The organism is Paracoccus albus (assembly GCF_027913035.1).
In the GTDB taxonomy this organism is placed as follows: domain Bacteria; phylum Pseudomonadota; class Alphaproteobacteria; order Rhodobacterales; family Rhodobacteraceae; genus Paracoccus; species Paracoccus albus.
In genome coordinates, this window is record NZ_CP115775.1 from 843,573 (window position 1) to 900,364 (window position 56,792).

Consider the following 56,792-nt stretch of genomic DNA (forward strand, 5'->3'; position numbering starts at 1 on the left):
GTCATCCTGTGGTTCTATGCCATGACACGCATCCCGATTGCCGAGGTGACGGCGATAAACTTCCTGAACCCGATTGTCGCGACGATCGGCGGAGTGCTGATCCTGCGAGAGGCTATTTCCTGGCGTCGTGGTGTGGCAATTCTTATCGCTCTGTTCGGTGCGATGATCGTGCTGAGGCCGGGAATGCGCGGTCTCGACAACGGGCATCTGGCGCAGGTTCTTGCTTCTGTTTCTATGGGTCTGTCCTATCTTGTCGCCCGCAGGCTCGCGCAATCCGTGCGGCCGGAAATCGTCGTCGCCATCATGACGTTGAGCGTTGCGGCCGGGCTTGCGCCACTGGCATTCGCGGTCTGGGTCCCGCCAAGCGGCGAGCAGGTCCTGGGTCTTTCGTTATGCGCCGTGGTTGCGACTGCGGCGCATTACGCCATGACCCGCGCCTTTGCGGTCGCGCCGCTGAACGTCACGCAACCGGTTACCTTCCTGCAACTGGTCTGGGCATCAATTCTGGGTCTGGCGGTTTTTCAAGAACCGCTTGACCCAATGGTCCTTCTGGGCGGCACGATGATGATCGCATCGCTCAGCTACATCACCTGGAGAGAGGCGCGGATACGCCCCGCGCCCTCAGAGGAAGTCCAGATAATGTCGCGATGATGGCTTCGGCGGCAACCCGATATCGCGGCGCAGATAAGCACTTTCAGGCGGCTTCGCCAGCTTGGGCGGTTTGCGGCGCACAAGCCCCATGCGCGCCCGCCGCACAGGAAAAGACAGCGTTGCGAGCAAGATGCGCCGGTATCCGTACCGGCTGATAAGCCATTCAATGTGGTCTTGCGGGACGATGCGCCCCGGCCGGATATTGATACTCATTGCAAACCTCTGTCGGCGCGGAAACAGGGCGATCCGGGCCGAAGCAAAATCAGATTGGGAAGGTGGCGCTGAACTGCGCCAAAGGATGGCTTATCCGCGGGTCAGGCGGCGTAGGCGACCTCGCCAATTGGCGGCGTCGGTATAGGCAGTTTTGACAGTTATCATTCGTGCCCTCCCTCTCGCGGCCAAAGGTTTGTCAATTGGAGGGGATGCTAGCGCGGTGGTTGGCCATTTCAAGATGTGGGCAGCGCGAAATCACTCGCGTTGCCCATCGGCAACAGTCCTATGCCGACAAGCGACGCAGCACATGATCGCGCGTGATGATGCCGCCGCCAGTGACGGGCCGTGCGTCATCGTTCCGCAACGCGCCCAGCACTTTCCGCAGGGGCAGATCGGCAGGTAACGGCGCGCCCTCGGCTGATCCCGGTGCGGCCAGATCGGAGGCGGTCAGCACCTCCAACGGATTCATATGCGCCACGAATTCCGCGACATAGTCGTTCGCGGGACGCGCCAGGATCTGTCTTGCGGTGCCGATCTGAACGATGCGCCCGCCTTCCATCAGAGCGATGCGACTGCCCAGCTTGAACGCCTCATCAAGGTCGTGACTGACGAACAGGATCGTCCTGCGCGACGTTTCCTGCAGCAACAGAAGTTCATCCTGAAGCCGCGTGCGGATAAGGGGGTCGAGCGCGCTGAACGGTTCATCCATCAGCAGGATCGGCGCGTCGGTGGCGAAGGCGCGGGCAAGGCCGACGCGTTGCTGCATTCCCCCTGACAACTCGCCAACCGGACGATCGGCCCATTGATCCAGCCCGACCGTTTTAATCTGCTCTGCCACGCGGGTGATCCTGGCTGCGGGTGCCAGGCCCGCCAGTTCAAGCCCAAGCCCGATGTTTTCAGCCACACTTCGCCAGGGTAAAAGACCGAATTGCTGAAACACCATGGAGACATGGTTCAGCCGCAAAGCACGAAGCTGATCCTTGCTGGCATTCGGTACGGAAATCATATCGCTGCCCATCCGCACACGGACATCACCGCGAAGGACCGGGTTGAGGCCGTTGACCGCCCGCAACAGCGTGGACTTGCCCGAGCCTGACAGGCCCATCAGAACGACAATCTCGCCTTCCGTAACATTCAGCGTGGCGTTGTGAACACCCAATGTGTTGCCGGTCAGTTCTTGAATATCTGAGCGGTCCTTGCCTGCATCGGCATGGTTCAGCGCCGCCTCTGGCCGCTTGCCGAAAATGATCGAGCACCTGTCGAATTCAATCGCGTTCACGGCTTTCTCCTGACCCGCAGGGTTCGGTCCAGCATCACCGCGACAACCACGATGACCATGCCGGATTCGAAGCCCAGGCCTGTGTTCACGGTGTTCAGCGCCCTCACCACGGGAACGCCCAGTCCGGATGCGCCGACCAGTGCCGCAATGACGACCATCGACAGCGACAGCATGATTGTCTGATTCAGCCCGGCCATGATCTGGGGCAGTGCGCTTGGCAGTTCCACCTTCCACAACAACTGCCGAGGTGTCGCGCCGAAGGCTGTCGCGGCCTCTCTCAGCGCGTCGGGGGTCGATGATATCCCAAGCTGCGTCAGCCGGATGGGGGCGGGCAGGACAAATATCACCGTCGCGATCAATCCGGGAACCATGCCGATGCCGAAAAACACGATGGCCGGGATCAGGTAGACGAAGCTGGGCAAGGTCTGCATCAGATCCAGAAGGGGGCGCGTCCATGCGTAAAGGCGCGGTCTGTGCGCAAGTGCGATCCCAATGGGAACACCGACCCCCATGCAGACGACGCAGGATGCCAGCACCAGAGTCAGCGACTCCATCGTTTCTTCCCAGTAGCCCTGATTCAGGATGTACAGAAAACCCAGCATGACCCCAAACGTCGTCAGCCAGTGGCGCTGAAGCAGATGCGCGATCACCACGAACACCGCGACAACTGCCAGAGGCGGCGGCGTGATCAGAACCCAAAGGATTGCGTCGATCATTGCCTGCATCGCGACGGAAATCGCATCGAACAGGCCAGAGGCATGTGCCGTCAGCCAGTCGAAAACCCGGTCGGCAGTTTGCCCGACCGGGATTTTCTCGCCCATGAACCAGTCGGCGATGCGTGAGGTCAGCTGAGCCAATGCCTCCTCAGCCTTCAAGCGCTGCTGTCAGAACCTCGACTGCGTCGCGCCCGTCCTGTGCGGTCATACCGTCAAGCCAGATGGTCGCAGCGTCCGGGTTTTCCTGAAGCCATGCTTTTGCCGCGTCTTCCGGCTGCGCCCCGTCATTCAGGATTGCACCCATGATCTCATTCTCCATCTCAAGCGTGAATTCCAGATTTTGCAGGAACTTTCCGACATTGGGGCATTCTTCCACAAAGCCGGCGCGCGTGGTGGTCTGCACTTCGGCCCCGCCCAGATTGGGCCCGAAAATGTCATCACCGCCTTCAAGATAAGTCATCTCATATTCGGCATTCATCGGGTGGGGTTCCCAGCCCAGAAAGACAATCGGATTGCCCGAATTGGTTTCCCGGGCGACCTGCGCCAGCATTCCCTGTTCCGATGATTCGACGATATCGAATGTTCCAAGGCCGAATTTGTCTTCGGCCACCATCTCGATCAGCAGGCGGTTGCCGTCATTTCCCGGCTCGATCCCATAGATCTTCCCGTCCAGCTCATCCGCGTGCTCCGCGATGCTTGCAAAGTCGGAAATACCAAGTTCCGCACCCGCTTTGTTGGTCGCCAGGGTATATTTCGCACCCGTCAGGTTCGTGCGCAGAATATCAACCGTTCCGGCTTCACGATATGGGGCAATGTCAGCCTCCATGGTGGGCATCCACAGCCCAAGGAAAACGTCGACATCATTGGTCGACAGCCCGCTGAAGGTGACGGGCAGGGCCAGAAGCTCTGCCTCTGTCTCATATCCGAGCGCGTCAAGGACGGTGCGCGCGACGGCGGTGGTCGCGGTTATATCGGTCCAGCCGACATCGGAAAAGGTGATTTCCTTGCAGGATTCAGCCTCTTGCGCGGTGGCGGGAAGGGCAAAGGCTGCGCCAAGCAGCAGGGCGGCGATACGGGTCATTTCGGCTCCTCGAAAATTATTGATTGACCAGTCAATCAAGCCGGGTTATCTCTACGCAAAACCGACCGCGAGGTGCGCGGATGCGTAAGCGTGCCGGAAAGACTACCAGAAAGACCGAATTGATCAACGCCGCAATCAGTACGATTGCGCGCAGTGGCACGCTTGACGTGACCGTCGCTGACATCGCGCGAGAGGCGGGCATGTCCTCCGCCCTTGCGCATCATTATTTTGGTTCGAAAGATCAGATATTTCTGTCGACGATGCGCGAAATCCTGCGTCGCTATACAGCGGCTGTCAGTGATGCACTTGCAGGCGTCAAAAATCCGCGAGATCGGCTATTTGCAGTTCTGCAGGCGAGTCTCGGCCCCGAGCATTTCGATGCCGCAACCATAGCGGCATGGCTCAATTTCTACGCCCTGGCGCAGCAGGACGAAGCGGCCGCGAGATTGCTGCGGGTCTATCATCGCAGGCTGAAGTCAAACCTGCTGAGCGATTTGAGGAAGGTTGAAGCCGGTCGTGCGGATCATGTGGCGGAAACGCTGGGCGCGCTGATCGATGGCGTCTATCTGCGCAAGGCATTGCAGCGCGATGCCGCGTCCGATCTTCTGGACTTGCCGAAGGCCTACCTTTTGTCGGTGATTGGCGAAGTCTGACCATACTGCCCTGGCCACCCCATCGCGGTTCGACGGCGGTTTCGAACACGGAAGCAACTGATGCGAAAATCGACGCTTGTGCTTGCTATTTTGCTGATCGTTGAAGCCGCGATCATCGCTTTTGCCGGTTTTGCACTTTGTCAGGTCCGCAGCGGTATTTGGGCCGATGTGGGTCAACTTTCGGATATGACGAGGCGGATCGTCAGCCTGGCGGCAATTGCCGTTGGCGTCGTTGGGGCCACGCTTGTTTCGGTATACGCATCGCTCAGGGCAGCCGGAAAATAGACTTTGTAGGGTAGCTAACAGGAAAAGCCGGGACTCTGAAAAGCCCCGGCCTGTGCTTGCGATCCAGCCTATTGCGGGATTTCGGCAGTGATGCCTTCGACATAGAAATTCATCTGCGAAAGCTCTTCATCCGTGGCAGTCTGACCCTCGGCCAGCCACTCACTGCCATCAGCCTTGTTCAGCGGGCCTGTGAACGGATGGTATTCGCCCGAGGCAATTTGATCCTTCAGGGCGAGGGCTTCTTCCTTCACCTCTGGCGGAACGGCCTCGGTGATCTCGCCGATCTCGACCTCGCCGTCGCCGATGCCGGCCCATGTCGCTTCGGATGTCCAGGTCCCGTCCAGCACTGCATTCACACGCTCGATATAGTATGGTGCCCAGTTGTCGATGATCGACGAAACGCGGGGCGAGGGCGCAAAGGCCGACATGTCAGAGGCCTGACCGAATCCGATGGCCCCGGCTTCCTGAGCCTTGGCCAGCGGCGCGGTCGAATCGGTGTGCTGCAGGATCACATCGACGCCTTCCGCGATCAGGGCGGCGGCGGCGTCGGCCTCTTTTGCGGGATCGAACCAGCTATAGGCCCAGACGACGCGCATTTCTACATCGGGGTTCACCTTGCGGGCATGGATGAAGGAAGAGTTGATGCCCTGAATAACCTCTGGGATCGGGAAAGATCCGATATAGCCGATCTTGTTCGATTCGGTCATCCGCCCGGCAATCGTGCCCATCACGGCGCGGCCTTCATAGAAGCGCGCGTCATAGGTTGCGACATTATCGGCGCGCTTATAGCCGGTGGCATGTTCGAATTTGATGTCGGGAAACTTTTCGGCTACGGCCATGGTCGCGTCCATGAAGCCGAAACTGGTGGTGAAGATGATCTCATTCCCGGCAAGCGCAAGCTGGGTGATCGCGCGTTCCGCATCGGCGCCTTCGGGGACGCTTTCGATGAAGGTCGTCTCGATCCGGTCGCCGAATTCTTCTTCAAGTGCAAGCCGGCCCTGATCGTGCTGATAGGTCCAGCCGCCATCGCCGACAGGGCCGACATAGATGAAGCCGACCTTCAGCGGTTCGTCCTGAGCAGCGGCGGGAAGCGCGGTCAGCGCAGCGAGCGCCGCTGCGGTGGTCAAAAGGGTTCTGCGAAGCATAAGTCTCTCCTGTTGGTCAGTTTGTTGTATGGAATATTCGCCCAAGCGATCCGGGCGCAGCGCTTCCACGTCGGCGCGCCGAGATGACCACAAGCGCTATGATTGTGGCAAGGTAAGGTGCCATGGCAAGCAACTGCACGGGCAGATTGACCCCGGCTGCCTGCAGCCGCAACTGCATCACCGTGACGCCGCCGAACAGCCAGGCCCCCGCCATGACGCCGAAGGCGCGCCAGCCGGAAAAGACCACCAGAGCCAACGCGATCCAGCCAGCACCCGCAGTCATCCCTTCGGTCCATTGCAAGACAGTCGCGATCGAAATATACGCCCCGCCGATGCCCGCCATTGCCCCGCCAAAGGCGACTGCTGCCAGCCGCACCAGCCGGACCTTGTGGCCAAGCGCATGGGCCGCGTCGTGATTCTCTCCGATGCCGCGCAGGATCAGCCCGCCCCGCGTCCGATTCAGGAACCACCATGACAGCGGTACCATCAGCAGGCCGAGCCAGATGATCCAGTGCAGCCCCAGGGGACCGGCTGCCATTGATGGGGCCTTGACCCCCTCATAGGGTTTTCCGAACAGCGCGGTCAGGCCAAGGCCGAACAGCGTCAGGGCAAGCCCGGTTGCAACCTGATTTGTCAGCAGGAACTGCGTCAGCACGCCGAAAATCATGGAAATCGCCGCACCGGCAAGGGCAGCCGCGACGAAGCCCAACAACGGGTTGCCAGTTGCATGGGCCGCTGCAAACCCGGCGAGTGCGCCTGTGATCATCATCCCCTCAACCCCAAGGTTCAGGACACCGGCGCGTTCGGCCATCAACTCTCCCAGTGCCGCGAACAACAGGGGGGTCGAGGCGGAAAGGATCGTCATGATCAGTGTCGTTATGTCGATCATGCTGCGACCCTCCGCCGGATGCGGTAACGGGTCAGCAGGTCGAAGCCCAGCAAATAGAACAGCATCATGCCCTGGAAAACCTGCACCGTCGCAAAGGGCAGCTGAAGGATCATCTGCGCAATATCCCCGCCGATATAGGTCAGCGCCATCAGCAAGCCGCCCAGCACGATTCCGACCGGATGCAAACGGCCAAGGAATGCGACGATGATCGCTGTGAACCCATAGCCAGAGCCGAAGCTGTCAGTGATCTGCCCCGCAGGGCCCGCGACCTCGAACAGCCCGGCCATACCGGCAAGCGCGCCCGACAGGCCAAGGCAGAACGCCACGAGGGCAGAGGGCCTCACCCCCGCAAACCGCGCTGCCCGTGGTGCCTGTCCGGCGGCGCGGATCTGCAAACCGCGGATATGGCGCGACATCAGGATCCAGACACCAATGACAGCAAGGGCTGCGGCGACGACGCCCCAATGGATGCCGGTGCCCGAGATCAGCTCCGGGTTCGAGGCAGAGGGGTATTGCGCCAGATTTCGCGAGCCGGGCATCCCGAACCCCTCCGGGTTGCGCATCGGGCCGAACGCCATCCATGCGGCGACCTTTTCTGCCACATATACCAGCATCAACGATACGAGAATTTCGGACGCCCCAAACCAGTTTCGCAACATCGCCGGAATCATTCCCCAGACCCAGCCGCCAAACGCACCTGCGACGATCATAGCGGGCAGGATCCACCACCCCTCGGCGGGATATGCGGCAAGGGCCACCGCAGCGCCGGTTATTCCGCCCATGATATATTGCCCCTCGGCACCGATATTCCAGATACCGGCGCGAAATCCGACGGCGAGGCCACAGGCAATCAGGATCAGCGGGCCGGCCTTCACCAGCAGTTGCGGGCGCGAATAGCTTGCCGATGCCCCGAAAAGCGGATCCCAGAAGATCGTGCGGATGGCTGCCACCGGGTCATAGCCCATGAGGCCGAACAGAAGCGCACCTGTCAGCATGGTCGCGACAACAGCCAGAACAGGCGTTGCAAATTGCCAGATCAGCGGAGAGTCGCTGCGCGGTTCAAGTTGCCACATGCGCGATCTCCGTTCCATGTGCGCCGCCAAGCATCAGGCCGATTTCATCAAGGCTCAGCCCGTCTGTCGGTCGAGGCTCTGACAGGCGCCCCTCATTCAGCGCAGAAAACCGGTCGCCCAGTTCCAGCAATTCATCCAGATCCTGACTGATGACGACAACGCCCGCCCCGCCAGCGGCGAGGTTCAAAAGCGCCTGCCGGATGGCAGCGGCAGCGCCCGCATCCACGCCCCATGTCGGCTGGTTGACCACCAGAACGCGCGGGTTCTGCAAGACCTCGCGTCCGATGACGAATTTCTGCAGGTTGCCGCCAGAAAGGGCAGATGCAGCGGTATCGGGGCCGGGGGTGCGCACGTCGAATTCGGCGATGACCTTCTGGGTGTATTCACGCGCGGCGCGGTGACGGATCATTCCGCCGGGCGCGAGTTCCTGACGCACGGATGCGGTCAAAAGCGCATTATCCGTCAGTGAAAAGCCGGGTACGGCGGCATGACCCAAGCGGTCCTCTGGCGCGGCCAGCAGACCAGCCTCGCGTCGCTGCACGGGTCCCGCGCGAGACAGGTCCACGCCACCAAGGTTAACAGTGCCACCTGGCGACAGGATCTCTCCGGACAGGGCCGACAGCAATTCCTCTTGCCCATTGCCTGCGACGCCACCAATGGCCAGAACCTCACCAGCCCGGACATCAAGCGAGACGGATTTCAGCGATGTGCCGTCGACGGAAAGCGGGGCAAGGCTCAGGTCCTTTACCGACAGAAGGACATCACCGGGGCTGCGACCGGAACGGTCGATTTCCCGCATCTCTCCACCGACCATCATGGCGGCAAGTTCGCGTGCGGTAAGGGCGCGCGGATCGCAATTTTCGATAACCCGGCCACCGCGCAGGATCGTCGCCCTGTCGCAATTGGCGCGGATCTCTTCAAGTTTGTGGCTGATATAGAGGATAGATGTCCCTTTCGCCGCCAGCTTGCGCAGGGTGGCAAACAGAATTTCGGATTCCTGTGGGGTCAGGACGCTTGTCGGCTCGTCCATGATCAGCAGACGAGGATCGCCCAGAAGCGCCCGAATGATCTCCACCCGCTGACGTTCGCCCGCCGAAAGATCGGCAATGCGACGCGCGGGGTACAACGGCAGCCCGTATGCCTCGGAAATCGAGGCGATACGGCTGGCAAGCTCTCGCCTTGGTGGCGGGTTGTCTAGGCCGAGCGCAATATTCTCTGCCACCGTCATCGCGTCGAACAGGCTGAAATGCTGGAACACCATGCCAACACCGGCACTGCGTGCCGCGTGAGGATCAGCGGGCGCAAAGTCTTTGCCGTCCAGCCACATCTGCCCCTCATCCGGGCGAACAAGGCCATAGATTGTCTTGACCAAAGTCGACTTCCCGGCACCGTTCTCGCCCAGAAGTGCATGGATATCGCCCGATCTGACATCGAACGATATGGCATCATTGGCCTTAACGCCGGGATAGGTCTTGCTAAGACCGTCGGCGCGGAAAATGACGTCTGCAGTCAATCTTCTTCCCTGTCTTCTTTTGCCTCTGATTTAGACAGATAACTTGACGCGCGGCAATTGCGCTTTCGGTCATGCACGCATAGCTTCGCGTCATGCCGGAAAAACAGCCACGATTCATACACCTTCGCACCCATTCCGAGCATTCGCTGCTCGAAGGGGCGGTTCCCGTCAAAAAGCTGATCGAGCTTGCCAGGGATGCGGGTATGCCTGCTGTGGCGCTGACCGATACCAATGCGATGTTCGCTGGGCTGGAATTCAGCGTGAAGGCGATGGATGCCGGTGTTCAGCCCATTGTAGGCTGCCAGTGGACGTTGCGCATCGGTGATCATTATGGCGCGGTTGTGACGCTTGCGCAGAACCATCAGGGCTGGCTGAATTTGATGGCCCTGTCCTCGGCCATGTATCTGCGGCAGGGGGCCGAGCCGCTGCATATCACCGAAGAAGAGCTTGCAGAGCGCGCCGGTGGGCTGATCCTGCTGACCGGCGGCGCCGAAGGCGCGGTTGGCGCCATTTTGCGGGCAGGGGATGCCGCCGGGGCCGAGGCCGCGCTGCGCCGCCTGAAAGACGCGTTCGGCAACCGGCTTTATGTCGAGCTGACACGGCACAAGGACGAATCCGGCAGGCTGATGGCGGCGGAAGCCGCGACCGAGGACAGTTTCATCCGCCTCGCCTATTTGCTGGAACTGCCGCTTGTCGCGACCAACGATGTCTATTTTCCCAAGCCCGAGATGTATGAGGCGCATGACGCGCTGATCTGTATTTCCGAACGCGCCTATGTGGATCAGTCGCAGCCGCGCCGCCGACTGACCCCGAACCATGATTTCAAGTCGCCCGAGGAAATGGCGGTGCTGTTCGCCGATCTTCCCGAGGCGATCGAAAACACCGTCGAAATCGCCCGCCGCTGCGCCTTTGCCGTCAGCCGCCACAAGCCCATCCTGCCACGCTTTGCCGATGACGAGGTCGAGGAATTGCGCCGTCAGGCCAAGGAAGGGCTGGAAGAACGGCTGAAGGTCATCCCCCACGCCGTCAGCGTCGAGGATTACCACAAGCGCTTGGATTTTGAGCTTGGCATTATCGAACAGATGGGCTTCCCCGGCTATTTCCTGATCGTTGCCGATTTCATCAAATGGGCCAAGGATCACGACATTCCGGTCGGGCCGGGCAGGGGTTCGGGCGCGGGGTCTCTGGTGGCCTATGCGCTGACCATCACCGACCTTGATCCGCTGCGTTACAGCCTGCTGTTCGAACGCTTCTTGAACCCGGAACGCGTCAGCATGCCCGACTTCGATATCGATTTCTGCATGGATCGCCGGGAAGAGGTCATCCGCTATGTGCAAGAAAAATACGGGCACGAGAAAGTCGGTCAGATTATAACCTTCGGTGCGCTTCTGTCCAAGGCGGCGGTGCGCGATGTGGGCCGTGTGCTGCAACTTCCCTTCGGTCAGGTGGACCGCCTGTCCAAGATGATCCCGGTCGAAGGGGTGAAGCCGGTCAGCGTCACCAAGGCCATCGCTGAAGAACCCCGCCTGCGCGAAATCCGCGACAAGGAAGAGGTCGTGGCCCGCCTGCTGGATTATGCGGCCAAGGTTGAAGGGCTCTACAGGAACGCCTCAACCCACGCCGCCGGGGTGGTGATCGGCGACAGGCCGCTGGATCAGCTTGTGCCGCTTTATCGCGATCCGGCATCCGAAATGCCCGCGACGCAGTTCAATATGAAATGGGTCGAACAGGCGGGGCTGGTGAAGTTCGACTTTCTGGGCCTCAAGACACTAACCGTGATCCAGAACGCGGTGGACCTGATCAATGGCGGTGGGCGACCCCTGCATATCGCCGCCGATGGCCGCAAGCTTTACGACCCGCCCGAGGGCGCGGAAAACCAGATCAACGCCATCCCGCTGGATGACAAGGCCAGTTACGACCTTTTCGCATCTGCCCGCACTGTCGCCGTGTTCCAGGTTGAAAGCTCGGGCATGATGGATGCGCTGCGGCGCATGAAACCGACCTGTATCGAAGATATCGTGGCTCTCGTGGCGCTGTATCGTCCCGGCCCGATGGAAAACATCCCGACCTATTGCGAGGTCAAGAACGGGCAGCGTGACCTTGAACCGCTGCACCCGTCGATTGACCATATTCTTGAGGAAACGCAGGGCATCATCGTTTATCAGGAACAGGTGATGCAGATCGCGCAGGTCATGGCGGGATACTCGCTTGGCGGCGCCGACCTGCTGCGCCGGGCCATGGGCAAGAAAATCGCCGAGGAAATGGCGAAAGAGCGCCCGAAATTCATCAAGGGCAGCGTTGAAAACGGCGTGGATGAGAAGAAGGCCGGAGAAGTCTTTGACCTGCTGGAGAAATTCGCGAATTACGGCTTCAACAAATCCCACGCGGCGGCCTATGCCGTTGTCAGCTATCAGACCGCCTGGCTGAAGGCGAACCACCCGGTCGAGTTCATGGCGGGTGTCATGAACTGCGATATCCACCTGACCGAGAAGCTTTCCGTCTATAAACGCGAAATAGACCGGATGGAGATCGAGGTGGTGCCGCCCTGCGTCAACCGTTCGGGTGCGACTTTTACCGTCAGCGAGGGGCGTATTCACTATGCGCTCGGGGCGTTGAAGGGCGTGGGTGTAGACGCGATGCAGGCCATTGTGACTGCACGCGGGGATCAGCCCTTCGCCGATCTGGTCGATTTCGCCCGCCGCGTCGATTTGCGCCGCGTGGGCAAACGCGCGCTTGAGATGATGGCGCGGGCAGGGGCCTTCGATCTGCTGGACGACAACCGCGCCCGCGTCATGGCCAGCCTTGACGGGCTGGTCGCGTTTTCCGGCGCCAGCCATGATCAGGCGGCGTCGAACCAGTCATCCCTGTTCGGCGGGGGCGAGGATTTGCCGCCGCCGCGCCCGGTTCTGGCGCAGGTCTGGCTGCCATCCGAAAAGCTGGGGCAGGAACATCAGGCCATCGGGTTTTACCTGTCCGGCCACCCGGTCGATGACTATCTTCCCGCCCTGCGCCGAATTGAGGTCAGTACGCTCGCCGAAATCCGCGCCGCTGCTGCCGCTGGCCCGCTTGTGACCTATATCGCGGGTACCGTATCCAGCCGCCAGGAAAAGAAATCCGCCAAGGGCAACCGCTTTGCCTTTATCGGTGCATCCGACCCGACCGGGCTTTACGAGGCCGTGGTGTTCTCGGACGTGCTGGAAGCCAACCGCGACCATCTGGAACCCGGCAGCAATGTCGTCATGCAGGTGCAGGTCGAGCCGCAGGGGGATGAGGTCAAGATGCTGGCCCGTTCTGTGGTCCCGCTTGAACAGGCCATCGCCAATGTCGGTCCGGCAGAGCTTGTTTTGCAAGCCTCCGATGTGATGGATTTCAATGCGCTGCAGGACACTCTTTCCGCGATGGGTGATGATCGCGGGCGCCGCGGCAAACTGATTTTGCGGGTCCATCAGGGCGACGAATATTATGATCTGGAGATCAGCGACCGCGCCCCTGTCAGCCCGACAGCACGACAGCGGCTTCGCGTCGTTCCCGGCGTGCTGGATGTTCTGGAGCAATAAGGGGCAGTTCGGCGCGGCCCCGACCTCCTGTCACAGCTGCGCAGCTTCAATCTCATCATGATGCAGGCAGCGCCCTCCGGTTGGCGCGCCGGGTGGCCCTGCCTCTGTATAGAGTGCCGCTGCGCTCGGTTGTGCCTCTGGCGGGCGTTCGGGTGCGACCTGCATATCGTTCGCTTGCCGCCAATTGCCGAAGCGGTAGAGAAGCGCAGCCATGGCCAGCGTCGCCACCATCCCCGCCGGAAAGCTGAGCCAGATTGCATCTGCGCCAAGCGCGCCCTGTAAACCATAAGCAAACCCAAGGCGGACAGGAAACATCGACACGAACAAGATGATCAGCGGCCAGATGACCTGTCCATTGGCGCGTATCGTTGCAAACAGCACCATCGTGACGCCAAATGGAATGAACCCCCATGTCGCAAGCAGCGCAATACGTTCGGCAATCTCAACTGCGGTGGAACCGCTGCCAAGAAAGATCTGCATCGCCTGCCTGTCGGCCAGTACAAGAAGCACGACCAATCCTCCAGTCAGCGCGATATTGTAGAAAATACCAACCCGTGTGATCTGCCCCACCCGGTCCCAGCGGCCGGCGCCGATATTCTGCGCCGCCATCGCGCTGACGGCAGCCCCGAGCGCCATTGCGGGCATCTGCACATAGGTCCAAAGCTGCTGGGTCGCGCCAAAGGCCGCCGTCGTATCGACGCCCTGCCGATTCACCAAACGCATCATTGCCAGCATAGAGCCGGAGACCACGACCATCTGGATGCCCATCGGCAGGCCCTTGCGCAGCATCAGCGCCAGTATCGACAGGTCTGGCCTCAGATAGGCAAGCTCTGCCCCACGCAGTCGCAGCGGCAAATCGCGGGCATAAATATAGAGCAGCATCGCAACAAGCGCGGTATAGTTCGCAATCGCCATTGCAAAGGCTGATCCGCCGATACCCATTTCGGGGGCGGGACCAAGCCCCTGAATGAATACGGGATTAAGCGCGACATCAAGGATCACCGCAAGCACCATGAAGATCAGCGGCGTAATGGCATCGCCGCTTCCCCTCAGCGTCATCATCAGCATGGTCATCATCAGGATCGCGGGAAGCGCCAGGAAGGTGATCTTCAGAAAGGCTCGCGCCAGCGGCGTAATCGACGGGTCGGTGCCAAGCAGGGACAGCACATGCGGCGCAAGGAACCATCCAACCACGGCCAATGTCAGGGCAACCGGAACGAAGGTCCCGACCGCCGTGCCGACCACGCGCCGCGCCGCGTCCAGATCGCCGCGGCCGAAAGATTGGCCGACAAGGATCGTACCCGCCATTCCAAAGCCGAACACGAAAGCGGTCATCAAGAACATCACCAGATTGCCGTTGGTCGTGGCAGCAACCGCATCCGGCCCGATCAGCTGACCGACCCATATCGTCGCCAGAGAGCCGTTGGCCGACTGCAGAACCGATGACGCCAGCGTAGGCAGGGCGAATGCCAGCAAGGTCGATGCAATCGGGGCGGTGATAAGATCGTTTCGTGCCGGCATAAATCGCTGCCTTCGCTCAAACTGCTACAGAAATCCGGACGCGCCTCTGGGGCCGTGCATCCAAAAAGAATGCCTCTTTCTAGAATGCCGAACTGGCAATGTCAGCGTCCGTTCGACACGATCCAAGCGACTGATCGTCGGATCCCACGGCCCTTTTCCGGTGGCAGAACTTGAATTGAACGTCCGGGGGCTACAGTTTGTGCCCGGAGACGACAGTTATTTCAGCTTTTCTACAGGGGTGAAACCATGAGCGAAGACTATACGCCGCCGAAGGTCTGGGAATGGGAAAAGGGCAACGGCGGAGAGTTTGCCAGCATAAACCGCCCTGTTGCCGGTGCGACCCACGACGCCGAACGTCCCGTCGGAAAGCATCCGCTTCAGCTTTACTCTCTGGCCACGCCCAACGGTCAGAAGGTCACGATCATGCTGGAAGAGCTGCTGGCAAAGGGCCACAAGGATGCAGAATATGATGCCTGGCTGATCAAAATCGGAGACGGCGATCAGTTTGGCAGCGGTTTTGTCGAGGTCAATCCAAACTCCAAGATCCCGGCGCTGATGGACCATTCCAGCAACCCGCCGCGGCGCGTCTTCGAATCCGGCGCGATCCTGCTCTATCTGGCCGAGAAATTTGGTGAATTCCTGCCCAGCGACCCCGCTGCCCGGACAGAGGCGCTCAACTGGCTGTTCTGGCAGATGGGCTCTGCCCCCTTTGTCGGTGGCGGCTTCGGGCACTTCTATCACTACGCGCCAGTCAAGATTAAGTATGCGATCGACCGCTATGCGATGGAAACCAAGCGCCAGCTGGACGTGCTGGATCGCCACTTGGCGGAAAACAAGTTCATGGCGGGCGATGAATATTCCATCGCCGATATGGCGATTTTCCCGTGGTACGGTCGCATCGCAACCGGTGGCGCCTATGGCGATGCAGGGACTTTCCTTGACGGGAAAAGCTACAAGAATGTGATCCGCTGGAACGACGAGATTGCCGCTCGCCCAGCCGTTCAGCGCGGCCTGATGGTCAACCGCACCTCGGGCGAGCCATCGGGTCAATTGCATGAGCGTCATGACGCCTCGGACTTCGCGACGAAGACGCAGGATAAGGTTGAAGCGCCCGAATAAGGCGGTCGATACAGGCTGAGCATCAGCCTGTTTGGTGGCGCGATAGCGGTCAAGCGCGGCACGTTTCGCGCCACTATGTCCCTGTGTGGGGCCGGAAGAATGACGTGGCCAGAACACCAGCTCGCAGTCCTGGCGTCTGTCCGGTGCCCGTGTCCTTCACGTTGTCTTTCCTTAACCCGCTTCGGTGAGCGCTCGGGTTCCTGCCAACGTCTGAACCATTCTTACCTGGCGGTGTTAGGTTATTATTCAGCAAATGCGGGGCGCCATGCTTCCACCGGACCTGAACGAAAAATCGGCGCTTTTTCTTGATTTCGACGGCGTGCTTGTCGAGATTGCTGCACGCCCGGATGCGGTGGAGGTGCCAGCCGGATTGCCAGCCATGCTTGCCCGGCTTCACGGCGCGCTGAATGGGGCAGTTGCACTGATCTCTGGTCGTCATGTGGCTGATCTTCAGAAGTTCTTGCCTGACTTACAGGCTGTGATGGCTGGCAGCCACGGGGCCGAGATCGCACTTGGTGGCGAGATCCAGCCAGCATTTCGCATTGATCTGAACGTTGCAGCCATTCATGCCGCTGCCCATGATTTGGCCAAGGATCAACACGCCCTTCTGATTGAGGAAAAGCCGCATGGCGTTGTCATGCACTATCGTGCGGATCCGGGCTTGGAGGACTTTGTCAGATCGGCGATGTCTGATCTGCAGGCTCGCTTTCCCGGCACGAAACTGCAGCCTGCAAAGATGGCTGTCGAGCTTTTGCCGGAAGGTTCCGGGAAGGACGGGGCGCTGTCGCGTCTTATGGCCGATCCGCCATTCGCCGGGCGTGTTCCCGTCTACGCCGGTGACGACCTGACGGATGAGCCTGCAATGACTGAAGCCATCGCGCGCGGTGGTGTCGCTATCAAAATCGGCGAAGGGGACAGCGTTGCGCAATATCGGATGTCCGGCCCGAAACAGTTGGCCCTCTGGCTGGACAGTCAGTTTCGGGGATGAAATGGTCGGGTTATGCACCGCTTAGTTGCCGTATCAAACCGTTTACCCCTGTGTGATAATCCATCGGGCGGCCTGGTCGTCGCACTTCAGGATGCGCTGTCTAATTCCGGTGGCCTGTGGATCGGTTTTTCTGGTGAACAAAGTGAAGACCCGGCTGAAACGCTGACCTTTCACGACGGTGCGCGATTTCAACGCGCCTCTTTCGATCTTAGCGAGGAAGATTTCGACAGCTACTATCTTGGCTACTCTAACTCTGTCCTGTGGCCCGCCTTTCATGGTCGCGCCGACCTGATCGAAATTGATCCGGTCTTTCTGGACGGGTACCGGCGTGTCAGCGAAAAAATTGCCCGTATGATGGTTCCGCATCTGAAGGAAGACGACCGCATTTGGATTCAGGACTATCAGTTGATCCCTCTCGCCGCGGCGCTGCGCAAGCTGGGGGTCACGAACCGCATCGGCTTTTTTCTGCATATCCCCTTTCCCGATCCAGCGACCTGCGCCGCATTGCCCAACCCGAAAGAGATGTTTGAGTGGCTGTCGCAATATGACCTGATCGGGTTTCAGGCGCAGCGGGACGTCCGAAACTTCACTGAAAGCGCCGCCCAACTGGCAGAGATCGAAATGCCGGGCGACGACGTGATCCGGCTTTGCCAGCGTGAAACGAGGGCGGGCGCTTTTCCGATTGGTATAGATGCAGCTGGGTTCATGGGTGACGCACGCAAGGCGCGTGAAGAGGACCGGATGCGCAGTCTGACCAATTCGAAGATGATGATCGGGGTCGATCGGCTGGACTATTCGAAAGGCATTCCGCAGCGATTCCGCGCCTTTCAGCTTCTGCTGGAAAATAATCCCGACCTGACGGAAAAGGTCATGCTCCTGCAGATCGCGCCGCCCACGCGGGAATCCGTCGAGGCCTATCAGGATATCCGCGAAGAGACCGAGCATCTGGCCGGACGGATCAATGGTCAGTTCGCGACTGTGAACTGGACCCCGATCCGGTTTATCCACCGCCCGATTCCCCGTCATGAGCTTGCCGGCCTTTACCGGCAGGCGAATGTCGGGCTGGTCACGCCATTGGCCGATGGCATGAACCTTGTCGCCAAGGAATATGTCGCGGCGCAGGATGTCGCCAATCCCGGCGTTCTGATCCTGTCGCGCTTTGCCGGTGCCGCAGAAACGATGGATGAGGCACTGATCGTCAATCCGCATGATCCCTGGGACATGGCAGATGCCATGAAACGGGCGATCAATATGACCTCGAACGAGCGCCGCCGACGGCATTCTGCCCTGCTGCAGAATGTCGTCGAAAGCGATGTCGCCTGGTGGGCCGACAATTATCTGAAGAAGCTCGGCTAATGTGGTGGTTCAGCGTATCAGCGATCGACGTCGCGGTAGTTATGGACCTGCCCGCGCCAGTCACGGATTTTCCAGCGTCCCGCACCCAGTTTGGTGACCGCTTCGGAATCGAGCGGGACCTTGCCGAAGCCGCCGGGCAGATCCAGAACATATCGCGGCATTGCGACGCCAGACAAATGTCCGCGTAGCGCGGCGACAAGGGCAAGCCCTTCGTCAATTGTGGTGCGGAAATGGCTTGTGCCACGCGCAAGATCGCAATGGTGAAGGTAGTATGGCGTCACCCGCAGCGCGGTAAGCGACCGGAACAAGCGCGCAAGTGTTTCAACATCATCATTGACGCCGCGTAGCAACACCGTTTGCGACAGCAGGGCGACGCCTGAATCGGCAAGCAGCCGAATGGCGGTGCGGGCTTCCGGCGTCAGCTCATCGGCGTGATTGGTGTGAATGACAACGTAGATAGCCTTTTGGCGCTTCAGTGCCGGTGCCAGATCGGCAATCCGTTCGGGCGAGACGACCGGGACGCGGCTGTGAAAGCGGATGACCTCGACATGTTCGATCTGCTCTACCCTGTCGAGGATTTCGCCGATCCGTCTGGCCGACAGAGTCATCGGATCTCCGCCGGTCAGAATGATCTCACGAAGGGCCGGTGTTCGTTCGATATATGCCAGTGCCGCATCCAGTTCGGACCGGGGAAGGGGGCCAGCCGCCCCGACCACTTCGCGCCGAAAGCAGAATCGGCAATAGACATCGCATGTCTGTGTGACATGCATGATGGCACGGTCGGGATAGCGGTGGGTCAGCCCCGGCACCGGACTATGTGCTTCATCCCCGATAGGGTCGTGCAGTTCATCGGAGCGGACGATCAGTTCCCGCTCATCCGGCACGAATTGTGCGGCGATGGGCGCCACTCGCTGTTGCATCGCGGGTGTAATACGCACCCGAAAGCTTTCCGCCACGCGGCGCAGCTGCGGCAGATCGTCGTGCTTTGCTAAACCCTGTACTTCCAGTTCATCGACCGCAGTCAGGGCGCGCTTCTTTCGGCTCATCGGATGAAGGGCTGACAGGCTATCTAGTTGATTGCAGTCTGCATCGGGTAATAGCCGTCACGGAATTCGCCGAACTGGTCATGTAGCTCGGGATGCTCTACCGGCTCGCCCGACATGTCGGGCAGCAAATTCTGTTCCGACACATAGGCGACGTAATAGGTCGCCTCTGTCTCGGCATAGAGATGATAGAACGGCTGATCACGTTCCGGCCGATGGTCTTCGGGGATCGATTCAAACCATTCTTCGGTGTTGGAAAATTCGGGGTCGATATCATAGACCACACCGCGGAACGGGTGCAGCCTGTGCCGGACGACCTGACCAATCATGAATTTTGCCGTGCGAACTTCCATTCGGCGCCTCTTTTTCAATGCGGCAGCATTACTCTTTTCGGGCAACACTGTCTACGGAGAGGATTACCCGAATGATGAATATCCAAGCGAAAATCAGGCTGAATATTCACCATTCGGGCGGGACATCACGCTGTTGCTGTGGGCGCGGTCACGTTGTCAGCATCTGTGGCTGACTTGTCGTCGTCCTCTTCCTCGTCATCATCCAGCGTCGGTGGCGGATCTCCGGCCAGGAAGTTGCCAAGTTTTTCAAGCCCCGGAATGTGATCGGCAAGGACTTTCAGAACAACCAGCATCGGAACCGCCACGACCATGCCAAGCACCGACCAGAGCCATGCCCACAGGGCGACGGTGATAAAGACGACAACAGTGTTCAACTGCAGGCGACGAGAGACGAAGTAGGGCGTGACAAGCTGCCCTTCGATGGCGGTCAGCGCCATGTAACTTGCGGCCGCCAGCAGTGGCGTTCCGATGTCGTCGAAACTGACGAGCCCGACCAGAAAGCACGCCGCGACGCCGGTTACGGCGCCAAGATAGGGAATGAAATTAAGGATGAACGCGGCAACACCCCAGAGCAGCGGCTGCGGCATTCCCCATATCCACATCGTCACGCCGATGCAGATGGCAAGACCGGCATTGATCAGCGTGATCGCTCCCAGGTAGGAACCAAGAGCAGATTCGATTTCGCGTAAGGCAGTATAGGCCGCGCGCTTTTCGCCCAGCGTGTCGAAGCTTTGCACGACTTTCAGGTAAAGCAGGTCACCGGAAGCCAGAAGGAAAAACAGCAAAAACAGGGTGAAAACGATCTGGCCGATTACCGAAGGACCCGTTTCCATGATCGCCTGAAGCGTCGTTGTCTCTTGCGTGTCGACTGTGACGGTCACTTCTTGCGGATCAATGTCATCCGGGGGCGCAACAGTTTCAGCCGAGACTTCCGTTGTCGTCGTGGCAGGGCCGCCAATGACACCGGGATCGTCGAGGGAAGAGGTCGCAGGTTCGGACTCTACCTGCTCCTGCTCCTGTGCCTCATCGTTATTCGTCACCTCATCAATACGCTCTGCGGCCTCCTCCAGCGGGCGGATGTTCTCGCGCAGGGTCTGAAAACGCTCTTCCAGACGTTCGGCGATGCGCGGGCTATCTTCCGCAATATCGCTGATCGGACCAGAGACGAAATAACCCAGCCCGCCGACCAGCATGACCATGCCAACCGTAACAATCGCAGCAGAGATGCCCGACGAAATACCAATCCCATCCATCAGGCGACGGAACGGCACGAACACAAAGAACAGCAGAACCGCCAGAGTAACCGGCATCAGGAAGGCGGCGGCCATCGTGATGAAGTAGAACAGCAGGATCAGGAAAATACCGATCACGGGCCACGCCGGCACGTTTCTTACTTTTTCCTCATCACGCTCTATTCGCGGAAAGCGGTGCTTGGTGGTGTAGCGTGGCTCTCGCGGCATTCCGGCATCCTTTGTTCGCTGCGCATTGCGACACAACGCCACGAGTGCTGCAAAAGGTCCGAACAGGTGGCGGAAAACTGTTTAGTTTCTATCAGCGCTTGCCGCCTGCCACATGTCAGATCGGATGGTCGCCGCTGGAATCTATGACCCGCGTTGGCAGCCCCATCTCGCCCAGCAGTTCCAGGAACGGTCGTGCAGACAAGTCTTCGACATTGACCATGCGCTTTACGTCCCAGACATCGCGAGCGATCAGAATGGCCGCCGCAACCGGTGGCACACCGGCTGTATAGCTGATGCCCTGACTGCCAACCTCCTCATAGGCCTGCTTGTGATCGGCGACATTGTAGATGAACACTTCACCCTGTTCGCCGCCGCGAGAGCCCTTGACCAGATCACCGATGCACGTCTTGCCTTCATAATCCGGGGCAAGGCTGGCCGGATCGGGCAGCACGGATTTCACCACCTTCAGCGGAACGACCTCTTGCCCTTCAGCGGTGGTCACCGGCTGTTCCGACAGAAGGCCAAGCGACTGCAGCACGGTAAAGACGTTGATGTAATGCGCACCGAAGCCCATCCAGAACCGGACATCGGCTGAAGGATAACGGGCAGACAGAGAGTGTACCTCATCATGGCCCGAGAGATAGGCGGTCTGCTTGCCGACAACGGGCAGGTCCCATTCGCGGCCAACCTCGAACATCTTGTTCTCGTTCCACTTGCCGTCCTGCCAAGAATAGACCGTGCCGGTGAATTCGCGGAAATTGATCTCCGGGTCGAAATTGGTCGCGAAATAGCGGCCGTGGCTGCCAGCGTTGATATCGACGATATCAATCGAGTTTACCTCGTCGAAATATTCATCCTCGGCAAGGCGGGCATAGGCGTTCACGACGCCGGGATCGAACCCGGCACCCAGGATCGCGGTCATGCCAGCCTTTTCAACCGCTTCGCGGCGCTTCCACTCATAGTTCGCATACCAGGGCGGCGTTTCGCAGATCTTGTCGGGCTCTTCATGGATGGCGGTGTCGATATAGGCGCATTTCGTATCGATACATGCCTGCAACACAGTCATGTTGATGAAGGCAGAGCCGACATTGATGCAGATGCCCGCGTCGATTTCGCGAATCAGATCAGCCACGGCCTCTGTATTCATCGCGTCGACCTGATGGGCGGTGAAATCCATCTTGTGGCCCTTGTCGCGCAGCGTGCCGATAATGCCGTCGGCCTTGGATTTCGTACGCGACGCGATATGAAGCGAACCAAATTCGTCCGCCCATTGCGCAACTTTGTGCGCGGTGACCTGAGCGACGCCGCCGGCGCCGATGATGAGCACGTTTTTAGCCAACGTTTCCCCCTTCGGTGTCAGGACAGGCTGTCCCGATAGTCGTCATAGTTGAATTCGCGGGCAACACGGATATTTCCGTCTTCGTCGCGAATTGCTATCGCTGGCATATTAACGCCATTGAACCAGTTTTTCTTTACCATCGTGTAACCGGCGGCGTCACGGATACTGATCCGGTCGCCAATCATCAGCGGGCGGTCAAATTGTGCATCGCCAAATATGTCACCGGCAAGGCAGGTTTTGCCCGCGATCTGGTAGGGGTGGCCGCCATCCATCGGCAGCTTCGCGGTTTCGCGATAGATCAGCAGGTCAAGCATATGCGCTTCGATGCTGGAATCGACGACAGCAATTTTTTTGCCGTTGTCGATGATATCCAGCACGCTGACCTCCAGCGAAGCGGTGCCCGTGATGCTTGCCTCACCCGGCTCGAGGTAGACCTGAACGCCGAGCGTGTTGCTGAAGGCTTTCAGCCGGTCGGCCAGTCGTTCCAGCGGATAGCCTTCGCCGGTAAAGTGGATGCCGCCGCCAAGCGAGACCCAATCGAGCTGCTTCAGAAACGCGCCGAACTCCGCCTCGATACGGTCAAGCTGCGTGGAGAACAGGTCGAAATCGCTGTTCTCACAATTGTAGTGGATCATGACGCCAGAGATACGATCCTTCGCTGCCTCCAGACGCTCCATGTCCCATTCGCCGAGTCTTGAAAAAGGGCGGGCCGGATCCGCCAGATCGAACCCCGAGGTTGAAAACCGCGGGTTGAGGCGAAGGCCGCGCTCTATATGGGCTGCCTTATCGGCGAAGCGGTCAAGTTGCGTCAGTGAGTTGAAAATGATCTTGTCGGCGTATCCGATGGCCTCGTCAATCTCATGATCCGCCCACGCGACGGAATAGGCATGCGTTTCCTTGCCGAATTTCTCGCGGCCAAGACGAAGTTCGTACAGTGAAGAAGACGTCGTGCCGTCCATATAATCGCGCATCTGGTCAAAGACCGACCAGGTGGCGAAACATTTGAGAGCAAGCAGCGCCTTCGCGCCAGAGGCGTCACGCAGTTTCGCAACGGTTTCCATATTGCGGCGCAGTGAAGCAATATCCATCAGGTAGAAGGGCGTTTGCAGCGACATCTTTCCCCCGGTGCCAATCAAGGGCTGCGATATAGTCTGCCCGATCAGGTTTCGCAAGGAACCGCAAAGTCGTCAGCCTCACTTTGGGCATATGCTCAGTTTGGCTCGGGCGCTGAATGGGGCACAGTGAAGGCGACGTAATTCCGGTCCTCTTCGCGGAAATATGCCAGCGATTGTGTAAGGTGGCCGATCAGGAACCAGCCGAATCCGCCCTCAGGGTGGTGGCACGGCTCTGGCGGCTGTGAACTCAGGCAGGCGCGGGGTAGCACGCCGCCATCGTCGCTGACCGAGCAGGCGAGCCCGTCGCTTTGTGCGACAACGCTTAGGTGAACCATCGGTTTGGGTTCCTTGCGGTCAGCCCTTCCGTGCTGTGCGATGTTGTTCAGCAATTCTGCCAGCACCAGTTCGGACCGCCCCAACAGATCTGATGAAATATGCGGATGCAGGCGCTCGCCAAATGCGATCAGGGTTTCCCTTACGGTGTCCGGCCTTGCGCGAAAGCTGCGGGTAAACACAAATCGCTTCTGCTTGGATGTCTGGGCACTTTCGACGACCAGATGTTTTCTGCCCTCCATCAAGATGCCCCACCCATGTCTTTTGTCTGGAATTCGAAAATCTGATCCATCCGCGTCAGCTTGAACACCCGTTCGACATTTGGTGTCAGCCCGCGCAGGAACATGCGTTTGCCATCGGGCAGAGCCTTCTTCAGCGCAATCACCGCGCCAAGGCCAGAACTGTCCAGAAACTCTACCGTCGCAAGGTCCAGTACAAGATCCGGCCCTGCCTCTGCGACATGGGGACGTACCTTGTCCTTGAATTCCCCGGCAATTGCCGCGTCCAGTCGGCTTTCAGCCAGTTGGACCAGGATATGATCTGTTTGGTCCCGTATCGTGACGTCCATGACAACCCCGTGATCTGTGCGCATGTGGCATCGCTATCGAAGAAGAATTACGATTCGATAAACGCCAGAAATCCGAGGTCAGGTCATGCAGGTCCGAACCAAGTTGGCAGATGACAGTATAGAGTTGCGTGTTCCGGCCGGTCACGTCGTTGCCAATCTCGACGGGGGTCTGTTGCATGCGACCGGAATCCCCTATGCTTCGGCCGTGCGTTGGCAACGTCCTGTTGCACTGCCCGCGCGACGGATCGTGGCCAAGACGAAAGCCCGTGCCTGCCCGCAGCTTCCGGTTCCTCGCCTCGACGCCGCGCTGCCAGACGCCTTTCAGGGCCTGCAGTTTGATGAAAATTGTCTGGATCTGTCGATTACCGCGCCGGTCGGCGCTGACAAGCTGCCGGTGATCGTCTGGCTGCATGGTGGCAGCTACGAATCCGGTGCCGCCGATATGGCCATATTCAATCCGGATGCTCTGGTGGCCGAACAGAATGTCGTTTTCGTCTCTGTCAGCTATCGGCTTGGCCTGTTCGGCTGGCTGTCCGGCGATGGGCGTCCGGCCAATCTGGGTGGGTTGGATGTCATTGCGGCGCTGCGTTGGCTGGCCAAAAATATTGCCGGGTTTGGTGGTGATCCCGGGAATGTCACCTTGCTCGGCCAGTCCTCGGGCGGTGATCTTGCGGCGCGGTTGCTTCTGGCACCCGATGCGCAGGGTCTGTTTCACCGCGCCATTATCCAGAGCGCACCGCTGGCATTGCCTCTCGCCGCGCAGAGGTTGCAGAACGCGATGCGGAAGGCTGCGGGCGACCTGACACATGACATGTCCGTTGCCACGCTGCTGGAACATCAGCAGAGGGTTCGCAAGGCTGTTCGCCTGCGCGGTCTGGCGGGGCAGATGCCATTCGGCCCGGAGTTCGGCGCAGAACCCTTCCCCGCCGTTCATGAATTGAGGGATACGCAGGTGGCAGCGGCACAACGGATTCCGATCATGATCGGGCATGTTCAGGATGAGGCCGCGCTGTTTGTGCCGCCCTCGCACAGCTTTGTAGGACGCTTGGCTGACGCTGCCCGGCGCCTGCTGGTGGCTTCGTTGACGTCACGCCTGTATGGTGCGCCGGGGCGCGAATTCGCGTGGAGGCACATCGCGGCAGGGGGGCAGGCGCAGCGCTTCGTCATCGAATGGGAAGGTGGTGCGTTCGGGAAGGCACACCTGCTGGACCTGCCGCTACTGTTCCCGGGCCCGGAGTGGGTCGGTACACCGTTGCTGCCTGCGAATATGAGCTTGGATGAATTAACCGAAGCGGGCAGACCGCTGCGGGCGCTATGGGCGGGCTTTGCCCGCGACGGGCAAGCCGGAAAAGACGTGCCCGGCATCGTGCGCTTCGCACCGCAGGGCTGAGACGAAAAAAAGCCCGCGGCGTAGCGCGGGCTTTTCATCAGAAGTTTGGCGTTGTTCAGGCGGCTGCCTTCGCCTTTTCCACGATCGCACCGAATGCTTCGGGCTCGTGAACGGCCAGATCAGCCAGAACCTTACGGTCAACCTCAATACCTGCTTTGGTCAGGGCATTGATGAAGCGCGAATAGGTCATATCGGCGTCAATCGCGCGGACAGCGGCGTTGATGCGCTGAATCCACAATGCGCGGAAGTTGCGCTTGCGGTTCTTGCGGTCGCGGGTGGCGTATTGGTTCGCCTTGTCCACTGCCTGCGTGGCGGTGCGGAAGTTGCGCGAACGGTTGCCGTAGTAACCCTTGGCCTGCTCCAGAACCTTTTTGTGGCGGGCGTGGGTAACCTTGCCGGATTTAACTCGTGCCATGTGTCAGTCCTCGGATCAGCGGTTATAGGGCATGTATTTCTTGACGATCTTGGCATCCGCGTCACACAGGACGGTGGTGCCGCGCGCATCGCGAATGAATTTCGTCGTGCGCTTGATCATCCCGTGGCGCTTGCCGGCCTGAGCCGACTTCACCTTGCCCGAGGCAGTCATCGAGAACCGCTTTTTGGCGGCTGCTTTGGTCTTCATCTTCGGCATTTTACTCTCCTTGTCAGAGGTTTACGCACGACTCGGCAATGCCATATCGGCCGGCCGCGCGGGATTGAAGGCGCCCCTATACGAAGGGATGAGGGTAAATGCAAGCCGATTCAGTTGAAAAGCCGATCCCACGCCGCACCAAGCTGGGCCGCGCCAACGCTTCCCGGTTCGCGCCATGCAGCGAATCCCAGCACGACAAGCCCCGCGACCAAAAGTATCGCAGCGGTGCGGGGCGCCTGCGTCCGCAGAAGGTCGACGACAGCGGCGAGAACGGACAACAAGCAAAGGCCGCTGCCGAGAAGAAGAAAAATATCAGTCATTTAACTGTCCCGCGTTGGTGTTGCGGAACGGCTTATTCCGTCTCGGACCGGAAAATCAAGCTTTCATCGCAGGGTGCAACGCGTAGAATGTTCGTCGTGCCTGCCGTATTGAAGGGCACACCCGCCGTCACCACGATCTGCTGATTTTCAGCCGCAAAGCGGAATTCACGCGCCGCCTTTGCCGCGACGATCACGGCCTGACGGAAACGTTCCAGAGGCTGAGTCGCGACGCAATGGGTGCCCCAAGTCAGGCACAGGCGGCGCAGGACACGCGGGATCGGCGACATCGCAATGATCGGTGTACGAGGCCGTTCCCGCGCGACAAGGCTGACCGTTGTACCAGATTGCGTATGTGCGCAGATGGCCTGAATGTCGGTCGTCTCGGCGATTTCACGCGCGGCAGCGACGATCCCGTCTGCTACGGTCGTGCGATCTGCCTTGCGCGATGCCTCGATCACCTCGCGATAGGTGGGGTCGCTTTCGACGGAACGGGCGACGTGATCCATCGTCGTAACCGCCTCAATCGGGTACTGCCCGGCCGCTGATTCCGCCGACAGCATGACCGCATCGGCACCTTCATAGATGGCATTTGCAACGTCCGATACCTCGGCCCGCGTCGGCATCGGGCTTTCGATCATCGATTCGAGCATTTGTGTCGCCACGATCACGGGCTTTGCCGCAGCCCGGCAGCCACGAACCAGACGTTTCTGGATCGGCGGCACGGATTCGACCGGCAATTCGACGCCAAGGTCGCCGCGTGCCACCATGATCCCGTCAGACACGGCAAGGATTTGCTGAAACGCGCGAACCGCCGCGGGTTTCTCGATCTTGGCCAGAACTGCGGCGCGGTCCTTTGCAAGTTCGCGCGCCTCCAGCATATCCTCGGGACGTTGCACAAAAGACAGCGCCAGCCAGTCGACACCCAGCTGACAGGCGAATTCCAGGTCGTCGCGATCCTTTTCGGACAACGCAGCCAGCGGCAAGACGACATCGGGGACGTTCACGCCCTTGCGGTTAGAAATCGTCCCGCCGACTGTCACAGTGCAATTCGCAAAATCCGGGCCGCATTCTTCGACGCGCAGGCGGATCTTGCCGTCATTCACCAGCAGGCCCGAGCCAACTTCCAGGGCCGCAAAAATCTCGGGATGGGGAAGCTGCGCACGAGTCGAATCGCCGGGTGTCTCATCCAGATCGAAGCGGAAGGCCTGCCCGTCGGTCAGTTCTGCCGATTCGTCCTTGAAGGTCCCGACACGCAGTTTTGGTCCCTGAAGGTCGGCAAGAATCGCGATCGGCCGGCCCGTATCGGCCTCTATCTTTCTGATGACGTCATAGCGTGCGCGATGATCGTCATGGGTGCCGTGGCTCATATTCAGGCGGAAAACATCGGCTCCGGCTTCGAACAGGGCGCGGATGGTGTCGTAATCGGATGACGCCGGTCCCAGCGTTGCCACGATCTTGATGTTACGGTGGCGTCTCATGTGGGTCTCCCTCTGGCGCGATCTGCGAATGTTTCCGCTATCATGGCCGAAAGCGGCGGCGTCGACAACTGGCAGAGCATGAAGATTTGACGTATGGGGCGCGTATGAATGATGACAGTCCTATCCGACACGAGGCCTTCTGGACCGAGGGCGAGGATCGCGGCAGCCGCTGGCTGATCACCTGCGACCATGCGACCAATCGCGTTCCCGACTGGGTTGGCGGTGGCGATCTGGGAATCGCTACGGATGATATGCAGCGCCATATTGCCTATGATGTCGGGGCCGCCAATGTATCCAGAAAGCTGGGTGCGCTGATCGGGGCACCGGTCGTGGGTTCGGATTTCTCGCGTCTCGTGATCGACCCCAACCGCGGAGAGGATGATCCGACGCTGCTGATGCGCCTGTATGACGGCACCGTTATCCCTGCCAATCGCGCCGCAGACGCGGCAGAGCGTGAGCAGCGACTGGATAAGCTGCATCGCCCTTATCACGACGCTCTGGAACGGCTGGCGGCCATGCGAAGTGACCGGGCAATCTGCGCCATACACAGCTTTACGCCGCAGTTGCGCGGTCGTGCGTCCCGTCCGTGGGTGGTGGGTGTTCTTTATTCGCATCATGACGAGCGTCTTGCACCACTTCTGATAGAGCGTTGTCGCCGGAATGGCTGGGTGACGGGCGACAATCAGCCGTATTCAGGTCATCTGGACGGAGATTCGGTTGACCGGCACGCGCTGAAGCAGGGGCGCCCGAATGTTCTGATAGAGGTTCGCAACGATCTGATCCGTGACGAAGCGGGGCAGGCCGAATGGGCGGAAAAACTGGCCAGCGTGCTGGATGGTCTGCTGGAAGAGGCCGGCATCTAGGCACTAATCCCGGTCGGGTGCGCCCAGCGGAAAATAGCTGCGGAAGGGTCGCGCCTCATCAATCGCCCGTGCGAAGGATGGCCGGGCAAGAAGGCGGTCGCGATAGGCGCGCAGATTGCGGCAATCCTGCGGTATCTCATGCGTCCAGTCGGCATAGAACAGCGACGGCCCAGCTGCGCAATCGGCCATCGTGAAACTATCACCGAGCGCCCATTTAAGCCCGTCCAGCTTTTGCTCCAGCCAGGCATAGGCACGGTTCAATTTATCAATCGCGACCTCAAGACCCGGCTCCTTTTGAACACCATTCAGCCCAAGCGCGCCATCTACGGCCCATTGCATGGCATTCATGACATGCTGATCGAAGAAGCGGTCCATGAATCGCACCTGCAGCGCCAAATCGGGATCATCGGGGATAAACCTCACCTGACCGGGATGATTCATATCGAGATATTCGATAATGATGCTCGTCTCCGCGACCGTTGTGTTCCCATCGACAAGCAGAGGAAATTTGCGGATTGGCCAGCGATCAGCCCATTCGGCGGTATTTTCCGGCTGATCCGGTGCAATCATCCGGAACTCGAACGAAATATCGTTCTCATACAATGCGATCAGTACCTTCTGCGTATAGGAAGAAAACGGATGGCCATAAACGATAAGGGTCATATCATGCTGCTCCGGTTGCGGCCGCTCCACGCTGCGCCAGTTCGAATGGTCGCGCAACTGTTGTAGAGCTTTGGGCCCGACGGATTTCTTCAGGGCTGATCGAATCCGTTTCGGGGGATTTGCTGGCATGCGCTCAGCAAACGGTAATATTGTTCAGCACCCGGACAGCAGTTTTGCGGTGTTTGTCGCATGGGATCTCGGTTGCGACAGATATCCCTGGTGGATTTGCGTATAGCAGGGATAGACAGCGATTTAGACTTGACCGTGCCGGGCTTTACTGATCGCGCTGACGAAGCTGTTCGGCGCGAAGGGGGTCTGCGGGATACACGCCGAGGATATTCGTCATTGACGTGAAATAGCGCAGCTCATCCAGTGCCAGCCGGACATTGTCGTCTTCCGGGTGCCCCTCGATATCGGCGTAGAACTGGGTTGCTGTGAAAACGCCGTCGACCATATAGCTTTCCAGCTTCGTCATGTTGACGCCATTGGTCGCGAATCCGCCCATTGCCTTGTAGAGTGCCGCCGGAATGTTGCGCACGCGGAAAACGAAGCTGGTCATCATGCCCTGTTCGCCGTTGCGGTTCGGGCGGCGCGCATAGTCGGGCTCGCGTGCCATGATCAGGAAGCGCGTGGTGTTGTTCTGCCGGTCCTCGATTTCGTCTGCCAGCCGGTTGAGGCCATAGATTTCGCCTGCCAGCGGTGCGGCGAGTGCGGCAATGTGACGCTGCCGCTGTTCAGAGACGACCTTAGCCGAACCGGCGGTATCAGCCCCCGTCATACCGCGGATATTGTTGTCGCGCAGAAAACGGCGGCACTGGCCCAGCAGGACCGTATGGCTCATTGCATCGGTGATTTCGTTCAGCGCCACGCCGGGCAGCGCCAGCAGAGAGATGTGAACGCGCACAAAGGCTTCATCAATGATGTGCAGACCGGATTCGGGCAACAGGTGGTGGATATCTGCGACGCGGCCATAGGTCGAATTTTCCACCGGCAGCATGGCCAGATCGGCCTGACCAGAGCGCACGGCCTCTATCACATCCTCGAAGGTGCGGCAGGGCAATGCCTCCAGATCGGGGCGGGCGTCGCGGCAGGCCTGATGGCTGTAGGCACCGGGCTCTCCCTGAAAGGCGATGAGATTCGCTGGGCTGGTCATTTCCGTCACATGCAATTGACTTACCGGGTCTTTGGGCGTGAACTATACCTTGAACAGGGGGAAAGAAAGCGGATAGATACCGCGAGAATTTTGAACACTACCTAGTGGGGCCGGCAAATGTTCAACACGATGACCACAACAAAAACCGCAGCAGCACTGATCGGGTCTCTGCTGACGATGCTTTTGCTGTTCTGGGCCGGCAGCGCGCTGTTCCATGTCGGACCCGCCGAAGGTTCCCACGGGGATGAGCCGGTCGCGCAGGCCTATTCCATTCCGGTCGAATCCTCTGGCGGTGGTGAGGTCGAAGCCGAAGAAGAACAGATCGACTTCGCGGCCCTGATGGAAGCCGCGGATCCCGCCAGCGGTGAGAAGGTCTTTGGCAAATGCCGCGCATGTCACAAGGTTGACGGCAGCGATGGCACCGGCCCGCATCTGAACGGCGTTGTCGGTCGCGCGGTGGCAGGTGCCGATGGCTTCAGCTATTCCGATGCGATGGTTGCCCATGCGGGCGAGGCACCGGAATGGACGCCGGAAGCCTTGCAGGAGTTCCTGGCCGATCCGAAAGGTGTCGTGCCGCAGACCAAGATGGTCTTTGCCGGGCTGCCCAAGCCGCAGGATCGCGCCGATCTGGTGGCTTACCTGCAATCCACGCAGTAACCGCCGTCAGGGACGACATTTTCAGCGCCCGGATTGTGTCTCCGGGCGCTTTTCTTATGGTTGATCACGAAATCGCGGATTGATCCGGGCATGGCGCGTGCCTTAGCGTTGTTGCGACAACTTTGCGAAGGATCGCCATGAACCGGAACGTTCGTTTTGCCGCGCTGCTGCTGCCGCTTGCCTTCCTTGCCGGACCGTTGACCGCGCAGGAAAGCCAGGCGCCCGCAACCGAAACTGCCGATGCGGCAACCGCTGCCGATAATGTCCCTGCCGGGCGCGCGGCAGAGGGTGAAACCACCATCGCCCACGGCATCGGCATTTTCGGCCCGCCGGAACTCGCCGCTGATTTCGAGCATCTGCCTTATGTAAATCCCGATGCGCCGAAAGGCGGTGAAATTTCAATGGCGATGCCGGGCGGGTTCGACAGCTATAACCCGTTTACCGTGCGCGGTCGGCCGGACATCCTGTCTTCGATCATGCTGGAACCGCTGATGACCGGTACGATGGATGAGGTCGGCACCGCTTATTGCCTGATCTGCGAGACCATCGAATATCCCGAAAGCCGCGACTGGGTGATCTTTCATCTGCGGCCCGAGGCAAAGTTCTCTGACGGCACGCCCGTCACCGCCGAAGATGTGATGTTTTCTTATGAGACATTCCGCGACAAGGGCCTGTCATCCTTCCGGGCGGTTCTGGCGCAATCGACCAAAGGCGCAGAAATTATCGACGATCATACGATCCGTTTCGATTTCATGCCGGATTATCCGCGCCGCGATGTGATTCAGTCAGCGGGCGGGCTGACCATTCTGTCAAAGAAGGATTTCGAAGAGAACGACCGCGATCTGGCGGCATCCAGCGACAAGCCCTATCTCGGCAGCGGTCCTTATGTGTTTGAGCGGGCGGATATCGGGCGGACTTCGGTTTATAAGCGTAATCCGGACTATTGGGGCAGCGATCTGCCGATCAATATCGGGCGGAACAATTTCGATACGGTTCGGGCCGAATATTTCGCAGACAGCGAAGCCGCGTTTGAGGCGTTCAAGGCCGGGGAATATACCATCCGGCACGAAAACTCGTCGATCCAATGGGCGACAGGTTACAATTTCCCGGCGCTGAACAACGGGCATGTCATCAAGACCACCGTTACCAATCAGAACAAGGCGCCTGCGCAGGGTTTCTTCATCAACATGCGTCGAGAGAAGTTTCAGGACCCGCGCGTGCGGCAGGCGATCGGGCTGCTGTTCAACTTCAAATGGTCGAACGATGCTTTGTTCTACGGGCTTTATACCCGCACGGAATCCTTCTGGGACAACACAGACCTGAAGGCCACCGGCACGCCAAGCGAGGCTGAACTGGCCTTGCTGGAGCCGCTGGCCGCTGACCTGCCCGAAGGTGTCCTGACGGAAGAGGCCGTGGTTCCGCCCGAAGGCAGCGACCGCCAGCTTGATCGGCGCAGTCTGCGGCAGGCGGCGGCATTGCTGGACGAAGCCGGTTGGGTTGCGGGCAGCGACGGGATGCGGCGCAACGCCAACGGTGATTTGCTGAGCGTCGAGTTTATGAATGACAACCAGACATTTGACCGTATTATCAACCCGCTCATTGAAAATCTTCGTGCAGTTGGGGTCGATGCCACGATGGCGCGGGTGGACGGGACAGAACACGAAACCCGGCGATATGAGTTCGACTATGACATCATCATTGGCCATGCGCCGACCGCCCAGATCGCGGGTGACGGCCTTTATCAGGTCTTTGGGTCGCAGGGGGTGGATGACGTGTTCAACCCCTCTGGCGTGACCAGCCCGGCCATTGACAGCCTGATCCGCACCGCGATTTCGGCTGACAATTACGAAGAGATGGCAGTGGCGACCCGCGCGCTCGACCGGGTGGTGCGGGCGATGTATCCGTGGATTCCCAACTGGTATAACCCCAAGCAGTTTCTGGCCTATTACGATCAGTATGAATGGCCCGATCCGCTGCCGCCCTATCTGTCGGAATCGCTCAGTTCGCCTTGGTATCTTGATATCGCGTGGTATAACGCTGAAAAGGCGGAACAGCTGAAACGGGCCGGGGCATTGCGCTAACCGGTCGGGAACGAGCAGGCAGAGACCTGACGAAAAGAAGGGCAGGGCATGGCAGCCTATATCTTACGGCGTCTGCTGCTGGTCATACCGACGCTGATCGGGATCATGCTGGTGAACTTCGCCCTGATCCAGTTCGTGCCGGGTGGCCCGATCCAGCAGGTGATCGCCCGCGTGCAGGGCGAAGGCAATACGATGGCCGAGGTCTCCGGCGGTGGCGGAGAGGGCGGTATTCAGTATGCGGGCGCTCAGGGCCTGCCGCCAGAGCTGATCTCGGAATTGGAATTGCAGATGGGGTTTGCCGAAATCGTCTGCGAACCGGGATTTGAGGGCGAGCCGAGCCTGTCCGCCGAAGAATGCAGCAAAGAACCAATCGGCACCGTCCGCCGTTTCGGCATCATGCTGGGCAATTATCTGCGCTTCGATTTCGGGGAAAGCTGGTTCCGGTCGAACTCGGTGACGACGGAAATCGCGCGGACCCTGCCGGTGTCGATCACGCTGGGGCTGTGGACGACGCTTCTTGCCTATCTGGTGTCGATCCCGCTGGGAATCCGCAAGGCCGTGCGCAATGGCACGCCCTTTGACACATGGACATCGGGGATGATCGTCGTGGCCTATGCCATCCCGTCCTTCCTGTTCGCGGTTCTGCTGATGACGCTGTTTGCGGGCGGTACCTATTGGCGGATATTTCCGCTTCGGGGGCTGACCAGCCCGGATTTTGAATCGCTGTCGCTGTTCGGGCAGATCAAGGATTATCTGTGGCATATCACCCTGCCTGTGATCTCTATGGCGATTTCGGGCTTTGCGACGCTGACCCTGCTGACCAAGAACAGCTTTCTGGATGAGATCAACAAGCAATATGTCATGACCGCCCGCGCCAAGGGCCTGACCGAGCGGCGCGTTCTGTATGGCCATGTTTTCCGCAATGCCATGCTGATCATCATCGCCGGGCTGCCGGGGATGCTTCTGGCCATCCTGTTCGGCTCTTCGATCCTGATCGAAACGATCTTCTCTCTTGACGGTCTTGGCCGGTTGGGTTTTGAGGCCGTGGTGCAGCGCGATTATCCGCTGGTGTTCGGAACGCTTTATATCTTTGGCCTGCTGGGTCTGCTGATCGGCATCCTGTCGGACCTGATGTATGTGCTGGTCGATCCGCGCATCGACTTTGAGAAGAGGGCGGGCTGATGGCGATGTCAGAACTCAATCGTCGCCGCTGGCGCAATTTCCGCAACAACAAGAGGGCCTTCTGGTCGCTCATCATCTTCACAATCCTGTTCGGCCTGTCGCTTTGTGCCGAGCTGATTGCAAATAATAAGCCTCTGGTCGTGAACTATCGCGGTGATCTTTATTACCCGGTTTTCAATTTCTATCCCGAAACCACATTCGGCGGCGATTTCCAGACAGAGGCGCTGTACAGGCTGCCCGATACGCAATGCCTGATCATCTCGGGCGGGCGTGAGGAATGCTGGGATGAGGATCCCGAGGCCTATATCGCATCTGTGAAGGATGGCAGCGCCGGGGTGCCCGAGGCCGAGCAGGGCTGGATGGTCTGGCCGATCATTCCCTTCCATTACCGCGATACCGATCAGGTCGGCCAAGCGCCGAGCGCGCCGGACAGCCGCCACTGGCTGGGCACGGATGCGACGACGCGCGATGTGCTGTCGCGCACGATCTATGGCTTCCGCACCTCGGTCGTGTTCACGCTGGTGGTGACGGCGGTGGCGTCGGTCATCGGGATCGCGATGGGCGCGATACAGGGCTATTTCGGCGGCCGGACGGATATTCTGCTGCAACGCCTGCTGGAGATATGGCAGAACACGCCCGTCCTTTACGTCATCATCATCATGTTTGCCGTCTTCGGGCGAAGTTTCTGGCTGCTTGTGATCATCATGATCGTCTTTGGCTGGCCAGCTTTGGTCGGTGTGGTCCGGGCCGAATTCCTGCGGGCGCGGAATTTCGAATATGTCCGCGCCGCGCGGGCGCTTGGTGTGGGTGATCGCAAGATCATGTTCCGGCATATCCTGCCCAACGCAATGGTGGCGACGCTGACCATGCTGCCTTTCATCGTGACCGGCACGGTTTCGACGTTGGCGGCACTGGATTATCTTGGCTATGGCCTGCCAAGTTCGGCCCCCAGCCTTGGGGAACTGGCCCTTGTCGGCAAACAGAACCTCCAGGCACCTTGGCTTGCCTTTACCGCCTTCTTTACATTCGCCATCATGCTGTCGCTTCTGGTCTTCATCTTCGAAGGCGTGCGCGATGCCTTCGACCCCCGGAAGACCTTCAAATGAGCAGCCGCGATCAGGACAAGAACGACCCGGTCCTGCCGGTAGAGGCGTTGGCCCCGGCCCCCGGTCTGGGGCCTGCGCCTGTTGACGATCATCAGCACGAGGGCCAGGGCGACACCTTGGCAGAGCCTGACGCGGCAGCCCATGTCACGCATCCCGCCACCTTGCCTGATGAGATCGTGCTGGATGTGCGCAAGCTGAAGGTCAGCTTCAGTCAGGACGGGCAGATCATCCCAGCCGTGCGTGGTGTCAGTTTCCAGATCGGCCGGGGCGAAACGGTGGCGCTCGTCGGGGAATCCGGTTCGGGCAAGTCCGTGACCGCGCTTTCGACCGTGCAGCTTCTGGGTGATGCCGCGAATTTGGACGGTGCCATTAGCTATGAGGGAGAGGAGCTGCTGGGTGCCAGCCCCGCCAAGCTGCGCGATATTCGCGGCAACGATATCAGCTTCATCTTTCAGGAGCCGATGACCTCGCTGAACCCGCTGCACACGCTGGAAAAGCAGCTTTCAGAAAGTATCGCGCTGCATCAGGGCCTGAAGGGTGCTGCGGTGCGCGAACGGATTCTGGAACTGTTGAACCGTGTGGGTATCCGTGATCCCGACACCCGTCTTGCGGATTATCCCCACCAGCTTTCCGGCGGTCAGCGGCAGCGGGTCATGATCGCGATGGCACTGGCGAACCGGCCGGAATTGCTGATCGCGGATGAGCCGACGACCGCGCTTGATGTGACCATTCAGGCTCAGATCCTTGATTTGCTGGCAGAGCTTAAGCGCGAAGAGGGCCTGTCGATGCTGTTCATCAGCCATGACCTTGGTCTGGTGCGGCGCATCGCGGATCGGGTCTGCGTGATGAAAGACGGTGAGATCGTCGAGCAGGGGCCGGTCGAGGGGATCTTTTCCGATCCGCGGCATCCCTATACCAGGACGCTGCTGGCGGCAGAGCCGACCGGCAGGGCAGCTGCTGTTGCTGAAGATGCACCAGTTCTGGTTGCGACCGATGATCTGAAGGTCTGGTTTCCGATCCAACGCGGTCTATTGCGTCGCACAGTCGGCCATGTGAAGGCTGTGAACGGGGCGACCCTGTCGGTGCGGCAGGGTGAGACATTGGGGATTGTGGGCGAATCCGGATCGGGCAAGACGACGCTGGCGCTTGCGATCATGCGGCTGATCGAAAGCGATGGGCCGATCCTGTATGAAGGTCAGGATATCTCGAAATGGGGCTCGCGGCAGTTGCGTGACCTGCGTCGCGATATGCAGATCGTCTTTCAGGATCCTTACGGCAGCCTGTCCCCGCGCATGACCGTCGAACAGATCATTGCCGAGGGTCTGGGTGTGCACGGCGTCGAAAAAGGTCGCAACCGGCGCGAGATGGTGGCCGAGATCATGGCCGAGGTCGGCTTGCCGCCCGAAACCATGCACCGCTATCCGCATGAGTTCTCTGGCGGGCAGCGTCAACGCATCGCCATCGCGCGTGCCATGATCCTTCGGCCAAAGGTGGTCGTGCTGGACGAACCGACATCGGCACTGGATATGACCGTTCAGGTCCAGATCGTGGAATTGCTGCGCAAGCTGCAACGTGACCACGGGCTTGCCTATCTGTTCATCAGCCATGATCTGCGGGTTGTACGCGCCATGTCGCATAAGATCATGGTTATGCGTGCGGGTGAGGTCGTAGAGCAGGGGTTGGTCGAACAGATTTTCGACTCACCAGAAACCGACTATACGCGGGATCTTATGGATGCCGCTTTCCGGGACTATCGAAAATGAAAATACTCTTTGTCCACCAGAATTTTCCGGGTCAGTTCTTGCATCTGGCACCTGCTCTTGCGGCACGTGGGCACGACGTAACGGCATTGACAGATCAGAAAAATGATCGTCCCAGCAATGTCCGCGTCCTGAAATACAAGACGCCCGATGAGGTCACCTGCTCTCAACCATTTGCGAAAGCATATGCCGAACATGTCGAGCGCGGCTATATGGCAGCGCGTGGTGCTCGTGCGTTGCGGGACCGGCACGGCTATGTGCCCGATGTGATATTCGGTCATTCCGGCTGGGGTGAAACATTGTTTCTCAGGGAAATCTGGCCGGATGCAAAGCTTCTGGTATATGCGGAGCTGATCTACCGAACGCGCGGCCATGACATCGGCTTCGACCCGGAAGCGACGGGCAACCTGGACTGGTCGCGCTTCAATACGGTCGCTCGCACTGGCCATCTTGCGATGGGTATTCTGCAGTGTGATGCGGCCTTGTCGCCTACTCGCTATCAGGCGGAAAGTTTTCCGGCAGAGCTTCAATCAAAGATCACCACCGTTCATGACGGTATCGATACTGATCTGATGCGCCCTGACGCCGAGGCCAGCTTTACCCTGCCGAATGGCAACGTGCTGAAAGCGGGTGATGAGGTGCTGACCTATGTTTCGCGCTCGCTTGAGCCTTACCGGGGTTTCCACGTTCTGATGCGCGCGCTGCCAGATGTCATGGCGGCGCGGCCCAACGCTCAGGTCGTGATGATCGGCGGGGATGGTACCAGCTATGGCGGCAAGCCGCGCGATGCAAAGACCTGGAAGGCAAAATTGCTGGCGGAAACAGAGGGACGGCTGGATCTTGAACGTATCCATTTCCTTGGTCGCGTGAAGTACCATGATTACCGCCGGGTGCTACAGGTCGGACGGGTGCATTGCTACCTGACCTATCCCTTCGTGTTGAGTTGGTCGCTGACAGAGGCGATGTCTGCGGGTGCATATATCGTTGGCTCAGACACGGCGCCGGTGCAGGAGTTGATCCGGGATGGGCAGAATGGCAGGCTGGTCGATTTCTTCGATCAGAAGGCGCTGTCCGCCGCATTGATCCGGGGGCTGGAGGGCGATCCGGAGGCCGAGCGTATAAGAGCCGCCGCGCGTCAGACGATCACTGATGGCTATGATCTGAAACGCCACAGCCTGCCGCGCCTGATCGACTGGGTGGAAAGCTTTGGGCCGCAGGACTAGTCCGGCAGCGTGACCGTTGCGGATAAGCCGCGCAGTTGCTCGTCTCTGCCAAGTTTCAGCCCGCCACCATTCAAGGCCGCAAGATCGGCGATAATTGCAAGGCCCAGACCGGCACCCGGGCCGCGTTCATCCAGTCGGGTGCCGCGTGACAACGCACGACTGAAATCCGCGTCGGCCATACCGGGGCCGTCATCGGCGATGGTCAGGTAAACCTGCCCTTCCTGCCGTGCAGTCCTGACCGAGATCCGGCTGTTGGCCCATTTCGTGGCATTTTCCAGCAGATTTCCGAGAATTTCCTGAGCGTCCTCATGCTCAATCGGGAGGGTTGGGGTGGCGATATCGCGCAAGACTTCAATGCCTCGATCCTGCAGTGGACGGTTCAGCACCAGCAGAATATCGTCAATCACCGGGGTGATATGTGTCACCTGGCCCAACACGCGCCGACCGCCCGCGCTGCGTGCCCGCTTCAGGTGCCACGCGATCTGACGATCCATCCGTGCGATGACCGCCTGACCCGGATCGTCGGGTGGCAGATCACCTTGCAGCGCCATCAGCGGTGTTTTCAGTGAATGGGCCAGATTGCCGATCTGTTCGCGGGTGCGGGCAAGCTGATCTCTGTTCTGCGTCAGCAGCGCGTTCATCTCTTCGGCGATGGGTTGCAGTTCCGCGACATCAGGGGGGCGCAGCGTGGCTGTCTGGCCTTCGCGGACAGCACGCAGATTGCGACCCATAAGCCGCAGAGATGACAGGCCAGCCGTCACCTGAACCACAACACCTACCGCCAGACCGATCCCCAGCACAGCAAGGGTCAGCGCCAGCGGACGGCGGACGGCTGCCAGAGCCGCATCGATCTCTGCCTGTGGTGCTGTCACGGTGACGCGCAAATCCTCGTCGCTGCCCGGAACGGTGAAAGCGCGGGTTGCCGCGCGCAGCATGGCCCCATCCGGTCCCAATGTCTGCGCCCCCGATGCATCAGCGGCAGGCACAGGCAGTTCAGATTCATAGAGCGAGTCCGAAGTGATAAAGACACTGCCATCCGCAGATACCTGCCAATACCACCCTGACAGAGGCTGACTGAATCGTGGATCGGTTGGACTGTCCACCAGTTGCGCCAACCCTGAGGAATCCGCGCCCGTTCCGACCATCAACGCGTCGGAAACCGCCGCAAGTTCGGCATCGAAACGTGTAGAGACGAAGCGTTCGAGCACATTGCCGATGATCAGATAGGCCGCGAGAAGTGCAGCGCTCAGCCAAAGCGCTGACAGCCATAGCAGGCGGCCCCGGATGGATTTCCAGCCGATCACGCCTGCGTCGCCGTCTGATCGTTCAGCAGATAGCCTTCGCCCCGGCGGGTTTCGATCACGCCGTCTCCGACTTTTTTGCGCAGTCGGCCGATGACGACCTCGATGGACTTGAAGTCGCGGTCGGCATTGGCGTCATACAGATGTTCGGCCAGCTCGGTGCGCGACACGACGCGGCGCTTGTGGTGGATCAGGTAGGCCAGGATGCGCAGCTCGAACGCGGTCAGTTTCAGCGGCACACCGTCGCGGGTCACGACGCCAAGCTGCGAATCAAGCGTCAGCGAACCGGCCCGGATCACTGACTGGGCGTGACCCGCCGCGCGGCGCACCAAGGTCTGGGCGCGTATCACCACCTCGTCCAGACGAAAGGGTTTGACGGCGTAATCATCGGCACCGGCGCGGAACCCCGCCACCTTGTCCGCCCATTCGCCGCGCGCGGTCAGGATCAGCACCGGCATGGAAATTCCGGCTGCGCGCCAGCTTTCCAGCACCTCTATCCCCGGCATTCCGGGAAGACCCAGATCGAGGACAGCGACATCGTATGTTTCGGTCGCGCCCAGAAACTCGCCTTCCTCGCCATCGGTCGCGCAATCGGTCACGAAGCCCGCATCGTTCAGCGCCGACGATAGTTGTGACGAAAGTGTGGGGTCGTCCTCAACAATAAGGCAGCGCATCAGTCGTCCTTGTGATTCTTGTTCATCGGCACCCGTGCCGCGTTCAGTCCCCTGCCGCGCACATCCAGAATACGACCCGTTTCGCCGTCCAGCCGAATGATGATAATATTGCCCTGTTTCGACAGCAGGACGAGTTCCTGAATGCTGTCGCTTCCCAGGGCGAATTCGTAGGGGGCGGGCGAATCGACTCGCGCGGCCAGCAACCGGCCCTGAAAGCGTTCGCCGACTATTTTCACGACCTCGTGAAGGGGCAAAAGCTCTGGCGGCTTCGCCGGGGCGCACAGCGCAGCGATGGGAATCAGCAGTAAAATAAGGGCTGCACGGATCATGATCCCAGAATAATGCGTTAGAAGTAAACGGAAACCAAATGCTTCATTGGCGAAAGGTTCGCAATAGGGCGGCTAGGCAGGGCTCATCCGGGGCGAAGAGTTGCCCTGCGAAGATTCGAAAGGAAGTAACTATGAGCAGTAAACTGAAACCTTCTATTCTCGTGCTGAGCCTGATGGGCGTTCTTGGCGGAGGTATGGCCGTCGCTCAAACGGCCCCCGCATCCCCTGATGCTGATGCGGATGCGCCCGCGACGACAGCACCGGCAGATGCTGCGGAATCGGAGGCGCAAGTCCAGGTCCCCCAACTGTTCCAGAGCGATGATTTTGCCGATGTCGAGACGCGTCCCGGTCCGCGTGGCGGTCTGTTCGTTGGCGGCAGCATTGCCGAGACGGGCAAGGATTTCGATGCCATCGTCAGCCGCGACGGCGAATTGATGGGCGTGCGGACCGCCGAAGGGTCGGCCTTGCCGCAGGCATTGATGGACGAATTGCTGCCCGAGGCTGCGCGTGCGCATCCGATCATGTCGGAGATCGCAGAGCTGAATACGATTGGCAGACGTGGCGGCGCGGTCATGATCGGCGGGCAAGCTGCATCGGGCGATGAAGTCCGGATCGGTTTTGATGAAGACGGAGAACTGATGCGCTTTGAGCGCGGCGATCACGGTGATCGTGGCAAACGCGGTTTTGGCAAGCATGGCGAGCGCGGCGAGAAAGGTCAGCGCGGCTATCATGGCGATAGGTCCGAACGCGGTGATCGTGATGGTGATCGTGACCGCATGGGTCAGCGCGATGGCGGTCCTCATGAAGGTGGCCAGTCCCAAGGCGGACCGGACGGTCGCCCGCAGCCGGGACAGTCGCCTGCGCCGGTCGATGAGGCCGCGATCCGCAGCGCCGTGGAAGGGGCGGGTTATTCGGAACTGGGTGAGTTCAGCCCCAATCCGCGCGGAGCCTCGTTCGAAGCGTTGAATCCGCAGGGTGAAGAGGTGGTCGTTTTTGTCACGCCTGAAGGTGAGGTCGTGCGCGAAACCGCCCGCTGAGCACTGTGAGACTTAGCTGAAATCGGGCGCGACCTGCGGGTCGCGCCTTTTTCCATTCCGCTACGCGCCGTTCAGTGCCCGTTCCAACAGCGACAAGGCGTGTGCGACAGATGCAGCGCGCACCTGTTCCCTTCCAAGAGGGCCGAATTCAACCGTTTCCGATTGGGTTACAGTCACGGATGACACGGCAAAGCAGACGCGCCCCTCGGGCTTATGGTCCGATCCGCCCGGCCCGGCAATGCCGGTAATCGCAACCGCAAGTGCTGCCTCTGATCTGGTGCGGGCACCATTTGCCATTTCCCGTGCCGTTTCCTCGCTGACCGCGCCGAAACGGCTCAACGTCTCGGCGGATACGCCCAGCATCTGTTGCTTGGCGGCGTTGGAATAGGTGACGAAGCCACGGTCGAAGACGTCCGATGATCCCGGCACTTCGGTCAGTGCCCCGGCGACGAGCCCGCCCGTGCAGCTTTCAGCCGTGGCAATCATCATCCCGCGCGTGCGGGCGGCTTCAAGAATGCGGGCGGCAACGCTCATGCGATCAGCCCGTGCCAGATGCCCGCGCAGATCATCGTCGTGAGACCTGCGAACACGCCTGCCCACAGGTCATCCATCATGACGCCCATCGTGCCGCCTTCGCGGTCGGCACGGCCGATGATCCACGGCTTCCAGATATCGAACAGGCGGAACAGCAGGAATGCGGCCAGCCAGCCCGGCCACGGAAATTCGGTCGAAGGCAGGCCCGCATGCCAGAAACCGTAGGAGGGAAAGCACAGCGCCAGCCATTGGCCCGCGACCTCGTCGATGACGATTTCGGAACGGTCGGGGTCCTCCATCCCTTTCGTATAATGCGACACCGACCAGAAGCCGAGCGCGGTGACGGCGATGGTTGCGAGCGCCAGAAGGGGAAAGCTGCCGATCCAGTGAATGACGACGCCAAGCGCCACAGCAACGGCGGAGCCCCATGTTCCCGGCGCGGGACGAATGTCGCCCGCGCCGAACCATGTCGCGATCATACGGTGCATCGCTTACTCCTTCACAAGGGTTGCGGTGGCGATGGCGGCGATACCTTCGCCGCGTCCGGTGAAGCCCAGTCGTTCGGACGTGGTGGCCTTGACGGAAATGCGGGTCGGCTGAACCTCCATGATCGCGGCAAGGCGGGCCTGCATGGAGGCAGCATGGGGGCCGATTTTGGGCGCTTCACAGATCAGCGTGACATCGGCATTGCTGATCGCAAAGCCCTGCCTTCGGGCCAGTCCCGCCGCATGGCGCAGGAAGATTTCGCTATCAGCGCCCTTCCATTGCGGGTCGGAGGGGGGAAAGTGACGCCCGATATCTCCTTCGGCCAATGCGCCATAGATTGCATCGGTCAGCGCGTGCATTCCGACATCGGCATCCGAGTGCCCCTTGAGCGCCATGTCGTGGTCGATCCGCACGCCGCAAAGCGTCACATGATCGCCGTCCTCAAAGGCATGAACGTCGAAACCGTTGCCAAGGCGAATATCCATGGAGCCCCCTATGATACGGCGAGCGCGGTCGAAATCCGGCCCGTATGTCAGTTTCAGATTGTCCTCCGAGCCCTCAGTAATGACAACCTCATGCCCGGCCCGCCGTGCGAGTTCGACGTCGTCTGCGGCGCCATCGGGAAAGTCGCGATGCGCGGCAAGGATTGCATCCAGCCGGAAGCCCTGCGGTGTCTGTGCGCGGAACAGGCCATCGCGTGGCTGCATGCCGGTCACATGCCCGTCGGCACCCCGCCACAGCGCATCGGTGACGGGCAGGGCCGGGGCTGCGGCCACGGCACCGCTTTCCAATGCGTTTACGACCTGATCGATAACCGGGGCAGGCACCAGCGGCCGCGCCCCGTCATGGATCAGCACATAGCGCACGCCGCTGCCTTCCAGCACCTCCAACCCGGCGCGGACGCTGTCGGACCGTTCTTTCCCGCCGGCAACCAAAATCACAGGCCCAGAGAGTTCAGCGACGCCGCGTTCCATTTCATCGGGGCTGAGAACGACCACAATGCGCGAAAAGCCGGAGAATGCGGCGATGGACCTCGTGATGACGGATTGCCCGCTCAGCTCGCGCCACTGCTTGGCCTTTCCGCCCATGCGGGTGCCGCGTCCGGCAGCGGTGATGATAACGGCGAAGTCTTCGGCATTTTTCATGGCCGAAGCTGTAGAGCAGCGCCGGGGCTGGCGCAATCTTCTGCGGCGATACGCCACCCTTTCGAAAACGTCGGGCTCATTGGCCCCTGTCTCTTGCCGCTTTCTCGGGGTAAGACGTGACAAGCCATTTGCAGGAGCCGTGCCATGACCGAACTTTCGCCCTCTGACATCGCCAAGGATGCGGCTGCCGCTGCGGCTGTTAAGCTGGTTGAAAACGGTATGCGGCTGGGCCTCGGCACGGGCTCGACCGCGGCCTTCATGGTGCGTCGGCTGGCAGAAATCGTGAAACAGGACGGTTTGCAGCTTCGCTGTGCGGCGACAAGTCAGGCGACTGCGGATCTGGCTGAAAGCCTTGGGCTGAAGATCGAGTCGCTCGACGATATCGGCTGGCTGGACCTGACGATCGACGGCGCGGATGAACTGGACCCAGATCTGAACCTGATCAAGGGCGGCGGAGCGGCGCTGCTGCGCGAGAAGATCGTCGCCAGTGCCTCTGACCGGATGGTTGTCATGGCCGATGGCAGCAAGGTGGTCGAGGTGCTGGGCGCATTTCATCTGCCGGTCGAGGTGATCGGTTTCGGCTGGCAGACGACGCAAGAGCTTATAAGTCGCACCCTTGACAGGCTGGAACTGACGGATCGGCCCATCCTGTTGCGTCAGCGCGACGAAATGCCGCTGCTGACGGATGAGGGAAACTACATACTTGATCTTTCACTGGAAGCGATCCCGGAGCCGGCGCGTTTGTCGGCGGCGCTGAATGCCATTCCCGGCGTTGTAGAGAACGGATTGTTTCTGGGGCTCTGCGATCTGGCGCTTGTCGGAAAGCCGGATGGCGAGGTGGTTGAACTGCGGGCAGAGGATGCCGAGGAATGAGTTTCGATTACGATCTGTTCGTTATCGGTGGCGGGTCGGGCGGCGTTCGCGCGGGCCGTATCGCGGCGGGATATGGCGCGAAGGTGGCGATTGCCGAAGAAAGCCGTATGGGCGGTACCTGCGTCATTCGTGGTTGCGTACCCAAGAAGCTGATGATCTTTGCGTCCTCCGCGCCGGAAATGGCAGAAGAATCGAGGGGTTACGGCTGGCCTGATGCCACATCGGGCGATTTCTCATGGCCTGATTTCAAGGCGAAGCTGGATGCCGAGCTCGACCGGCTGGAAGCGGCCTATACGCGCGGATTCGAGGCGGTCGGCGGCACGATCTATCACCAGCGGGCGCATCTGACTGGCCCGCATGATGTGGAACTGGCCGATGGCACCCGGATCAGCGCCAAGCATATCCTGATCGCGGCGGGCGGGCGTCCGCACCTTCCGGGCATTCCGGGCGAAGAGCTGGGCATGATCTCGGACGATATGTTCCTGATGGACAGCCTGCCGGGCCGGGTTCTGGTTGTCGGCGGTGGATTCATCGCCTGTGAGTTTTCGACCATCTTCAACGGCCTGGGCGTCGATACCGTGCTGGCCTATCGCGGTGACCTGTTGCTGCGCGGCTTTGATCCGGACCTGCGCCAGATGGCGACGGATCAATTGAACGACATCGGTGTGGATGTGCGGCTGGAGGCGACACCGGTCAAGCTTGAAAAATCGGATGATGGCATCAGAGTCGAATTTGCCAACGGAAGCAGCGACAGCTTTGATCGGGTGATGTTCGCGACTGGCCGCGCGCCCTACACAAAGGGCCTCGGGCTGGAGGCGGCGGGCGTCAAAACAGGCAAGAACGGCAAGATCATCGTCGATCAGTGGTCGCAGACCAACGTGCCCTCAATCTTTGCGGTGGGCGATGTGACCGATCGCGTGAACCTGACGCCGGTTGCCATTCGCGAAGGTCACAGCTTCGCCGATACGGTTTTCGGGGCCAATGCCCGGTTTCTGGATCACAGCCTTGTCGCAAGTGCAGTTTACCTGCGTCCGCATGAGGTCGCGACCATCGGCATGGATGAGGATGAGGCGATCGCCCGCGGTGGTGTCGACGTCTACGACGCACGCTTCAGGCCCATGCGCTCTCTCTTTGCGGGGTCAGAGGCGCGGGTGATGATGAAGCTTATGGTGGATGAGCAAACACGCAAGGTTCTGGGTTGCCAGATCTTCGGCCCGGAGGCCGGAGAATTGATCCAGTTGGTCGCCATACCGATCACGATGGGGGCAACCAAGGAGCAGTTCGATCAGGCTGTAGCGGTCCATCCGACCCTCGCTGAAGAGCTGGTGACAATGCGGATGCCGACACGGCGGCACGAAAAACCGGAGGGGTGAAGGGTCCGGGGCAGGGCGGTTTAGCTTGACTTTCCCGGTCTGAGCCCCAGTTTCAGGCACAACGACGAAAGACGAAACAGGAAGAGGCATATCGATGGCACAAGGCCCCTGGGGTGGCGGCAGCAGCGGAAATGGTGGCAATGACGGCGACAAGGGCGGCAAGGAGCCGCCGCGTGGCGGTCAGCGTCCGTGGGGTCAAGGAGGGGATCAGGGCGGACAACAGCGGCCCGAGCCTCCGCGGCGTCCCGGTCAGCGTCCGCAAGGTGGGACGCCCGAGATTGAGGAACTGATGAAGAAAGGCCAGGACCGGCTGCGCGTGCTCATGGGCGGCCGGGGCGGTTCCGGTGACAATGGCAAGCGTCCGCGCCGCCCGGGTGGCGGTGGTGGCGGCTTCAGCCTTGATCGCCGCACGCTTGTATTCGGCGGTCTGGCCCTTGTCGCTGTCTGGGCTTTCGCCAGCTTCTATACGGTGCGCCCTGAAGAACGCTCTGTCGAGTTTCTGTTCGGTCGGTCGATCGGCACCGGTGAGCCGGGTCTGAACTTTGCCCCCTGGCCGGTTGTGACGAAGGAAATCGTGCAGGTCACGGGCGAACGCGTCACCGACCTTGGCACGGATGAAATCGACACATCGCGTCAGGGATCGGGCAATATCGTGGCTGCAGATACGGGCCTGATGCTGACCCGCGACCAGAACATCGTGGATATGGAATATCAGGTGGTCTGGAATATCTCTGACCCGGAGCAATTCCTGTTCAACCTCGCCGATCCGTCTGGAACCATGCGGGCGGTCGCAGAAACCTCGATGCGTGACATTATTGCGCGTTCGGAAATGTCGCCGATCCTGAACCGCGATCTTGGTGCCATCGCCGAAGAGCTCGGTGTTGCCGTGCAGCGGACGATGGACAGCTATCAGTCGGGTATCAACGTGGTGCGCGTCAACCTCCAGAAGGTCGACCCGCCCGCCGAGGTGATCGACAGCTTCCGGGCCGTGAACGCCGCGCAGCAGCGCCGCGACGCACTGGAATTGCAAGCGGATGCCTATGCCAACCGTATCCTTGCCGCCGCACGCGGTGAGGCTGCGGCCATGGTCGAAGAAGCCGAGGCCTATCGCGCCCAGTCCGTCAACGACGCGCAGGGTGAATCCGCGCGCTTCAAATCGGTCTATGCGGAATATGCCCGCGCACCAGAGGTGACGCGCAAACGGATGTATCTGGAAACGATGGAGCGTGTTCTGGGCAATGTCGACAAGGTCATCATCGACCCGTCGGCAGGTGACGGGGTGGTGCCTTACCTGCCGCTTGACCAGCTGCGCAGTCAGGGCGGGGCGACATCGCCTGCGTCACGTTCTGAAACCTCAGAACAACTGCTGAACGACGCCAATGCCGCAAGCGGCGATCCGGGCGCCAATACGACGACTACGACGAACGGGGGCAACTGATGGCTCGCAGAAACCTACTTGCAACGCTGGCCATCCCGCTGCTGATCGTTATCGGCGTCATTCTGGCGATGGCGATCTATATCGTTGACGAACGCGAGAAGGCGCTTGTCCTGCGACTTGGCCGCGTGGTGACGGTAAAGGAAACGCCGGGTCTTGGCCTTAAAATGCCGCTGCTGGACGATGTTGTCCGCTATGACGACCGGATGCTGGGGCTTCAGACCTCTCCGCTGGAGATCAACCCGCTGGATGGTCGCCGCGTGATCGTGGACGCCTTCGCCCGCTGGCGGATCGTCGATGTCGTGCGCTTCCGTCAGGCCGTCGGTCCTGATGGGGAACAGGCTGCGCTGCGTCGTCTTGATCCGATCGTGCAGGATGCGATCCGGATCGTTCTGGGTGGTGTTCCGTCCACGGCCATTCTTTCGGATGACAGGACCTCGCTGATGAACGCGATCCGGGATGAGGTGCGTTCGGAATCCGAAGGGCTTGGGGTCGAGATCATCGACGTGCGCCTGACCCGCACCGACCTGCCAGAGCAGAACCTGACCGAAACATTCAACCGGATGCGGGCAGAGCGTGAGCGGGAAGCTGCGGATGAAATCGCACGCGGTAACGAAGCCGCCCGCCGGGTTCGTGCAGCGGCTGACCGGACGCAGGTCGAGCTGACCTCTGACGCCCGCCGCAATGCCGAGATCATCCGCGGTGAGGCTGACGCTGCGCGGAACGAGATCTACGCAGACGCCTATGGCCGCGATCCGGAATTCTTTGCCTTCACCCGCTCGCTTGAGGCTTATGAGACCGCGCTTCAGGCTGGCAACTCGCAACTGGTCATTCCGCCGGACGGTGATTTCTTCGCCTATATCGGCCGCGATGGTTCAGCGGATGCACAGCCCGCGACAGCGCCGGAGGATCTGCCCGCAGACGAAGATTTCTCTACCCTGCCGGAAGGGGCGACAGGTTCTTCCACGCCGGCAGAACCCATTCAGCCGGAAAGCGCAGTGGTGCCGCGTCCGATTGAAATGCCGTGGGACAGCGAACCGGGTGCTGCAATGGGTGAATCGACATCCGAAAGCCCCGTCGCGCCCGCCAGCGAGGCGATCGGCGGCGGAGACGCAGCTTTGGATGATGAAGCCCCGGCAGAGCCTGCGACCGATGACGTCGATCAGCAGACCGAAGGAAGCGCCGATGCAGCGATAGCGGTTGAGGCCGACGAAACGGAAGCGGAAGCGGATGGTGCTGCTGTGGTTGTGCCGGACCAGCCAGCGGCAGAAGAGCCCGAAACGGTGCCGGAACCGGAAGCGGTTCAGCCCGCGACGAATAACTGATGCGGAAGGGGCGGCACTGCTGCCCCTTTCCTTTTCGCAAGTCACGATGAGTTCATCGAAGCGGAGCGTGATTTATTTGCAACGTCGCCCTATCTGACGTTTGTTGCGTTTTGCAACTCGACCGAGGTCTTGCACTGCAATCCCGCGCTAAAATGGAAAGGATCATTGGATGCGCAATCCTGTAACCCGTTTTATGGCCACCGCTTCAATCGCGGCTCTGACTTTGGGCGCATTGCCTGTCACTGCTCAGGAAGCGGCTCAGGCCACTCCTCCTGCAGCGAACAGTTCCGAGGCGCCGCTTACCGCGCCAGACACGCAGGCGCGCCGTCAGCAGGTGATGCCCGAAAGCTTTGCCGATCTGGTGGAAGAGGTTTCGCCTGCGGTGGTGAATATCAACACCAGCTCTGTCATCGAACGGCCGACAGGCCGCATGTTCCCCGAAGGCAGCCCGTTCGAGGATCTGTTCCGCGATTTCGGCATGCCATCGCCCAACCAGAACAATCCTTTCGGCCAGCAGCAATCGCCGCAGCGGGCCAATGCGCTCGGCTCTGGTTTCGTGATTTCGGATGACGGCTATATCGTGACCAATAATCACGTCATTGACGGCGCGGACGAGATCGAGATCGAGTTTCGCGATGGCGCCCGCCGCAGCGCCGAGGTCGTCGGGACCGATGCCCAGACGGACATCGCGCTTCTGAAGGTCGACGCACAGGATCTGCCCTTCGTCGGCTTCGGCGACAGTGACGACGCCCGTGTGGGTGACTGGGTGCTGGCGCTCGGCAATCCGCTGGGGCAGGGCTTTTCCGCCTCGACCGGGATCGTTTCGGCGCGTGGCCGGGCGTTGACCGGGACCTATGACGACTTCATCCAGACCGATGCCTCGATCAACCGCGGTAACTCTGGCGGGCCGCTGTTCAACATGGATGGCGAGGTGATTGGGGTGAACACAGCGATCCTGTCGCCGAATGGCGGCTCTATCGGGATCGGTTTCTCGATGGCGGCCAATGTCGTCACAAATGTCGTCGATCAGCTGCGGGAATTCGGTGAAACCCGTCGTGGTTGGCTGGGCGTGAAGATTCAGCGTGTGACACCGGAGATTGCCGAGTCGCTTGGTCTGGAACAGGATCGTGGTGCGATGGTCACCGATGTCTTCGACGGCCCCGCCTCGGCAGCCGGCATCCGGCCGGGTGATGTTATCGTCGACTTCGCTGGCAATGAGATCGAGGATGACCGCGATCTGGTCGCCCGCGTCGCACAGGCCCCGATTGGCGAAGAGGTTGACGTGACCGTTCTTCGCGAAGGTCATATGCAGGACGTCGCTGTCACACTTGGCCGCCGCGAAACGGCAGAAGGCAACGGCGAAGGTGGTGGCGAAAACCGTCCGTCAGACAGTCCTGCGGAAGATGAGCTGCTTGGCATGAAGCTGCAGCGAGTGACCCCTGAGCTTGCCACCGAACTGGGGCTTGATGAGGATCAGCAAGGGCTGGTGCTGCGCGAGGTCGAGCCGAGTTCGGATGCGGCGGATAAGGGCCTGTCACCGGGCGACGTCATCACAGAGGCCGGTCAGCAACCGGTTTCATCGGTCGGTGACCTGCAGGCGCGTATCGACGAAGCGCGCGAGGCCGGGCGCAAATCCCTGCTGCTGATGATCCGTCGGGGCGGCGAGCCGCGCTTTGTCGCGATTTCGATCCAGGACTGATCACCCACGAAAAAGCGTCAGGGCGGGGCTTTGGTCCCGCCCTTTTCTTTGCGCAATGAATGACCTATCTCCGGGTCCAGATACGAGGAGCAGCAAGCCATGGCCAGGATCACATATATCGAGCATAACGGCACCGCACATGAGGTCGACGTCAAGAACGGCATGACCGTCATGGAGGGTGCGCGCGACAATGGGATCCCGGGGATCGAGGCTGATTGCGGCGGGGCCTGTGCTTGCTCGACCTGCCATGTCTATGTCGCGCCGGAATGGGTGGACCGGCTGCCCGAAAAAGACCCGATGGAAGAGGACATGCTGGACTTTGCATGGGAACCAGATCCGTCGCGCTCTCGCCTGACATGCCAGCTGAAAGTCAGCGACGCGCTTGACGGGCTGGTCGTTAATATGCCGGAAAAACAGATCTGATGTGATGGGCCGCCACTTTCTTGCTGGCGCGGCCTTTTTTTCAGGTTGGTGCCAAGGCCAGTTCTTGGGTTTGCGATTAGGTTTTTTAGGAGAGTTTTTATGCCAGACCTCGTCTTGACCGTCACCTGCCCGACGCGGCGGGGGATCGTTGCGGCAATTTCGGGCTTTCTGGCCGGGAATGGATGTAACATCACCGACTCGGCGCAGTTTGATGACATGGAATCGGGACGCTTCTTCATGCGTGTCAGCTTTCGCGATGTGGATGGGCTGGGCATAGAGGCGCTGCGCGACGGGTTTGCCGGGATTGCGCGTGATTTTGACATGCAAGCCGCCATCCATGACGCGACGCAGCGGATGAAAGTGCTGCTGATGGTGTCCAGCTTTGGGCATTGCCTGAACGATATTCTGTATCGCTGGCGTATCGGGGCGCTGCCGGTCGATATTGTCGGTGTGGTTTCGAACCATCTGACCTATCAGAAGCTGGTCGTTAACCATGATATTCCCTTTCACCACATCAAGGTGACGAAGGAGAACAAGCCCGAAGCCGAGGCAAGGCTGATGGATGTGATCGGCGAAACCGGCGCCGAACTGGTGGTATTGGCGCGCTATATGCAGATCCTGTCTGACCGGCTGTGTTCGGAAATGTCTGGGCGGATCATCAACATCCATCACTCTTTCCTGCCCAGCTTCAAAGGCGCGAACCCCTATAAGCAGGCGTATCAGCGCGGTGTGAAGCTGATCGGGGCGACGGCGCATTACGTGACTGCCGACCTGGATGAGGGTCCGATTATCGAGCAGGAAACGGTGCGCGTCACCCATGCGCAATCGCCTGCCGATTACGTCAGCCTTGGCCGCGATGTCGAGGCGCAGGTGCTGGCCCGCGCGATCCATGCGCATATCCACCACCGGGTGTTCCTGAATGCCGGGCGCACGGTGGTCTTTCCGGCCTCACCCGGCAGCTATGCCTCCGAGCGGATGGGATAATTCGTGGGGCGCTGCCCCACACCCCGAGGTATTTGCGCACCGAAGATAGACAGCGGTTATGCACCGAGGGGGGTGGCGCGAAAATGCCGCGCCACGTTCAGACAGCGACTTTGCTGTCATCCTTGAGCGGTTCGGTGACATTCGTATGCGGCTCTGCCCCGCGGCGCCGCTTGGGTTTGCGCTCTGCCTCGGCGCTGGCTTCGTCGATGAAGTCGAGAACCAGAGGGCGGATGTTCAGGCGCCAGCTTTTGCCTGCAAAAATGCCGTAATGGCCCGCGCCGGGTTCGAGATGCTGGGCTTTCTTGTCTTCGGGAACATTCGTGCAAAGATCGAGCGCCGCGACGCACTGACCGGGGGCCGAAATATCGTCATTCGCGCCTTCCACCGTCATGACCGCGACATCCTTGATCTTCGAGATGTCGACGGGCTTGCCGTTCACTGTGAAGCGATTCTCGGCAATTTCGAGACCTTTGAAAATGCGTTCGACCGTTGAAAGATAAAACTCTGCCGTCATGTCCATCACGGCCAGATATTCATCGTAGAACTTGTTGTGGCGGTCGGCTTCGGAGCCTTCGCCGCGTGCTTCTGCGATGATCTTGTCCACGAAAGCCTGCGTATGGGTTTCGGCGTTCATCGCGATGAAGGACGCAAGCTGGGCAAGGCCCGGATAAACCATCCGACCGGCGCCCTTATATTTGAAGCCAACTTGCTGGATGACCATATATTCCAGTTCGCCCATCGTGTGGCGATTGCCGAAATCGGTGACGTCGGTGGCCGCCGCATCCGGATTGATGGGCCCGCCGATCAGCGTCAGCGTACGTGGCTGCGACTTCGGGTCGCGTTCGGCAAGGATTGCGGTGGCTGCCAGTGCCAGCGGGGCGGGTTGGCATACGGCGATGACATTCAGTTCCGGGCCGAGATGCTGCATGAACTCGACGAGGTATTCGGTATAATCCTCGATATCGAACTTGCCTTTGCTGACCGGGATGTTCCGGGCATTATGCCAGTCGGTGATGTAGACATCGGCATCAGGCAAGAGCGAGGTTACAGTCGAACGCAGCAGCGTCGCATAGTGGCCTGACATGGGCGCGATCAGCAGGATTTTGCGAGGAGATGGATCGCGGCGGGCGACGCGGAACCGCACCAGATCACCGAAATCGCGCTTCAGGACTGGTTCGACATAGACGATATGGTCCTGACCGTCGGCACCGGCGATGGGCGGAAGATTCCAATCCGGCTTGATGACCATGCGGGAGAAGCTGCGTTCGGTGACGCGGCCCCATGCGCTCATCAGGCGGAACATCGGGTGCGGGATCATGGCGAACATCGGATAAGAGGCCATTGCGCGCGCCGATGCGCCAAGCCATTCATTCGTGTTCCGGATCGTCTCCATCGCGTCGTAGGAGATCAGCCCTTTAAGCGGTTGCTTGCCCATCTGCGCCCCGTTTGCATTGGTTTCTGTCGCGTTTCCTTTGGGAAACTTACCCTTTTCAAAGCCGTTATGGCCGCTAAGATCAAGGAGAAACAGTAGGGGGGTTAATTGGGCATGGCAAGCAAGGACACACCGAAAAGCACGGGGAGTGGCGAAAATGCTGCGGCGCAGAAACCTCGGCGCGGCGCTGCCGGATCAGCCTCGGCGCCGAAGAAAGCCGCTGCGAAAACTGCGCGGGCGACGAAATCGACGCAGGCTTCGCGCAATTCGTCCACCGGGTCAAAAGGCACGACTTCCAAAGCAGCGGCATCTACCAGGACGGCGGCCACGCGCAAGACAGCTGCGGCTGCCAAAGGCAGTACTGCTAAGCCAGCCGCCAGAAGGCCGCGTGCGACTGCTGCAAAATCCTCTGCCACGAAAGCTGCGTCTGCAGCAAAAAATACTTCGGCGCGATCGGCTGCGAGAAAATCGGCGGCGCCGGCCTCTGCCGCCGCGAAGGCCGATCTTGCCCGTGATGCCGCTAAATCGAATGCCGGGACCGATCAGCGGACTGCGGCTAGCCCATCGCGGCCCACGCCCCAAGCTGCCACGACGCAGGCAGCGCCCAAGGCAAATCCGCGTGGCGCGGGATCGGCCCAGCTCAGCGAGAATATGGAGCGGATCGAATCGCTCACGCAACGTCTGACCGCAGCCCTGTCGCGCAAGCCGATGCACGATCCGGGGGTTGAGGGGCCGGGCGCAGACCTGATGGTCAATGCCAGCATGGCTATGGCTAAAATGTGGGCGGAACAACCTGCGCGAGTCCTTGAACAGCAGGTGAAATACTGGGGCGCGACCTTTGCGCGCTACGCAGAAATGCAGTCTCAGTTCGCCAAGGGAAAATTGACCGCACCGCAAGATGAAGAGCCGGAGACGGACAAGCGTTTCAAAAACCCGCTCTGGCAAAGCCATCCCTACTTCAACATGGTCAAGAACCAGTACCAGATCAACGCACAGGCCATGCGTGAAGCCGCGGCCGGGCTTGATATGGACAGCGATGTCGATCAGCACAGGCTGACCTGGCTGACCAATCAGGTCATCGATATGTTCGCGCCGACGAATTTCTTCGCCACCAATCCCGATGCCATCGAACGCGCATTGGAAACCGAGGGTGAGAGCCTGGTGAAGGGGTTGGAGAACCTGGTGCGTGATATCGAGAGCAACGGCGGAGAGCTGGTGGTCTCGCTTGCTGACCGCAATGCCTTTGCGGTGGGTGAGAATATCGGAACCGCGCCGGGCAGGGTGGTCCGGCAGGAACCCCTGTATGAGTTGATCCAGTTCTCTCCCACGACAGAGCAGGTGCACGCAACACCGGTCGTGATCTTTCCGCCCTGGATCAACAAGTTCTACATTCTCGATCTCAAGCCCGAAAACAGCCTGATCCGATGGATCGTCGATCAGGGGTATACGCTGTTCGTGGTGTCATGGAAGAACCCGGATGTCAGCTATGCCGGGACGGGCCTAGAAGATTATGTCAGCGCCTATCTGTCCGTGATGGATGCAGTGGAAGAGATCACCGCGCAACCGAAACTGAACGCGGTCGGCTACTGCATCGGGGGCACGACGCTTTCGCTGACGCTGGGCCTGATGGAGCAGCGCGGGGATGACCGTGTCGAATCCGCGACTTTCTTTACCACACTGACCGATTTCAGCGAGCAGGGGGAGTTCACGCCATTCCTTCAGGAGGATTTCGTCGAAGGGATCGCGGCGGAGGTCGAACGGAACGGGATTTTTGCATCGCAGCTCATGACCCGCACGATGAGCTTTCTGCGCGCCAATGATCTTGTCTGGGGACCGGCCATCCGGTCCTATATGATGGGCGAGACGCCACCGGCATTCGATCTGCTTTACTGGAACGGGGATGCGACGAATCTGCCCGGAAAAATGACGGTCGATTATCTGCGCGGTCTCTGCCAGCAGAACCTGTTGGTCGGCGACGGCTTCCCGGTGCATGGGCACAATGTCTCGGTCAAGGATATTACGCTGCCGGTTTGCGCGATCGGCTGCGAGACTGATCATATCGCCCCGTGGAAATACAGTTGGCGCGGCGTGGCACAGATGGCTTCGACGGATAAGCGCTTCATCCTGTCTGAATCGGGCCATATCGCCGGGATCGTCAATCCACCCAGCAAGAAGAAATATGGTCACTACACTGGCAGCGGCAATTTCGATGAGGGTCCGGAAACCTGGCAAACAGAATCGAAATTCGCCGAAGGCAGCTGGTGGCCGACATGGGAGAAATGGCTGGCCGAGCGTTCTGGTGACATGGTTCCCGCGCGCGAGCCTGCGGAAGGGCTGGGACCCTCGCCGGGCAGCTATGTCCACGAACGCCACTGACGGACGGTTTTCTTATAATCGTTAGAATTTGCTGCGACGCAGAAAAATCCCTTGCAATGCTGCGACGCAGCATCTATGTAATGGCCACGGAATTTAAACCGGCGGCCAATCCCTCCCTCCCTCCCGCCGCCACAGCTAGGAGAAGATAAATGGCTAAATCCCCCGATTTCACCAAGACGATGCAGGACATGATGGCAAACTTCCCGGTCGACACCTCGTCGATGCAGGACGCCTTCAAAACCCAGTCCGCTCTGAACGAAAAAATGGCTAAAGTCGCGCTGTCGGCTGCCGAGCGCTCGACCGAGATCTCGGCTCAGTGGGCCAAAGACACCATCGCCCGCGTTGGTGAACTGACCACCAAGAAAGACGACGCTTCGGCCTATGCCAAAGCTTTCACCGACTTCGCTTCGGCTTCGGCTGAAACCGCTTCCGAGCACATGTCAGCTTTCGCTGAAGTCGCCAAGAAACTGCAGATGGAAACCGTCGACCTGATGATGGCTGCCGGTAAAGACATCGCAGACGACGCTCAGAAATCGGCTGAAAAAGCCACGCAGCAAGCACAGGCCGCTGTCAAAAAAGCGACCACTGCAACCAAATCCTGAAGCGGAT

General features: G+C 60.0%; 54 protein-coding genes and 1 pseudogene (1 of these 55 only partly in view). 25 read left to right on the forward strand and 30 right to left on the reverse strand.

The window, feature by feature from the left end; all coding sequences use genetic code 11:
• Positions 1–651: the 3' portion of a DMT family transporter gene (locus tag PAF20_RS04200; RefSeq protein ID WP_271072485.1), read on the forward strand. It extends 249 nt beyond the left edge of the window; 651 of the gene's 900 nt are visible here — the last part of the coding sequence; the start codon falls outside the window, past its left edge; its stop codon occupies positions 649–651.
• On the opposite strand, the gene PAF20_RS04205 is transcribed toward PAF20_RS04200, so the two are convergent.
• The 4 genes from PAF20_RS04205 to choX form a co-directional block, all read right to left on the reverse strand.
• The gene (locus tag PAF20_RS04205; RefSeq protein ID WP_271072486.1) at positions 622–864 is read right to left on the reverse strand and encodes a hypothetical protein; all 243 of its coding nucleotides are present in this window, start codon (positions 862–864) and stop codon (positions 622–624) included. The two genes, PAF20_RS04200 and PAF20_RS04205, sit on opposite strands and share 30 nt — an antisense overlap.
• A 283-nt stretch (positions 865–1,147) precedes the next feature.
• A complete protein-coding gene (locus tag PAF20_RS04210) occupies positions 1,148–2,143 on the reverse strand; it encodes an ATP-binding cassette domain-containing protein (RefSeq protein ID WP_271072487.1) in 996 nt (331 codons plus the stop codon).
• The gene (gene choW / locus PAF20_RS04215; RefSeq protein WP_271073254.1) at positions 2,140–2,964 is read right to left on the reverse strand and encodes a choline ABC transporter permease subunit; all 825 of its coding nucleotides are present in this window, start codon (positions 2,962–2,964) and stop codon (positions 2,140–2,142) included. The genes PAF20_RS04210 and choW overlap by 4 nt, the downstream gene beginning before the upstream one ends.
• A gap of 43 nt (positions 2,965–3,007) precedes the next feature.
• Positions 3,008–3,940, reverse strand: coding sequence for a choline ABC transporter substrate-binding protein (gene choX / locus PAF20_RS04220; RefSeq protein ID WP_271072488.1), 933 nt, complete (start codon positions 3,938–3,940; stop codon positions 3,008–3,010).
• Between the two features lie 80 nt (positions 3,941–4,020).
• Here choX and betI point away from each other — a divergent pair, with 80 nt between their 5' ends.
• Positions 4,021–4,593 carry a transcriptional regulator BetI gene (betI, locus tag PAF20_RS04225; RefSeq protein ID WP_271072489.1) on the forward strand — a complete coding sequence of 191 codons (573 nt, stop codon included), beginning with the start codon at positions 4,021–4,023 and terminating at the stop codon, positions 4,591–4,593.
• Between the two features lie 60 nt (positions 4,594–4,653).
• The gene (locus PAF20_RS04230; RefSeq protein WP_271072490.1) at positions 4,654–4,878 is read left to right on the forward strand and encodes a hypothetical protein; all 225 of its coding nucleotides are present in this window, start codon (positions 4,654–4,656) and stop codon (positions 4,876–4,878) included.
• 68 nt (positions 4,879–4,946) lie between these two features.
• On the opposite strand, the gene PAF20_RS04235 is transcribed toward PAF20_RS04230, so the two are convergent.
• From PAF20_RS04235 to PAF20_RS04250, 4 genes are read right to left on the reverse strand one after another with little or no spacing between them, the layout of a single operon-like run.
• On the reverse strand, positions 4,947–6,023 hold the full coding sequence (locus PAF20_RS04235; RefSeq protein ID WP_271072491.1) for a BMP family ABC transporter substrate-binding protein: 1,077 nt from the start codon (positions 6,021–6,023) through the stop codon (positions 4,947–4,949).
• Positions 6,024–6,039: 16 nt separating this feature from the next.
• Positions 6,040–6,912 (reverse strand): ABC transporter permease, encoded by an 873-nt coding sequence (locus PAF20_RS04240; RefSeq protein WP_271072492.1) that lies wholly within the window; start codon positions 6,910–6,912, stop codon positions 6,040–6,042.
• A complete protein-coding gene (locus tag PAF20_RS04245) occupies positions 6,909–7,985 on the reverse strand; it encodes an ABC transporter permease (protein ID WP_271072493.1) in 1,077 nt (358 codons plus the stop codon). Before PAF20_RS04245 ends, PAF20_RS04240 begins: the two co-directional genes overlap by 4 nt.
• Positions 7,972–9,498, reverse strand: a complete 1,527-nt coding sequence (locus PAF20_RS04250; protein WP_271072494.1) for an ABC transporter ATP-binding protein — start codon at positions 9,496–9,498, stop codon at positions 7,972–7,974. The genes PAF20_RS04245 and PAF20_RS04250 overlap by 14 nt, the downstream gene beginning before the upstream one ends.
• A 92-nt stretch (positions 9,499–9,590) precedes the next feature.
• Between PAF20_RS04250 and dnaE the strand changes: the two genes are divergently transcribed.
• A complete protein-coding gene (gene dnaE, locus PAF20_RS04255; RefSeq protein WP_271072495.1) occupies positions 9,591–13,055 on the forward strand; it encodes a DNA polymerase III subunit alpha in 3,465 nt (1,154 codons plus the stop codon).
• Positions 13,056–13,085: 30 nt separating this feature from the next.
• On the opposite strand, the gene PAF20_RS04260 is transcribed toward dnaE, so the two are convergent.
• Positions 13,086–14,576, reverse strand: a complete 1,491-nt coding sequence (locus tag PAF20_RS04260) for an MATE family efflux transporter (protein ID WP_271072496.1) — start codon at positions 14,574–14,576, stop codon at positions 13,086–13,088.
• 246 nt (positions 14,577–14,822) lie between these two features.
• On the opposite strand from PAF20_RS04260, the gene yghU reads away from it, so the two are divergent.
• The 3 genes from yghU (at position 14,823) to PAF20_RS04275 (ending at position 18,039) form a co-directional block, all read left to right on the forward strand.
• Positions 14,823–15,695 carry a glutathione-dependent disulfide-bond oxidoreductase gene (gene yghU, locus PAF20_RS04265; protein WP_271072497.1) on the forward strand — a complete coding sequence of 291 codons (873 nt, stop codon included), beginning with the start codon at positions 14,823–14,825 and terminating at the stop codon, positions 15,693–15,695.
• Positions 15,696–15,948: 253 nt separating this feature from the next.
• Positions 15,949–16,683, forward strand: coding sequence for a trehalose-phosphatase (otsB, locus tag PAF20_RS04270; RefSeq protein ID WP_271072498.1), 735 nt, complete (start codon positions 15,949–15,951; stop codon positions 16,681–16,683).
• Between the two features lie 12 nt (positions 16,684–16,695).
• Entirely contained in the window at positions 16,696–18,039 is a 1,344-nt protein-coding gene (locus PAF20_RS04275) for an alpha,alpha-trehalose-phosphate synthase (UDP-forming) (RefSeq protein ID WP_271072499.1), read from the forward strand.
• 17 nt (positions 18,040–18,056) lie between these two features.
• Here PAF20_RS04275 and PAF20_RS04280 read toward each other — a convergent pair whose 3' ends face one another.
• The 7 genes from PAF20_RS04280 to PAF20_RS04310 all read right to left on the reverse strand — a co-directional run bounded on the left by PAF20_RS04280 (position 18,057) and on the right by PAF20_RS04310 (position 24,250).
• Positions 18,057–19,085 carry a lysine-2,3-aminomutase-like protein gene (locus PAF20_RS04280; protein WP_271072500.1) on the reverse strand — a complete coding sequence of 343 codons (1,029 nt, stop codon included), beginning with the start codon at positions 19,083–19,085 and terminating at the stop codon, positions 18,057–18,059.
• Between the two features lie 23 nt (positions 19,086–19,108).
• A complete protein-coding gene (gene hspQ / locus PAF20_RS04285) occupies positions 19,109–19,435 on the reverse strand; it encodes a heat shock protein HspQ (RefSeq protein WP_271072501.1) in 327 nt (108 codons plus the stop codon).
• A gap of 125 nt (positions 19,436–19,560) precedes the next feature.
• A complete protein-coding gene (locus tag PAF20_RS04290; RefSeq protein ID WP_271072502.1) occupies positions 19,561–20,895 on the reverse strand; it encodes an AI-2E family transporter in 1,335 nt (444 codons plus the stop codon).
• Between the two features lie 115 nt (positions 20,896–21,010).
• Positions 21,011–22,234 (reverse strand): saccharopine dehydrogenase family protein, encoded by a 1,224-nt coding sequence (locus tag PAF20_RS04295; RefSeq protein WP_271072503.1) that lies wholly within the window; start codon positions 22,232–22,234, stop codon positions 21,011–21,013.
• Positions 22,235–22,251: 17 nt separating this feature from the next.
• Positions 22,252–23,349 carry a carboxynorspermidine decarboxylase gene (locus PAF20_RS04300; protein WP_271072504.1) on the reverse strand — a complete coding sequence of 366 codons (1,098 nt, stop codon included), beginning with the start codon at positions 23,347–23,349 and terminating at the stop codon, positions 22,252–22,254.
• 95 nt (positions 23,350–23,444) lie between these two features.
• The gene (locus tag PAF20_RS04305; RefSeq protein WP_271072505.1) at positions 23,445–23,924 is read right to left on the reverse strand and encodes an ATP-binding protein; all 480 of its coding nucleotides are present in this window, start codon (positions 23,922–23,924) and stop codon (positions 23,445–23,447) included.
• The gene (locus tag PAF20_RS04310; RefSeq protein ID WP_271072506.1) at positions 23,924–24,250 is read right to left on the reverse strand and encodes an STAS domain-containing protein; all 327 of its coding nucleotides are present in this window, start codon (positions 24,248–24,250) and stop codon (positions 23,924–23,926) included. Before PAF20_RS04310 ends, PAF20_RS04305 begins: the two co-directional genes overlap by 1 nt.
• An 85-nt stretch (positions 24,251–24,335) precedes the next feature.
• On the opposite strand from PAF20_RS04310, the gene PAF20_RS04315 reads away from it, so the two are divergent.
• Positions 24,336–25,640: a carboxylesterase family protein gene (locus PAF20_RS04315; protein ID WP_271072507.1), complete on the forward strand. Its 1,305-nt coding sequence runs from the start codon at positions 24,336–24,338 to the stop codon at positions 25,638–25,640.
• 55 nt (positions 25,641–25,695) lie between these two features.
• Here PAF20_RS04315 and rplT read toward each other — a convergent pair whose 3' ends face one another.
• The 4 genes from rplT to pyk all read right to left on the reverse strand — a co-directional run bounded on the left by rplT (position 25,696) and on the right by pyk (position 28,069).
• Entirely contained in the window at positions 25,696–26,055 is a 360-nt protein-coding gene (rplT, locus tag PAF20_RS04320; RefSeq protein WP_271072508.1) for a 50S ribosomal protein L20, read from the reverse strand.
• 15 nt (positions 26,056–26,070) lie between these two features.
• Positions 26,071–26,271, reverse strand: a complete 201-nt coding sequence (rpmI, locus tag PAF20_RS04325) for a 50S ribosomal protein L35 (RefSeq protein ID WP_090524280.1) — start codon at positions 26,269–26,271, stop codon at positions 26,071–26,073.
• A gap of 110 nt (positions 26,272–26,381) precedes the next feature.
• Positions 26,382–26,591, reverse strand: coding sequence for a hypothetical protein (locus PAF20_RS04330; protein ID WP_271072509.1), 210 nt, complete (start codon positions 26,589–26,591; stop codon positions 26,382–26,384).
• Positions 26,592–26,623: 32 nt separating this feature from the next.
• On the reverse strand, positions 26,624–28,069 hold the full coding sequence (gene pyk, locus PAF20_RS04335) for a pyruvate kinase (RefSeq protein WP_271072510.1): 1,446 nt from the start codon (positions 28,067–28,069) through the stop codon (positions 26,624–26,626).
• Between the two features lie 104 nt (positions 28,070–28,173).
• Between pyk and PAF20_RS04340 the strand changes: the two genes are divergently transcribed.
• Positions 28,174–28,932, forward strand: coding sequence for an N-formylglutamate amidohydrolase (locus PAF20_RS04340; protein WP_271072511.1), 759 nt, complete (start codon positions 28,174–28,176; stop codon positions 28,930–28,932).
• 3 nt (positions 28,933–28,935) lie between these two features.
• Here the strand turns inward: PAF20_RS04340 and PAF20_RS04345 are convergent, their stop codons facing one another.
• Together PAF20_RS04345 and PAF20_RS04350 are read right to left on the reverse strand one after the other, a co-directional pair.
• Positions 28,936–29,595, reverse strand: a complete 660-nt coding sequence (locus PAF20_RS04345; protein ID WP_271072512.1) for a glutathione S-transferase family protein — start codon at positions 29,593–29,595, stop codon at positions 28,936–28,938.
• 274 nt (positions 29,596–29,869) lie between these two features.
• Positions 29,870–30,748, reverse strand: a complete 879-nt coding sequence (locus PAF20_RS04350; protein ID WP_271072513.1) for a prephenate dehydratase — start codon at positions 30,746–30,748, stop codon at positions 29,870–29,872.
• Between the two features lie 117 nt (positions 30,749–30,865).
• Between PAF20_RS04350 and PAF20_RS04355 the strand changes: the two genes are divergently transcribed.
• From PAF20_RS04355 to PAF20_RS04380, 6 genes are all read left to right on the forward strand, one after another.
• Positions 30,866–31,405 carry a c-type cytochrome gene (locus PAF20_RS04355; RefSeq protein ID WP_271072514.1) on the forward strand — a complete coding sequence of 180 codons (540 nt, stop codon included), beginning with the start codon at positions 30,866–30,868 and terminating at the stop codon, positions 31,403–31,405.
• Between the two features lie 137 nt (positions 31,406–31,542).
• Positions 31,543–33,486, forward strand: a complete 1,944-nt coding sequence (locus PAF20_RS04360) for an extracellular solute-binding protein (RefSeq protein WP_271072515.1) — start codon at positions 31,543–31,545, stop codon at positions 33,484–33,486.
• A 48-nt stretch (positions 33,487–33,534) separates the two neighbouring features.
• Complete coding sequence (locus tag PAF20_RS04365; protein ID WP_271072516.1) at positions 33,535–34,668, forward strand: microcin C ABC transporter permease YejB; 1,134 nt, start codon at positions 33,535–33,537, stop codon at positions 34,666–34,668.
• Positions 34,668–35,774 (forward strand): ABC transporter permease, encoded by a 1,107-nt coding sequence (locus tag PAF20_RS04370; protein WP_271072517.1) that lies wholly within the window; start codon positions 34,668–34,670, stop codon positions 35,772–35,774. The genes PAF20_RS04365 and PAF20_RS04370 overlap by 1 nt, the downstream gene beginning before the upstream one ends.
• Positions 35,771–37,537, forward strand: a complete 1,767-nt coding sequence (locus PAF20_RS04375; RefSeq protein WP_271072518.1) for an ABC transporter ATP-binding protein — start codon at positions 35,771–35,773, stop codon at positions 37,535–37,537. The genes PAF20_RS04370 and PAF20_RS04375 overlap by 4 nt, the downstream gene beginning before the upstream one ends.
• Complete coding sequence (locus PAF20_RS04380) at positions 37,534–38,757, forward strand: glycosyltransferase (RefSeq protein ID WP_271072519.1); 1,224 nt, start codon at positions 37,534–37,536, stop codon at positions 38,755–38,757. Before PAF20_RS04375 ends, PAF20_RS04380 begins: the two co-directional genes overlap by 4 nt.
• Here the strand turns inward: PAF20_RS04380 and PAF20_RS04385 are convergent.
• Genes PAF20_RS04385 through PAF20_RS04395 form a run of 3 tightly spaced genes read right to left on the reverse strand, consistent with a single transcriptional unit; the run spans position 38,754 to position 41,061 of the window.
• Positions 38,754–40,061: a sensor histidine kinase gene (locus tag PAF20_RS04385; RefSeq protein WP_271072520.1), complete on the reverse strand. Its 1,308-nt coding sequence runs from the start codon at positions 40,059–40,061 to the stop codon at positions 38,754–38,756. The genes PAF20_RS04380 and PAF20_RS04385 overlap by 4 nt on opposite strands.
• Positions 40,058–40,732, reverse strand: coding sequence for a response regulator transcription factor (locus PAF20_RS04390; protein WP_271072521.1), 675 nt, complete (start codon positions 40,730–40,732; stop codon positions 40,058–40,060). Before PAF20_RS04390 ends, PAF20_RS04385 begins: the two co-directional genes overlap by 4 nt.
• Entirely contained in the window at positions 40,732–41,061 is a 330-nt protein-coding gene (locus tag PAF20_RS04395) for a hypothetical protein (RefSeq protein ID WP_271072522.1), read from the reverse strand. Before PAF20_RS04395 ends, PAF20_RS04390 begins: the two co-directional genes overlap by 1 nt.
• Before the next feature lie 131 nt (positions 41,062–41,192).
• Here PAF20_RS04395 and PAF20_RS04400 point away from each other — a divergent pair, with 131 nt between their 5' ends.
• Positions 41,193–42,098 carry a hypothetical protein gene (locus PAF20_RS04400; RefSeq protein WP_271072523.1) on the forward strand — a complete coding sequence of 302 codons (906 nt, stop codon included), beginning with the start codon at positions 41,193–41,195 and terminating at the stop codon, positions 42,096–42,098.
• A 60-nt stretch (positions 42,099–42,158) separates the two neighbouring features.
• On the opposite strand, the gene PAF20_RS04405 is transcribed toward PAF20_RS04400, so the two are convergent.
• The 3 genes from PAF20_RS04405 to PAF20_RS04415 are packed head-to-tail and all read right to left on the reverse strand — an operon-like array spanning position 42,159 to position 44,263.
• A complete protein-coding gene (locus PAF20_RS04405) occupies positions 42,159–42,632 on the reverse strand; it encodes a CinA family protein (RefSeq protein WP_271072524.1) in 474 nt (157 codons plus the stop codon).
• Positions 42,629–43,120, reverse strand: coding sequence for a phosphatidylglycerophosphatase A family protein (locus PAF20_RS04410; RefSeq protein WP_271072525.1), 492 nt, complete (start codon positions 43,118–43,120; stop codon positions 42,629–42,631). The genes PAF20_RS04405 and PAF20_RS04410 overlap by 4 nt, the downstream gene beginning before the upstream one ends.
• 3 nt (positions 43,121–43,123) lie before the next feature.
• Positions 43,124–44,263, reverse strand: a complete 1,140-nt coding sequence (locus tag PAF20_RS04415; protein WP_271072526.1) for a bifunctional 2-C-methyl-D-erythritol 4-phosphate cytidylyltransferase/2-C-methyl-D-erythritol 2,4-cyclodiphosphate synthase — start codon at positions 44,261–44,263, stop codon at positions 43,124–43,126.
• 144 nt (positions 44,264–44,407) lie between these two features.
• Here PAF20_RS04415 and rpiA point away from each other — a divergent pair, with 144 nt between their 5' ends.
• The 7 genes and pseudogenes from rpiA to purU all read left to right on the forward strand — a co-directional run bounded on the left by rpiA (position 44,408) and on the right by purU (position 52,375).
• A complete protein-coding gene (rpiA, locus tag PAF20_RS04420; RefSeq protein WP_271072527.1) occupies positions 44,408–45,136 on the forward strand; it encodes a ribose-5-phosphate isomerase RpiA in 729 nt (242 codons plus the stop codon).
• Positions 45,133–46,509, forward strand: coding sequence for a glutathione-disulfide reductase (gorA, locus tag PAF20_RS04425; protein WP_271072528.1), 1,377 nt, complete (start codon positions 45,133–45,135; stop codon positions 46,507–46,509). Before rpiA ends, gorA begins: the two co-directional genes overlap by 4 nt.
• A gap of 94 nt (positions 46,510–46,603) precedes the next feature.
• Positions 46,604–47,947 (forward strand): FtsH protease activity modulator HflK, encoded by a 1,344-nt coding sequence (gene hflK / locus PAF20_RS04430; RefSeq protein WP_271072529.1) that lies wholly within the window; start codon positions 46,604–46,606, stop codon positions 47,945–47,947.
• Positions 47,947–48,957: pseudogene (gene hflC, locus PAF20_RS04435) on the forward strand (protease modulator HflC); the annotation flags it as partial. The gene hflK and the pseudogene hflC, both read left to right, overlap by 1 nt.
• A gap of 481 nt (positions 48,958–49,438) precedes the next feature.
• The gene (locus PAF20_RS04440) at positions 49,439–50,968 is read left to right on the forward strand and encodes a Do family serine endopeptidase (RefSeq protein ID WP_271072530.1); all 1,530 of its coding nucleotides are present in this window, start codon (positions 49,439–49,441) and stop codon (positions 50,966–50,968) included.
• Positions 50,969–51,067: 99 nt separating this feature from the next.
• Complete coding sequence (locus PAF20_RS04445; protein ID WP_271072531.1) at positions 51,068–51,391, forward strand: 2Fe-2S iron-sulfur cluster-binding protein; 324 nt, start codon at positions 51,068–51,070, stop codon at positions 51,389–51,391.
• Positions 51,392–51,490: 99 nt separating this feature from the next.
• Positions 51,491–52,375: a formyltetrahydrofolate deformylase gene (gene purU, locus PAF20_RS04450; RefSeq protein ID WP_271072532.1), complete on the forward strand. Its 885-nt coding sequence runs from the start codon at positions 51,491–51,493 to the stop codon at positions 52,373–52,375.
• Between the two features lie 97 nt (positions 52,376–52,472).
• Here the strand turns inward: purU and phaZ are convergent, their stop codons facing one another.
• Complete coding sequence (gene phaZ, locus PAF20_RS04455) at positions 52,473–53,810, reverse strand: polyhydroxyalkanoate depolymerase (RefSeq protein ID WP_271072533.1); 1,338 nt, start codon at positions 53,808–53,810, stop codon at positions 52,473–52,475.
• 101 nt (positions 53,811–53,911) lie between these two features.
• The gene (locus PAF20_RS04460; RefSeq protein WP_271072534.1) at positions 53,912–54,223 is read right to left on the reverse strand and encodes a hypothetical protein; all 312 of its coding nucleotides are present in this window, start codon (positions 54,221–54,223) and stop codon (positions 53,912–53,914) included.
• Positions 54,224–54,458: 235 nt separating this feature from the next.
• Here PAF20_RS04460 and PAF20_RS04465 point away from each other — a divergent pair, with 235 nt between their 5' ends.
• Complete coding sequence (locus tag PAF20_RS04465) at positions 54,459–56,183, forward strand: PHA/PHB synthase family protein (protein ID WP_271072535.1); 1,725 nt, start codon at positions 54,459–54,461, stop codon at positions 56,181–56,183.
• Between the two features lie 149 nt (positions 56,184–56,332).
• Positions 56,333–56,785: a Phasin gene (locus PAF20_RS04470; protein ID WP_271072536.1), complete on the forward strand. Its 453-nt coding sequence runs from the start codon at positions 56,333–56,335 to the stop codon at positions 56,783–56,785.
• Positions 56,786–56,792: the final 7 nt, after the last annotated feature.

Coding starts and splice junctions, on each gene's coding strand:
- PAF20_RS04205 (WP_271072486.1), bottom strand. CDS start 864: ATGAGTATCAATATCCGGCCGGGGCGCATCGTCCCGCAAGACCACATT.
- choW (WP_271073254.1), bottom strand. CDS start 2,964: ATGGGCGAGAAAATCCCGGTCGGGCAAACTGCCGACCGGGTTTTCGAC.
- choX (WP_271072488.1), bottom strand. CDS start 3,940: ATGACCCGTATCGCCGCCCTGCTGCTTGGCGCAGCCTTTGCCCTTCCC.
- betI (WP_271072489.1), top strand. CDS start 4,021: ATGCGTAAGCGTGCCGGAAAGACTACCAGAAAGACCGAATTGATCAAC.
- PAF20_RS04230 (WP_271072490.1), top strand. CDS start 4,654: ATGCGAAAATCGACGCTTGTGCTTGCTATTTTGCTGATCGTTGAAGCC.
- PAF20_RS04235 (WP_271072491.1), bottom strand. CDS start 6,023: ATGCTTCGCAGAACCCTTTTGACCACCGCAGCGGCGCTCGCTGCGCTG.
- PAF20_RS04240 (WP_271072492.1), bottom strand. CDS start 6,912: ATGATCGACATAACGACACTGATCATGACGATCCTTTCCGCCTCGACC.
- PAF20_RS04245 (WP_271072493.1), bottom strand. CDS start 7,985: ATGTGGCAACTTGAACCGCGCAGCGACTCTCCGCTGATCTGGCAATTT.
- dnaE (WP_271072495.1), top strand. CDS start 9,591: ATGCCGGAAAAACAGCCACGATTCATACACCTTCGCACCCATTCCGAG.
- PAF20_RS04260 (WP_271072496.1), bottom strand. CDS start 14,576: ATGCCGGCACGAAACGATCTTATCACCGCCCCGATTGCATCGACCTTG.
- yghU (WP_271072497.1), top strand. CDS start 14,823: ATGAGCGAAGACTATACGCCGCCGAAGGTCTGGGAATGGGAAAAGGGC.
- otsB (WP_271072498.1), top strand. CDS start 15,949: ATGCGGGGCGCCATGCTTCCACCGGACCTGAACGAAAAATCGGCGCTT.
- PAF20_RS04275 (WP_271072499.1), top strand. CDS start 16,696: ATGCACCGCTTAGTTGCCGTATCAAACCGTTTACCCCTGTGTGATAAT.
- PAF20_RS04280 (WP_271072500.1), bottom strand. CDS start 19,085: ATGAGCCGAAAGAAGCGCGCCCTGACTGCGGTCGATGAACTGGAAGTA.
- hspQ (WP_271072501.1), bottom strand. CDS start 19,435: ATGGAAGTTCGCACGGCAAAATTCATGATTGGTCAGGTCGTCCGGCAC.
- PAF20_RS04290 (WP_271072502.1), bottom strand. CDS start 20,895: ATGCCGCGAGAGCCACGCTACACCACCAAGCACCGCTTTCCGCGAATA.
- PAF20_RS04300 (WP_271072504.1), bottom strand. CDS start 23,349: ATGTCGCTGCAAACGCCCTTCTACCTGATGGATATTGCTTCACTGCGC.
- PAF20_RS04305 (WP_271072505.1), bottom strand. CDS start 23,924: ATGGAGGGCAGAAAACATCTGGTCGTCGAAAGTGCCCAGACATCCAAG.
- PAF20_RS04310 (WP_271072506.1), bottom strand. CDS start 24,250: ATGGACGTCACGATACGGGACCAAACAGATCATATCCTGGTCCAACTG.
- PAF20_RS04315 (WP_271072507.1), top strand. CDS start 24,336: ATGCAGGTCCGAACCAAGTTGGCAGATGACAGTATAGAGTTGCGTGTT.
- rplT (WP_271072508.1), bottom strand. CDS start 26,055: ATGGCACGAGTTAAATCCGGCAAGGTTACCCACGCCCGCCACAAAAAG.
- rpmI (WP_090524280.1), bottom strand. CDS start 26,271: ATGCCGAAGATGAAGACCAAAGCAGCCGCCAAAAAGCGGTTCTCGATG.
- PAF20_RS04330 (WP_271072509.1), bottom strand. CDS start 26,591: ATGACTGATATTTTTCTTCTTCTCGGCAGCGGCCTTTGCTTGTTGTCC.
- pyk (WP_271072510.1), bottom strand. CDS start 28,069: ATGAGACGCCACCGTAACATCAAGATCGTGGCAACGCTGGGACCGGCG.
- PAF20_RS04340 (WP_271072511.1), top strand. CDS start 28,174: ATGAATGATGACAGTCCTATCCGACACGAGGCCTTCTGGACCGAGGGC.
- PAF20_RS04345 (WP_271072512.1), bottom strand. CDS start 29,595: ATGACCCTTATCGTTTATGGCCATCCGTTTTCTTCCTATACGCAGAAG.
- PAF20_RS04350 (WP_271072513.1), bottom strand. CDS start 30,748: ATGACCAGCCCAGCGAATCTCATCGCCTTTCAGGGAGAGCCCGGTGCC.
- PAF20_RS04355 (WP_271072514.1), top strand. CDS start 30,866: ATGTTCAACACGATGACCACAACAAAAACCGCAGCAGCACTGATCGGG.
- PAF20_RS04360 (WP_271072515.1), top strand. CDS start 31,543: ATGAACCGGAACGTTCGTTTTGCCGCGCTGCTGCTGCCGCTTGCCTTC.
- PAF20_RS04365 (WP_271072516.1), top strand. CDS start 33,535: ATGGCAGCCTATATCTTACGGCGTCTGCTGCTGGTCATACCGACGCTG.
- PAF20_RS04370 (WP_271072517.1), top strand. CDS start 34,668: ATGGCGATGTCAGAACTCAATCGTCGCCGCTGGCGCAATTTCCGCAAC.
- PAF20_RS04375 (WP_271072518.1), top strand. CDS start 35,771: ATGAGCAGCCGCGATCAGGACAAGAACGACCCGGTCCTGCCGGTAGAG.
- PAF20_RS04380 (WP_271072519.1), top strand. CDS start 37,534: ATGAAAATACTCTTTGTCCACCAGAATTTTCCGGGTCAGTTCTTGCAT.
- PAF20_RS04390 (WP_271072521.1), bottom strand. CDS start 40,732: ATGCGCTGCCTTATTGTTGAGGACGACCCCACACTTTCGTCACAACTA.
- PAF20_RS04395 (WP_271072522.1), bottom strand. CDS start 41,061: ATGATCCGTGCAGCCCTTATTTTACTGCTGATTCCCATCGCTGCGCTG.
- PAF20_RS04400 (WP_271072523.1), top strand. CDS start 41,193: ATGAGCAGTAAACTGAAACCTTCTATTCTCGTGCTGAGCCTGATGGGC.
- PAF20_RS04405 (WP_271072524.1), bottom strand. CDS start 42,632: ATGAGCGTTGCCGCCCGCATTCTTGAAGCCGCCCGCACGCGCGGGATG.
- PAF20_RS04410 (WP_271072525.1), bottom strand. CDS start 43,120: ATGCACCGTATGATCGCGACATGGTTCGGCGCGGGCGACATTCGTCCC.
- PAF20_RS04415 (WP_271072526.1), bottom strand. CDS start 44,263: ATGAAAAATGCCGAAGACTTCGCCGTTATCATCACCGCTGCCGGACGC.
- rpiA (WP_271072527.1), top strand. CDS start 44,408: ATGACCGAACTTTCGCCCTCTGACATCGCCAAGGATGCGGCTGCCGCT.
- gorA (WP_271072528.1), top strand. CDS start 45,133: ATGAGTTTCGATTACGATCTGTTCGTTATCGGTGGCGGGTCGGGCGGC.
- hflK (WP_271072529.1), top strand. CDS start 46,604: ATGGCACAAGGCCCCTGGGGTGGCGGCAGCAGCGGAAATGGTGGCAAT.
- PAF20_RS04440 (WP_271072530.1), top strand. CDS start 49,439: ATGCGCAATCCTGTAACCCGTTTTATGGCCACCGCTTCAATCGCGGCT.
- PAF20_RS04445 (WP_271072531.1), top strand. CDS start 51,068: ATGGCCAGGATCACATATATCGAGCATAACGGCACCGCACATGAGGTC.
- purU (WP_271072532.1), top strand. CDS start 51,491: ATGCCAGACCTCGTCTTGACCGTCACCTGCCCGACGCGGCGGGGGATC.
- phaZ (WP_271072533.1), bottom strand. CDS start 53,810: ATGGGCAAGCAACCGCTTAAAGGGCTGATCTCCTACGACGCGATGGAG.
- PAF20_RS04465 (WP_271072535.1), top strand. CDS start 54,459: ATGGAGCGGATCGAATCGCTCACGCAACGTCTGACCGCAGCCCTGTCG.
- PAF20_RS04470 (WP_271072536.1), top strand. CDS start 56,333: ATGGCTAAATCCCCCGATTTCACCAAGACGATGCAGGACATGATGGCA.